This is a genomic window from Arthrobacter sp. MDT1-48-3 (genome assembly GCF_054511015.1).
The window spans coordinates 342,837-399,522 of record NZ_JBTNDL010000002.1 but is presented as its reverse complement, the minus strand read 5'-3'; the positions used below and the strand labels follow the sequence as shown (position 1 = coordinate 399,522).

Genomic DNA, 56,686 nt, shown 5'->3' with positions numbered 1-56,686 from the left:
TCGGGGCTGCTGCCGGGACCTTGAAAGGAACCACCGACGTTGCTGCTGCCGAACTGGCCAGAAGTTCCGGCGCCTGCGTGTCAGATCGCCCTGCAAGCCCCTCGTCGACCAGCGCTGCGAGTTCGAGATGGAGCGCGGCCAGTTCGCGGTAGATGGCCGCGATCCTCACTCGAGGGCTCGGTGGCACGGGAGCGGGCGGAGCGATCTTCCTCCGCACTGTTTGGCTGATCGAGCACCGGAAGAGCTCGGCCAGCGCCTCGGCGAGACCGACCTGCGCACTGCCACCGGCAGCGATCAGGGGAACAGTGACGGCCCTGCGCTCGACCATGAGGGCGACGTCGTCGAGCGACCCGTGCACCACGCCGTACCGCAACCGCTCCCGCCGCGTGGCCTCGTTCACCTGAGGGGAGTACACGGTCGGATACAGGTTGATGGAGTGCTGGTCGGCCGACGGGAAATGCTCCCGGCAGATATTCAGCCGAAGAGCGCGACGGACGGCGTCGAGTTGCTTGCCCACCTGCTCGAGGGGATTCGGCACGACGGACTGATTTCCCAGCGTCCACGCTTCGCCGGCATCCTTCACGCGGACCACCGCGGCAGGGAACCGCTTCCACTCGCTGAGGATGAAGGTCCCGTTGGTCGAGTTGTAGAAGAGCCAATCCACCTCGGCGACCGGCAGACCCGGTGCGTCGACGCGGCAGTTGCTGAAGGCCCAGACGTGATCGCCCAGGAGCTGATGCAGGCGGGTCACGTCCGCGGGATCCGCCGTGTGGGCTGCGCTGTTCTTCGAGGGGAAGTGGAGCATGGGTTTTTCCGGTACAGGGAGTGGGTGGCGCTGCGAGGCGGGGGAGCGGCAGCTCAGAAGGGTGGCAGGACGCCGGCGGCCGACGCGACGAACGCCGCAGGCACGGCAAGGAGCCAGCCGATCCGCCGTCGTCGTGCCTGGTCCACCAGCCGGTCCAGCGCTTCGAAGGGCCCGACGACGTCGGCCGGGTCGCGCAGCGCAGGTGCCGTGCGCCGCCAGGTCGAGGGCTGCGCTGCGGCAGCCGAGAGGAGGGCGACCTGCTGCCCGGTGTGGACCACCGGCCGTCGGGTGAGCCACCGCAGGAGCTGGTTCTCGGGAACCACCGACACGGACCGGTGCTTCTCCTTCACGGTGACCTGCCGAGCCCCGACGACCACGATCGCGGCCGATACCGACACGGAGTTCAGGACGGCGGCGGACAGCAGCTTCCCTGCCCGTGCCGCCTCATGCTCCGAGTTCCGGATGTAGGGGTAGCGCGTCCCGGCGACCAGGAAGGTGCCCTTCGCGGTCCAGACATCCTGGCCGGGATGGCGTTTCGTGTTGATCGTGAAGATGCCCGTCGGGCCGATGACCACGTGGTCGATGTCCGACGACTTCTCACCGACCGGGACGGCGTGCAGGACCGTCCACTCGGGTCCCAGGGATGCGAGGGTGCGACCCACGGAGCGTTCGCCGAGTGCTCCCCAGTACCAGGGCCGGCTGTCGGGAGCCAGCGGACGGACGCCGAACACCCGGGCCAGCAGTCCGCGCGTGTCCTTCGTGCCGTGGATGTCGAGCAGCTGCTCCATGACCGACTGACCGGGGACACGCCGCTTGAGCAGGCCGAGCGTCGCCGGTTCGACGTAGGCGACGTCGTCGTCGAGTGGGACAGCCGCGCTCATGGTCCGCTTCCCGACGCCATGCGATTCCCCCCGAGCCTGAGACCCGGGCGAGCTGAGCCTCGCCCGGGTAGGACGAATCTACCGGGCGAAGTGCAGTGATGAGGCCGGTCAGGGCGCCGATTGCCGGCAGGATTGCCACAGCATTTCCGCACCGGCACGGGAACCGCGACGGAGAGCTCGAGGCGCGCCGCCGATCGGTGGGCGGGCAGGCTCCCGTTAGGCTGGAGAGGGTCGCGGAACGAGCGGCGACAGCTTCAGGGGGAACAGTGCAGGGTCTCGACTTCACCGCGATCGACTTCGAGACCGCGAACAGCAAGCGGGGCTCGGTCTGCGCGGTCGGCCTGGCGAAGGTGAGCAACGGCGTCGTCGTCGACAGGGCGGCGTGGCTGATCAAGCCCCCGCGCTCCGTCGGCGAGTTCGCGCCACGCAATATCCAGGTGCACGGCATCCGCCCTGCTGACGTCCGCACTGCTCCGGGGTGGCCCGAGAGCCTGCAACGCATTCTGGACTTCGCCGGCGACGACCGATTCGTCGCGCACAACGCGTCCTTCGACCGGTCCGTCCTGCGCGGTGCGTGCGTGGAGTCAGGACTCACAGTTCCCGACACCACCTTCCACTGCTCCGTCGACCTCGCCCGTCGCCTTCTCGATCTCGAGCAGCACAAGCTCCCGCACGTCGCGAAGGCCCTCGGCCTGGGGGCTTTCCAGCACCATGATGCCGGGAGCGATGCCGAGATCTGCGCGGCCGCCGTCGTACAGATCGCGCGACGACACGCTCTCCACTCGCTCGACCTGCTCTGGCCACCGGCCCAGCAGGCATCGGTCCGCTCCTACCGCTCCGCGGCCAGCACTGCCCCTGCCGGACTGCCGCGGGCGAACCATCAGGCCGACCCGTCGAACCTCCTCTTCGGTCAGGAGGTGGCGTTCACCGGGGACCTCGCCACCCTGACGCGGCAGGACGCGATGAACCTGATCGCGGACTGCGGCGCGACGCCTGCCGCCAACGTCACCAAGAGGACCACGATGCTCGTCGTCGGACAGCAGGATGCCAACCGACGCAGGGCATTCCTGACACCGGGTACCGCCAAGGAGAGGAAGGCGCTCCAGAACATCGGCGCGGGTCAGGCCATCCGCGCCGTCAGCGAGTGCGAGCTGCGCGAGTGGGTCGGGTTAAACCGGCCCGACGCCTCACGGGACGAGACACCTGCAGACGTGCGGGGAGTGCTCGAGTCCGCGGTCACCGGCCTGCTCGCCTGGGTCGGACGACGGCGGGTGAACTAGGAACGGCGTCCCGCCGAGGAGGACGTGGTGAAGGCCCCCGGCACGCCGTCGGAGGCCTTCGTCGGTGCCGGCCCTCAGCTCAGGATGTCCTTCGTGCTGAACCGCCCGTAGGCCAGCGTCCCGAAGACCGCGATGTAGCCGAACTGCAGCAGGGCGTTGTCCGCGAAGGAGTTCCAGACAATCGGCTGCCGCAGCAGGTCCGCGAACCCCAGCCAGTAGTTGGTGAACAGCCAGGGGTGCAGCCACTCGAGCTGCGGCAGCGCGCCGAGGATCTGCGCGACGGCGGCCAGCGCGGCCGTCGCCGCCATCGCGCCGACCGGGATGGTGGTCAGCGTCGAGATGAACAGCCCGATCGCACTGAGCCCCATCAGGGACAGCGTCACGTAGAGCGCGAGCAGCAGCAACCGCACGAAGTAGCCGGGGATGCCCACGGTGTCGCCGGACAGCAGCGTCACCGGCCCGACCGGGAACAGCAGCGCCCCGATGATGGCGCCCGTGATGACGACGGTGAGGGTCGCCACGAGACAGAACAGCGCCGCCCCCGCATACTTCACGAGCAGAAGGCGGATGCGCCCGGCGGGCGCCACGAGCAGGTACCGCAGCGTCCCCAGGTTCGCTTCGCCAGCGATGGTGTCACCGGCGACGACGCCGATGGTCAGCGGCAGGAACAGGGGGATGGCCACGGTGAGTGCGGTCAGCGAGACGAACAGGCCGTTCTGTGTGATGCTGTCGAGGAACGCGGGTCCGCGTCCGCTCCCGGAGCCGTCGGACGAGACCCGGACGACGACGGCGATGAGGATCGGGATCAGCGCCAGTGCACCGATCATCGCCCAGGTGCGGAGCCTGCGGAACAGCACCGAGATCTCGGAGAGCACGAGCGTGAGCCCGAGGGAGCCTCCGGCACGGGGGCGGGCTACTGCGGATTCAGCCGGCAACGTCGAACCCCTCTCCGGTGAGTGCGACGAAGCGGTCTTCGAGCGAGGCGCCGCTGGCCTCGAAGCCGCGCACACGCACGTCAGCCCGCACCAGGGCGGCGTTGACGGTCTCGGGTTGGAGGCCGGGCACGGACAGTTCGGCCGTGATGACGTCGTCCCGCCCGTGGAGCTCGGGGGTGAGCCCCAGTCCTGTGAGGACGCGATGGGCGTCGGCGTAGTCGGGCGTGGTGACCCGCACGCGGGAGGTGCCCTCGGATCGGAGGTCGTCGAGCGAGCCCTGCGCCACGAGGCGGCCGGCACTCATCACGGCGATCCCGGTGCACATCTGCTCCACCTCGGCGAGGAGGTGGCTGGAGACGAAGATGGTGGTGCCGTCGTCGGACAGGGACCGGATGAGGCCGCGGACCTCGCGGGTTCCCTGCGGGTCGAGGCCGTTGGTGGGTTCGTCGAGGATCAGCAGGTCCCGCGGTGCGAGTAGCGCGTTGGCGATGCCGAGGCGCTGCTTCATGCCGAGCGAGTAGGCGTGCGCTCGCTTCTTCGCCGCGTGGCTGAGGCCCACGCGGTCGAGGGCGGCGTCCACGCGCCTGTCGCGTGTCGCGGGATCGGTGTGGCGGTCCGCGGCGTCGAACCGCTGGAGGTTCGCCCGTCCGGAGAGGAACGGATAGATGGCGGGACCCTCGACAAGGGCTCCGACACGGGGCAGGACGGCGCGCGCGTCCATCGGCATCTGGCCGTCGAGCAGGCGGATCCTCCCGCTGGACGCGGCGGCCAGCCCGAGGAGCACCCGGATGGTGGTGGTCTTCCCCGACCCGTTGGGGCCGAGGAAGCCGAAGACCGATCCCCGCGGGACGGCGAGGTCGACGCCATTGACGGCCTTCTGTTTGCCGAAGACCTTGGTCAGACCGTGCGTCTCGATCGCGAACTCGCCGGTGCTCACCGGCAGACCCGCACCATCGGTGCGGGTCTGCGGTGGTACGTCATGGATCACCGCTGGGAGGCGGCGACGAGCTGGTCGGCGCTGACGGCGCCTGCGAGGATCCGGCCGTCGTCCGTGATGAGCACCGAGACGAGCGACGTCTGCAGGGCATGCCCACCGCCGACGTCGGTGAGGGCTTGCTCCAGCATCGCCTGGGCTCCCGCGACCTCCTCCGGGTCCATGCCGGGTTTGATGTCCATGATGTCGCCCATGCCGGCCGCTTCGCCGGTGCCGAGGTCCAGCCCGAGCGTCGACGCGGTGCCGGCGGGCAGCTCCACGATGGTGCTCCAGCCCTCGCCGATCACGACGGGCTCCTCGGAGGGGGCAGGCTCGTCCTTCGCGTCGACGCGCGCCTTCGCCTCGTCGGCGGTCGGGGCATCGGTGACGGTGGCGTCGGCCGGGGGAACGAAGTCGAAGGTGCCGGCGTCAGGAGTGGTGAAGTCCACGTCGCTGAAGCCGGCCGAGAAGGCTGCTTCCTCCTGGCCCTTCGCCTGTACGGTGACGCTGAGGGGGACACCGGTCTCGGAATCGATCGCGACGGCGATCGAGCCGATCAGCGTGGCATCGTCCTCGGGTGTCAGCAGGAGCTCGTAGGCGCTGCGGCCCGCCACACGGCTGGTGCCGTCGACGGTCACCTCGGTGCTCGGGTCGATCGTCGCGAGGAACACCTGGGCGAGCTCGGCCGGCGTGCGGGGGACGTCCTGCAGCTCGGGGTACTCGGCGGCCTTCTCCTGGAGCGTCGCCTCCAGCTGAGCCTTCGCGGCGTCCCTGTCGGGCAGTACGGCATGCGTCGCTTCCTTGGCCGCGGAGTCGTAGAACCAGACCTCGTCCTGGTTCACGACGACGTCGCGCTGGGCCAGCTGGTCGAGCACCTGGACGCGTGCCCGGTCCGGTCCGTCGACGTAGACCTGCGCGGTGTGCTCGCCGGTGAGCAGCTCGAGCGCGGTGGAGGTGGGGTCCGAGCTGGACATGCCACCCGGGGGAGTGGCGAGTCCGATGTCGGGGAGGCCGAGGTTGGAGGACTGCTCGACGGTGCCGGAATAGGCGTCGTCCGAACTGGTGGCCACGAATTCGAGCAGTTCCTGCGCGGTTTTGGCGGGGAGCTGCGGTTGGGCCTCGGCGACGGCGGAACCGCTCACGGCAGCAGTGACGATGACGACCGGGACGATGCCGGCGGGGAGCCAGCGCCAGTTCTTGTTCATGATTGAGCCTTCCGAACGAATCTCTGCCCCATCTGGCGTCAACGCTACACCTGCACGCTGGGAGGAGGATGGGCGCGTGTACTGGGAGAACGAGCGGGACGGCGCAGGCGTGCCGCCGTCGGGCGCACGGTGCACGGAAGGTGCTGACGACAAGGCCCGGACATGCGGAAGGGGCGGCCGAAGCCGCCCCTTCCGATGCCGGGAAGTCCTAGCGCCTCACGTGACGGCGACCCGCGACGCTCTCCGCGACGCCGATCAGCAGCACTGCCGCGATGACCGAGACGATGAACCCGAGGATGTTCAGTTCCCACATGTTGCCGGTGCCGAGCAGGCTCGCGATGGCGCCGCCGATGACGGAACCGACGAGGCCGAGCAGCAGTGTGGCGAGCAGGCCGAGGTTCTGCCTGCCCGGCTTGATGAGGCGCGCAAGGGCGCCGATGATGAGGCCGGCAAGGATGAATCCGATCATGTCAATCTCCTTCTCTGTGCCCGCGATGTGCGGGAAGTCTCTGGTCCTGCTGGTGGTGACGCCGCGTCGGCCGCGCCTGGTTCCGCGATTCCGGCCCGAAGGCAAGGACCCGGTCCTGATGCGGCCGGGTGTTGCCACCAACGTCGATCGGTTCAACGATAGTGGAATGCGAAGCCTACTGAGGAATTTCTGATGGCGCGGACCCCTCGACAACGCCGTCCGCACGGTGCAGTGTTCGCGGGCCGCACGCGGCCCCACGGTGCAAGCCGCATCATCGGGCTGGTGGTCGGCTGGCTGCTGGTGCTGATCGGCCTCGCCGCCCTCGTGCTGCCCGGCCCGGGGCTGCTGGCCCTCGTTGCCGGCCTCGCCGTCCTCGCGCAGCAGTACGAGTGGGCGCGGCGCTGGCTGCAGCCCGTCAAGCGGAAGGCCTTCGCGGCAGCCGCCCAGGGCGTGAAGAGCACCCGCAACATCGTGCTCAGTTTCGCGGGCGCACTCATCCTCATCCTGCTCGGCGTCCTGTGGGGGGTGCACCCTCCCGTGCCGGGGTGGTGGCCGCTCGACGACCGTTGGTGGCTGCCCGGCGGATGGAGTGTGGGATCGGGGCTCGTGGTCTCCGGGCTGCTGGCCGCCGCCTTCATCGTCTACAGCATCCGCCGCTTCCGTCCCACCTCTGATCCGTCCCGGCACTGATCCGTCCCAGTACGTCCCTTTCGCGCAGTACCGACCCGAGGAGCACACCATGTCCGACGCCCGCGCCATGCTCGACACCTACCCGCAGGACCGGGACGGCTTCGACAGCGACCTGCTCGCAGAGTGCATCGATGCCTGCCTCGACTGCGCACAGACCTGTACGGCCTGCGCTGACGCCTGCCTCGCCGAGGACATGGTGGCCGACCTGCGGAAGTGCATCCGGACCGACCTCGACTGCGCCGACGTCTGCGGCACGACCGGGCGGATCCTCTCCCGGCACACGGGGTACGACGCGAACCTGACGCGGGCCGTGCTCGAGGCCTGCCGCACGGCGTGCAGAGCGTGCGGTGACGAGTGCTCGCAGCATGCCTCGATGCACGAGCACTGCCGCGTCTGCGCGGAGGCGTGCCGCCGGTGCGAGCGCGCCTGCGAGGCCCTGCTCGCCTCGATGGACTAGCAGCCCCGGCTGCCCGCCGTCGCGTACCGCACCACCTCGTCGACCATCTGGACGGCCAGGACGGCAGGCGGTCGACGGGCATGGCCGCGCCCGGCTGGACCGCAGGTACGACCGGCTCGGCACGTCCAGACACGACGACGCCGTGCCCTCAACCGGGGACACGGCGTCGTCGTGGTCGGGCTACTGCCGGCTGTAGTCCAGGCGCGTGCGCAGCAGGACGCCGGCCGGAGGAGCCGGCTCGGGACCGCTCGGCAGGGCATTGGTGGTGGCGTACAGGTACTTGCCGTCGATCTCGACGTCGGCCGGCAGCACCGCCTCCAGGAGGGGAACAGCCTCGGTGGTCCCCGCAGCGATGACCGAGATCCTGCCCGCGAAGAGTTCGGCGACGAAGATGTTGCCCCGTCGGTCCAGGGCCAGCCCGGTGGGCGACGTGAGGCCGGACGCGATGACCTCCACGACCCCCGTCGCCGGGTCGAGCCGGCGCACCGATCCGAGCGTGGGATCCTCCGGCACTCCCGGGAGCGACGTCAGGTACAGGAGGCCGTCCGTACCGAGTTCGAGGTCGGTGGGAACAGGCTCACTGTTGAACGTGGCGCCGAGCACGCACTCGGGCAGGACGATTCCCTGTTCCGCCAGGGAGGCGAACAGTTGCTCGGTGATGACCGTCACCACAGGCTCGAGGACCGTTGCGCTCACCGTATTGCGGCGCGTGTCCACGGTGAAGACCGCGTTCGCCCCGGCATCGGCCACATAGACGTAGCGTCCGGAGTTCGACACCGCCGTCGCATACGGATGCGAGTACGTCTCTCCTCCATGCGGCAGCGCGAGAGGGGCGAGCTCCGGCGCGATCAGGCCCGCGCATTCCGGGGTGAGGTCCTGGAAACCGTAGGAACTGGCGCCGTCGTAGTTGTTGGCGGTCTCCAGCGCGGCGAGGTCGGCGAGGATGCGGACCGTGCCTTTCTCGAGGACGCTGACGTTCGCGACGAACGGGTCCGGAGAACCCGGTCCGCCGGCGCTCTCGGTGAAGTACACCTCACCGTGGTTCGTGGAGACGCCGCCGACCTCGATGCCGGGCCTGTCGACGAGCGTGGCAAGGGCTCCATTGCGGTCCACGCTGGTGAGCTGTCCGCCGAAGTTCTGCGACACGTAGGCGGTGTTGCCGCGACCGATCGCGACCCGGAGGGGGCCGAGGAGGCCAGTGGCGAGTTCCGTCTGCTCACCTGCGGTGACTGCCCAGCTGCGCTGCGAGGGAACGGAGGTGGGCGATGCGAGTGCCGCGCCGGCGGTGGAGGTGAGTGCGACCGCGAGTGCGGCCGCGACAAGAGGCGTGCTTGTACCCTTCATGGTGGTTGTCCTTGGGGTGCGAGAGATCGTCGAGACGCTCTGACCGGCCCCAGCGCCGAGTAGCGGCCACGGCCGCCATGGTGCGCGCACGGCCCTGTTCCCCCAGGAGTCATCGTGCTGGACGAAATGCTAGGACCGCTCCGGCCCGGTGTCCACGATCTCCGGCAGAAAGTCGGTGATTGGTGCAGGTGGGGCAGGAGTGGGACTCACACCGCGAGCGAACGCACCTGGTCCATCAGTTCCCGGGCCTTCTCATCCGCCCCGGCGTCGGAGTACAGGCGGGCGGCCTCGGCGAGATGGAGCGCGGCCCGCTCCGTGGAGCCCGACGCCGCGTAGTACTGCCCGAGGCTGTCCTCGAGTTCCGTCGTGGACTCGAAGTCGAGCAGGTCACGCCGGCCGTCGACGACGTCGAGCAGCTGCTTGGCGGTGTCGAGCTCGTGGGTCAGGAGGGCGAATCCGGCCCGGGTGAGGGTGAGCTCGAGGCGCTGGCCAGGAGTACCGACGAGCGAGAGGCCCAGCTCGGCGTTCCTGATCGAGGTGCGGACGGAGTCGTCGACGAGGCCGGCCTGCACCTTGAAGTTCGCGCTCGCCTTATGGAAGTCGGCCCACCTCTCCAGATCCGCCTGCGGCAGGAGGAGCCGCGCCGCGAGGGCATGCTGCTCGCGGCCCACCTCGACGTCGCCGCGACGGAAGGCGACGTTGCCGATGGTCCATGCGCCGCGCGCGACCAACAGCGACGGGACGTACGGAGTGCCCTCACTGATGTCGAGCGACGTCGCCACGTCCCACGCGGCGTCGAGATCCCCCTTCACCGACAGCGCGGCGATGAGGATGAAGGCGGCCTGCAGCCGCGCAGGGGACTGGTCGGGAAGGTCCGCCGCCGAATCCATGGCCTGCTGTGCGAGCTCGAGGGCCTCGACCAGGCGACCCCTGTTGCGGGCGATGGTGGAAAGCCGTCCCTGCACGACGGAGCGGAGTTCCGGCGTCGCAACCATCAGCGAGGAGTTCTCCATCCGCACCAGCACGACCTCGGCCTCATCCAGGCGTCGCAGGGCGATCAGCGACTGCGCCTGGAGCATCGACATGTCCCACCAGGCCGGCGCGTTCCGCTGCTCCTGGGCGATGCTCGCCGCGTACTCGGCTTCCGATGCCGCCAGCGCGTCGTCCTGCATGTCACGGGCGTAGTTCGCGGCCAACATCGCCGTGGTGAGGGCGGCCGGGTCGTCGGACGACGGCGGCTCCACCCACCAGTTCAGGGTCTGCGCGTCCATGCCCAGCCGATCCGCGAAGTGCTGCACCATCTCGGCGGTGGGCTGGCGCAGACCGCGCTCGAGCAGGGAGACGAAATGCGTGGAATACACGTCGGCGCCCAGCTCGGCGTGGGTCAACCCCTTGGCGCTGCGGGCCTCGCGCAGCATCTCCCCGAATCGCATACAGCTCCCGTCCCCAGAGTGTGGTCACTGCGGCCCGCTCGGCACGCGGGATTCGATCCGTGACACCCTTGTCTAACAGATGCTCCGGACAATCAGGAAAACCTCGTCGACCGCGGTCAGACGAGCCCCCGGAGATAGGTCGAGAACCCGGCCGGGACGCGGCCGCTGGTGCGCGACGACGTCGTGACCTCGAGAGACCCGGAGGCCGTCCACCTCGCCCCGGCCGCCTTGACACGTTCGACGAGGTGCACGTCCTCGTCCTGGGCCAGCGGGGCGAAGCCGCCCACGTCCTGGTAGGTGCTTCCCCGGATGCCGAGGTTCGCCCCATGGACGTGGTCGTGGCCGTCACGGGGTACATAGGCGTTGGACCACAGCTGGATCCGGTCGGCGTTGTCGGCCGTGAGCGTGGGACGGACGGTCCCCAGCACGAGGTCGGAGTGTCCGCCGAATGCATGGTGCCGGACGAGCCAGTCGCGCGGGACCAGGGTGTCGGCGTCGGTGTTCGCGATCCAGGTGCGCGCGGGAACGCTGCGTGACCGTGCCAGCGCGAAACGGACCCCGGCGTCGCGGGCGGCCCCCACCGAGTCGAAGCTGCCGGCGATGACCGAGATCCCGTGGCCGGCGCGCGCCGCAGCGGCCGAGCCGTCCGTGCAGCGGTCCAGGACGACGGTCACCGACACGAGGACGCGCGGGATGGTGCGCATGAGATGGACGCGCGCGGCGTCGATCGCCCGGAGGGACGCGGGCAGCCAGTCCTGCTCGTTGAAGGCAGGGACGACGACGGCCACCTGGCCGGGGATCACAGCAGGCCTTCGCGGCGGGCGACGGAGGACGCGGGTGCCGGCACGAGGACCTCCAGGAGGAAGTCCTCCTCCGTGTGCAGCACGAGGGTCTCGAGGCCTGACAGCCGACGGACCCGCTCGTGCACGGCATCGCCGTCGAGCTCCCAGCCCTCGATCGGGTGCCGCCAGTGGCAGAGGACGAGCACGCCGTCGTCATCGAGTGAGGCGTCGACGAGATCGACGACGGCGTCGAGCTGGTCGGCGGTCAGGAAGTAGCCGGTCTCCGACAGCACGATGAGGTCGAACGGTCCGTCCTCGCGCGGCCAGTCGCGGGGGACGGTGGCCAGCCGGGCTGTCGCGGCCTCGTCCATGATGAGGGCCTCATTGGTGCGCCGGACGGCCGTCTCGCTCGTGTCGAGGGCCAGGAGATTGTCCGAGACGGCGGCGAGCTCCCTGGTCAGGGCCCCCACCGAGCAGCCGATCTCGAGGGTCCGGCAGAAGCGGCGGCGCGGCAGCGCAGCCATGGTCAGTGCACGCTTGCGCTGCTCGTAGAACCGCTCGGCGACCTCCCACGGATCCGCCCTGTCCCGGTGCAGCCGCTCGAACGTCGAGGAGCCCCGGGTGACGAAGAAGGACTCGAAGTTCCGCTCGAAGTGCTCGAGGATCCCGGGTGACAGCAGCGTCTCGTCGCCCGGGGCGTCGGACAGGGGCAGGGTCTGCGAGAGGTGCGCCGCGAGGGCGGTGCCCTTGCGGCCGTGGTCGGCGGCGTCGAGCCACTGGAACGAGAGGGTGGCGAGCTGATCCGCGGAGTCCTCCGCCGTGCCCCAGTGCCAGAGCCAGATGGGGTACTCGAGCAGCGGCACGTCGAGCTCCCCGCAGACCTCGGCCGCGGCGCTGCCGGCGGCGTCGTGGTCGGGATGGCCGTCGTGGCGCCACGGGGCGGCGACGAGGGTCAGGGAGTCGCCGTCGCCGAGTTCGCGTCGCAGGACGGCGGTGACGTCGTCGTGCCCGAGCCCGCCGTCCGGCAGGCCCTCGAACGTCAGCTGAGCGGCCGGCGCCAGGATCTGCAGCGCGTCCGCCACCTCGGTGCGCCGCAACTCGGCGAGCCGGTGGGGTGGATGGGTGGGGGAACCGGGGTGGGAGGCCTCACCGTCGCTGAGCACGACGACGTCGCATCTCACGCCCTCCCGGGACAGCCGGGCGAGCAGCCCGCCGGCGCCGAGTGTCTCGTCGTCGGGGTGAGCGGCCAGCAGGAGGAACCGGGCGGGGAGCCTGCCGTCGAAGAGCTCCTCGACCTGCAGGTTCCCGCCGGCCTCACGCTCCTGTTCCCATCTCCGCCAGTGGCTCTCCGGAGTCCCCTCGCCGTCGTGCGTGAAGCTCACCATGCCGCCACCCCCGCGTCTGCCCGCTCGAGGATCCGCCGTCCGAGGGCTGCGTCGTCGCGCTCGGCGTGGTGCTGGCGCAGGTAGAGGTGGAGGTCCGCGACGCGCGCGGCGTGGACGTCGTCGAAGGCGAGCGGTGCGGGACCGAGCGCGTGCGCGGCTGCGTCCAGTACCAGTTCCGCGCAGCGGAACGCGGTGGCGCGGACGCGAGCCGCGAGCAGTGCGCCGTCCTGCCCGGAGGCCCTGCCGGAGTCGACCGCGTCCGCGGCGTCCCCGAGCATCGTGCGGGTCCCGTGCAGGGCGGCGTCCACGCGGCCCAGGTGCATCAGGGCGATCTGGTCCGGCTGTCGGCGTCGTGCCGCGGCGAGCAGGGTCCCGGCGATGCCGAGGGCCCCGCCGTACCAGCAGGCCGCCACGCCGATCCCGCCCCAGGCGAACCCGTCGCGTGCCAGGTACCAGTCGGGCTCCCCGACGGGTACGGCGCGGGCCGCCTCGAAGCGGACGGAGCAACTGGGAATCGAGGGGAGGCCCCGGCTCACCCAGGTTCCTGCCGGTTCCGGCAGGACGCCGTCGGCGCGGAGGTCGACGGCGAAGGCCCGGCGCCGGCCGTCGGTCAGGTGTGCGGTGACGACGGCGGCGTCCAGCTGGTCGGCGAGGGAGCACCAGGGCTTGGTACCGGTCAGGCTCCAGCCGCCGTCGGGTGCGGGCGCCGCCTCGAGGACCACGCCGGGTCCTTCGGCCGCGAAGACCCCCCAGGTCCCGGTGGCACCCGCCCGGTTCGCCGGCCCTCCACCGTGCCCGGCCTGGTCGAGGATGGCGAGGGCATCGAGGTGGGGCTCGACGACGCGTGCCACGGTGAGATCGGTGGACGCGAGCGTCGTGAGGACCTGCCAGGCGACCGCCGTCCGGCCTGATCCCGGCAGGGGCACGGCGGCACCGAGGTCCGCGGCGAGGGACAGGGCCCGAGGCAAAGAGTTCCGTGCGGCGCCGGCCCGGTCGGGCAGGGACTGCAGGAACGGCTCGGGTTCGTACCCCGCGGGCTGGTGGGCGATGCCGCCCGTCAGCGTCACGGGCGGGAAGGTTTCAGGGAGCGGTCCTCGCAGTGCGGCATGTTCGCAGTCTACTGACCTTCCGGCGTGCCGCCGCTCCGGGCTCTCGCTACCGGGTGGCTACGCGCTTCGGCAGCACCGGTGACGCCAGCAGCGTCAGGACGCCTGCGAGGGGCACCACGATCAGACCCACGCGCAGCGAGGACGAGTCCGCGACCGCTCCCACGATCGGAGGCGAGAGGAGGAACCCGAGGCGCAGCAGCCAGCTGATCACCGTCAGACCGGTGCCGGCGCGCAGTCCGGGCAGTTCGTCCGCGGAGTGCATCGCCGCCGGAACGAGCGTGGCGACGCCCAGCCCGGCCAGGCCGAAGCCGAGGATGGTCAGCGGGATCGACGGGAAGAGCAGGGCGGTCCCCATGCCGACGGCCGCCAGTGTCCCGCCGGCCTGCGCCACGGCGCGCTGGCCGAATCGGTCCACGAGGCGGTCGCCGAAGAGCCGCCCCACGAACTGGAGCCCGACGAGGGCCACGAAGCCGAGGCCCGCCACCGTGGGGGTAGCGTCGAGTGCATCGGTGAGATAGACCGCGGCCCACGTGCTGCCGGCGTCCTCGACGAGCGCTCCCGCGATCCCGATGACGACGAGCGCGGCCAGGACGCCCGCCGTGGCGAGCGCGCCGCGCCGCACTGCGCCACGCGTCGCCGTCGCTGCCACCGGTTCGCCGCCGGACTCCACCGGCTCGCGGCCGGGCAGCAGGAAACGGTAGCAGGCGAGGGTGAGGGCGCTGAAGAGTACGAAGGACACCGTCAGATGCAGTCCGCGGGGGATGGCGAGACCGGCTGCCGCCGCGCCCATCAGTCCGCCGAGCACTGCACCGATGCTCCACACCGCGTGGAAGGAGTTGAGGATGGACCTCCTGTACAGCTTCTGGACGCGCAGCCCGTGCGAGTTCTGCGCCACGTCGGTGATGGCATCCATGGCACCGGCCAGGAACAGGGTCGCCGTGAGCACAGCCCAGGACGGCGCGATGCCGGCGAGGAGGATCGCCAGTCCGATGAACCAGGTGCCCATGGTCGCCACGCGGGAGGACCGGAAGCGGCGCACGAGCGCGCCGGCGGCGAGTCCCGCCGTGATGGCGCCGAGGGGGAAGGCGGCCACCGAGACGCCGAAGGCCGCGTTGCTGAGGTCCAGCCCGTCCTTGATGGCGGGGTAGTGCGGCAGGATGTTGGCGAACAAGGCGCCGTTGGTCAGGAACAGGGCGCTCACGGCGAGGCGGGCCCGGCCGAGCCGCTGGGCACTGTACTCCTGGGGCGGCGCGGATGAACGGGTGGTCATGACCGGATGATCCTCTCGACGGCGGTGCGGACGGTGGAGACGGACATGGGGTCCAGCGAGAGGGCGCGGTGGAGAGTGGTGCCCTCGATCAGGGCGTCGAGCATGAGCGCCGTCTGCGGATCGAAATGCGCGTGGAGTGCTTCACGGCTGCGCGCCATCCAGGCGTCGGTGATGGTCCTGAACTCCGGCCGCCGTGCCGCCAGCGCGTACAGCTCGAGGCTGGCGAGCATCGTCTCGGATGCGTTCAGGGTGGTCCCGGTGATGAGGCCGACGACGGCGTCGCCCGCCTCCTCGACGGTGTCGGCGCGGGACAGGACGGTGTCGAAGACGTCCGCCGTCCTCCCGGCGAGGCGCGTGAACGCCGCGTGGAGGAGGTCGTCCATCCCGGCGAAGTGATAGGTCATCGACCCCAGGGGCACGTCCGCGGCTGCCGCGACCCGACGGTGCGTGGTCCCGGCGACGCCGTACTCGGCGATCACCCCGAGGGCCACGTCGATCAGGCGTTCACGACGCCCGGGGTCATGGCGGCGCCTACTCGAGGGAGGGGTCCCGCCGGTCGCGAGGGCATCGCCTCGCCGGCTCGGCCCGTCCTGCTGGGCGGTGCGGGCTCGCCCGTCGTCCTCGAGATACTGCCCGTGCACCATCCACTCCTCGCGCCCGTCCACCAGTTATATGTACAAGCGTACGCATCATGCGTACGCTTGTACATACGAGCGGTGGCGGGCGGTGCAGTAGCGGTCCGGGTGCTCCCGGCTCAGGCCTCCGGCGGCAGGGCCTCGTGGTGCTCCCGCCCCTTGGTGCGCCGGTCCTCCTTCATCTCCGCCTCGAACAGGTGGCGCTTGCCCTCCGCGAGGGAGTCGCGTGCCTCCTTCTCGAAGGCCTTGAACTCGGAGTAGTAGTGGTCGTCGTAGTCCTCCATGATCTGGAACGTCCACCGACCCTCGATCACGTTGCGGCCGATGATCTCGCTCGCGAGTCTGTCGGCGATCTCCGGATGCCCCGCCTTACGGAAGAGCTCTTCGGCCTCGGAGAGGTTGAGGTCGGCCTTGCCGGTGAGCCGGTGGAAGCCGTAAAGGTAGCCGCGGGCATGTTCCACGACCTCGAGTGCCTCGGACAGCTTCCCGAGGGCTTCGACCGTGAGGTCGGAGACGCCCTCTGGGCGCTGGTGGTATGCGTCGGGACCTGGTGTGTCGGGGGTAGCCATACTCCGTCAGTACCCAGCCGTGCCGACACTTACACAGGCATCTTCTACACAGGCATCGTCCGCTGGGTCGTGCGCGTCCCACGCGGAGCGCGCTCTGTGCGTAAATGCAGAAGGGCTGTGCACTAATCGGCGTTGATCGGTCCGTCGGCGGCGGCAATACTCGTATCGCCCCGGTGTATCCCACTGCGCACCGGCCAGCGGAGGCCGGTCACGGCGAGCCGTGTCAATGAAGACACAGAAGGAGTAGCCCGCATGAGTTCCACGCAGCACACACCCCCGCAGCGGCAGGAGCCCGACGTCGAACAGTCGGGCCTGAAGAAGGTCGTCGTCGCATCGATGGCCGGGACCGTCGTCGAGTGGTACGAGTTCTTCCTCTACGCGGCGGCGGCCACGCTCGTCTTCGCCACCGTCTTCTTCCCCAGCGCCGACTCGGAACTGGACGCGATCATCGCCGGCTTCCTGACCTACGCCGTCGGTTTCGTGGCACGCCCCATCGGCGGGATCGTGTTCGGCCACTTCGGCGACAAGTACGGGCGCAAGCAGCTGCTGCAGGTGAGCATCGTCCTCGTGGGCGTCTCGACGTTCCTCATGGGCTGCCTGCCCACCTTCGACCAGGTGGGCTACTGGGCCCCGGGACTCCTCGTGGTGCTCCGCTTCATCCAGGGCTTCGCCGTCGGCGGCGAATGGGGCGGCGCCGTCCTCCTGGTCGCCGAGCACAGCCCGAGCCGCAGCCGCGGCTTCTGGGCCAGCTGGCCGCAGTCCGCCGTCCCCATGGGCAACCTCCTCGCGACCGGTGTGCTCTTCGGCCTCTCGGCGGTCCTCGACGAGGCGTCCTTCCTCGGCTGGGGCTGGCGCGTGGCGTTCTGGCTCTCCGCCGTGATCGTGATCGTCGGCTACTACATCCGCACCAAGGTCAACGACGCCCCGATCTTCCTCGAGGCCCGCAAGGAGGTCGTGGAGGAGGCCAAGGGCTACGGCGTGATCGAGGTCTTCCGGCGCTACCCCCGCGGCGTCTTCACCGCCATGGGTCTGCGCTTCGCCGAGAACATCCTGTACTACCTCGTGGTCACGTTCAGCATCACCTACCTCAGCACCGTGGTGGGGGAGGACCGCACGCGGATCCTGCTGCTGCTCCTCGTGGCGCACTTCCTGCACTTCTGCGCCGTGCCGATCGTCGGCCGCTACTCCGACAAGCTGGGACGCAAGCCGGTCTACCTCGCCGGAGCCGTGCTCGGCGCCACCTGGGGCTTCTTCGCCTTCCCCATGATGGACACCGGCAACGACCTCATCATCCTCGCGGCCGTCACCATCGGGCTGTTCTTCCACGCCCTCATGTACGCGGGGCAGCCCGCGATCATGGCCGAGATGTTCCCCACCCGCATGCGGTACTCCGGTGTCTCGCTCGGCTACCAGGTCACCTCGATCGTTGCCGGGTCCCTGGCGCCGATCATCGCGACCACCCTCCTGCGGGACTACGGCTCCTCGACGCCGGTGGCGGTCTACCTGCTGCTCGCCTGCTGCGTCACCGTCGTCGCCGTGCTGCTGCTCAAGGAAACCCGCGGCATCTCGCTGCTCGACGTCGACGAGGCCGACGCCCGCGGCACGGCGGACCTCCTGGCCGCGAAGAAGTAGCACCGCGGCGCGGATGACAACCCATGACCGGGGAACGACGGCGGCGCACCGGCGCCGTCGTCGTTCCCGTGTACGACCCCACGAGCGAAGGAGCTTGAGATGGCAACGATCGGCTGGATAGGACTCGGGAACATGGGCGGTCCGATGACCGCCAACCTGGTTAAGGCGGGCCACACGGTACGGGGCTTCGACCTCAGTGCCGACGCCGTGGCAGCGGCGGAGGCGGCGGGTGTCACCTCCGTACAGGGGATCGCAGACGCCGTGAAGGGTGCCGACGTGGTCTTCACGATGCTGCCGAAGGGCGACCACGCGCGGGCCGTCTACCTCGGGGACGACGGTGTCCTGGCGTCCGCGGACCCGTCGACGCTGCTGGTCGACTCGTCCACGATCGACATCGGCTCCGCTGCGGCACTCCACGAGGCGGCCGCCGGCAAGGGCTTCCGCTTCGTCGACGCCCCCGTCTCGGGCGGTATCAGCGGGGCGAAGGCCGGGACGCTCACCTTCATGATCGGCGGCGAGGAGGGGGCGGTGAAGGACGCCACCGCCTTCATCGAGCCGATGGCGCGGAACATCATCCCCACCGGCGGTGCGACCACCGGCCAGGCGGCGAAGATCTGCAATAACCTGATGCTCTTCATCAACCTCGCATCCACCGCGGAGGGCGCCGTGCTCGCCGATCGCCTCGGGCTCGACAAGCAGGTGTTCTGGGACATCGCCTCGGTGTCCTCCGGTGACAGCTGGGCGCTGCGGACCTGGTACCCGGTGCCGGGTGTCGTGGAGACCGCCGCCTCGAACAACGACTTCGCGCCGACGTTCACCACGGAGCTGGCGAACAAGGACATCGGGCTCGCGCTGGCCGCCGCCCGCGACACCGACACCCCGCTCGAGATCGGCGAGCACGTGCAGCAGCTCTTCCAGCGCCTCATCGACGACGGTCAGGGCGGCAAGGACTGCTCCATGATCATCAAGCTCGTCGACGGCTCCCTCTAGGCACCGTCCCACTCCCGAAGGATTCCCATGCAGCAGATCCCGCACTACATCGATGGCACCCGTGTGACCGACGCCGAGCGGTTCGGCCCCGTCTTCGACCCCGCTACGGGCCGGCAGGAGAAGGAGGTGCCCCTCGCGTCGCCGTCGCGCGTGGACGAAGCCGTCGCCGCGGCCGAAGCCGCCCTGCCCGGCTGGCGCTCAGCGAGCCTGGCGAAGCGGGCCGCCGTCTTCTACCGGGTCCGCCAGCTGCTCACCGAACGGACGTCCGAGCTCGCCGCGATCCTCACCGGCGAGCACGGCAAGGTCCTCTCGGACGCCGAGGGGGAGATCGCCCGCGGCCTGGAGAACATCGAGTTCGCCACCGGGCTGGGCCACATGCTCAAGGGCGAGCGGTCCGAACAGGTGTCCTCCGGCGTCGACGTCCACTCCATCCGCCAGCCCGTCGGTGTGGTCGCGTGCATCACCCCGTTCAACTTCCCGGCCATGGTGCCGCTCTGGATGATCGGCAGCGCGATCGCCTGCGGCAACACCGTGCTGCTCAAGCCGAGCGAGAAGGACCCGTCCTCCTCCGTGTTCATCGCCGAGATCTTCTCCGAGGCCGGACTCCCGGACGGTGTCCTCAACGTGGTCCACGGAGACCGCGAGGCGGTGGAGAGCATCCTCGACCACCCGGGCGTGAAGGCTGTGAGCTTCGTCGGGTCCACGCCGATCGCGAAGACCATCTACTCGCGTGCGGCGGCCAACGGCAAGCGCGTCCAGGCGCTCGGCGGCGCGAAGAACCACATGGTGGTGCTGCCCGACGCCGACCTCGACATGGCGGCCGACGCCGCGATCTCCGCCGCCTACGGTTCCGCCGGCGAACGCTGCATGGCGATCAGCGTGATCGTGGCCGTGGGCGGCATCGCCGACGACCTCGTCGAGGCGGTGCGCTCGCGCATGGGCTCGCTGAGGATCGGGCCGGGGACCGATCCCCGGTCGGAGATGGGGCCCCTCATCTCGGCGGAACACCGGGACCGCGTGGCCTCGTACGTCACGGGCGCGCCCGCCGAGGGGGCGACCGTCGTCGTCGACGGCACGCAGCAGCAGTTCGACTCGGACGGCTTCTTCCTCGGGGTCTCCCTCGTGGACCATGTGAAGCCGGGCATGAAGGTCTACGACGACGAGATCTTCGGACCCGTGCTGTCCGTGGTCCGCGTCGAGACCTACGCCGACGCCGTCCGCCTCGTGAACGAGAACCAGTACGGCAACGGGGTGGCGATCTTCACGCGCGACGGCGGTGCGGCGCGGCAGTTCGAGGTCGAGGCGGAGGCCGGCATGGTGGGCGTCAACGTGCCGATCCCCGTGCCGGTGGGCACCTACTCGTTCGGCGGCTGGAAGAACTCGCTGTTCGGCGACACCCACATGTACGGACCGGACAGCATCCGCTTCTACACGCGCGGCAAGGTGGTCACCACACGCTGGCCGGACCCCTCCACCTCGAGGATCGACCTCGGGTTCCCGCAGGTCAACTGACTGCCGGCGGATGCGGATGCCCGGGGCGGCTGGCGCCCCGGGCATCGCACCTAGCCGAGCTCGGGCTTCGCGATCACCGCGATGTCATCGTCGCCCGAGCCGGCGCGCTGCGCGTCCGTGAGCGACTGCAGCACCGCCGTGACCGCCGGCAGGGGATCGGGGGTGGAGCGCAGCATCAGCCGCGCGTCCTTCGCGAGGAGGTCGGCGGAGAACTGCGTGTCGCCGAACGTGCCCGCGGTGATGACCGGGCCCTTCATGCCCGCGATCACGCCCAGGCCCGTCCCCTTGAGCAGGTCCAGCACGGCCCCGGCATCGAGACCGTTGGCCCTGCCGAGGCGCAGCGCCTCGACGAGGCCCTGCAGCGTCACGCCGAGGGCGAGGTTGGCGAGCAGCTTGCCGGTCGCGGCGTCCGACGGCGTCGGCACCCGACGGAGCCGCTCGGCGTCGCCCCACAGGGCGGCGAGGGGTTCGACGACGTCGACGTCCCCCGGCTCTCCACCGAGCAGGACACCCAGCTGACCGGCACGGGCCGGCGCGAGACTGCCGACGACGGGTCCGTGCACGTACCGGATGCCAGCCGCGGCCGCGTAGTCGGCGAACTCACGCGCGTCCTCGGGGGAGACGGTGGTGACGTCGAACCAGACGGCCTCGGCGGGGATCTCCAGCCCGGAGAGGACCACCTCGCGGACGGTGTCCGGTCCGAAGAGGACCGTCAGGACCACGTCGGCGTCGCGGACAGCGTCCTCGGGCGAGTCCGCCCGCGTGGCTCCTGCCTCGCGCAGGCGGTCGACGGCGCCCGCCGTCCTGTTCCATGCGGTGAGGTCGTGGCCCGCGGCGAGCAGGTGCACGCCGAGTTCGTGCCCCATGCGTCCGACGCCGAGCAGTGCGATCTTCATGAGTCCTCCGGTTGGTGGTCGATGTCCTTCCCTCCATTGTCCCGGATCAGGACACGCGATAGATTCTGGATATCCCTTTGTGATACCGGTACCAATCCAGCGAGGGGCGAACCGACGGCAGAAGGAATCGACCATGAGCACGGCAGGAAACACGCGGCACGTCGCCGTCCTCGGCGGCGGCATCCTCGGGGTGTCAACGGCTGTGCACCTCCTGCGCGAGGGTGCCTCCGTCGTCCTCGTCACCGAGGCGGAGCTCGCGAGCGGAGCCTCGGGCAGGTCGCTGTCCTGGCTGAACAGCGCGGGGGAGCGGGCCACGCCCTACCACCAGCTGCGGATGTGCGGCATCGACCGGTACCGGACGCTGTTCGCCTCGGACCCGTCCCGCGACTGGCTGCGGTTCGACGGCGGCCTGCACTGGGCGGACACCGGCTCGGACCAGGACACCGTGGCGCGCCACGAGTACGAGAGGGCCCACGGCTACGACTCCGTCCTGGTGTCCCCGGGAACGGTGGACGACCACACCCCGGGCGTCAGCCGGGACGTCCTGGGACCCGTGGCGATCTTCAACCCCGGTGAGGGCTGGGTCAGCCTGCCGCACCTGATCGGGTTCCTGATGGAGGAGTTCACCGCCCGGGGCGGCGAACTCGTGACGGACGCGGGCACCGCGCGCGTCCGGGTCGGGAACGGGCGGGCCACCGGCATCGACACGGACGGGGCGGGATCCTTCCCCGCGGACGCCGTCGTCGTGGCCTGCGGACCGCAGACGCCCGCCGTCGTCGCCGAACTCGGCGTCAGGATCCCCGACGCCTCGCCGATGTCGATGCTCGTGACCACCGCCCCCGTGGACCACGCGGTGAGGGCGGTGCTGAACACCCCGCGGGCGGCCGTGCGGCCGAATCCGGGCAACACCCTCGCGCTGGACCACGACTGGTACGAGGAGAGCATCACGCAGGACGCCGACGGGACGTACTCGATCCCGGAGGCGGTGGTCCACGAGCTCGCCGACGAGGCCGCCGGACTCCTGGAGGGCCGGCCGCAGCTCTCCGCGGCATCCTGGACGATCGGCCGCAAGCCCATCCCGGGCGACGGGGAACCCGTGGTCGGGGAGCTCGGGTCCGTCCCCGGCTGCTTCGTCGCCTTCACGCACTCCGGGGCGACGCTCGGGCTCATCACGGGCGAACTCCTCGCGGGTGAGATCATGACCGGGCGGAAGCACCCGATGCTGGAAAGCTTCCGGCCCGGCCGTTTCGCCTGACCGGGTCAGCCCGACCGGCGGGGACCCGGGCCGGAGCGCATCGGCGAGGGCTCAGCCCTGTCCCGCCGGTGACGCCTGCGCCTGCACCGCCGGCATGGCCTCCGCCGGCACCGCCGGTATTGCCTGCGCCGGTCCGATGGAGGAGCGGAGCATGAGCTCGGCCGGGAGCATGTGCAGCCGCGGCTCGTACTCCGGCGCACCGATCCGCGACACGACCTGCTCCACCGCCAGCCGCCCCATCTCGTCGACGGGCTGGGCGATCATGGTGAGTGGCGGCTGCATGACCGTCGCCCAGCTCGTGTCGTCGAAACCCACCAGCGAGACGTCCCCGGGGTAGGAGAGACCGAGATCCTGCACCGCGTGGAGCGCGCCGATGAGGGCCTCCGCCTCCGTCGCGAAGATCGCGGTGGGAGGATCGGCGGACCGGAGCATCACGGAGGCGGCCTCCGCCGCGGACTCCTCGGTCTTCGCCCCGGTGCTGACGAGTGCCGGCGAGTAGGGGATCCCTGCATCCTGCAGGGCATCCAGGTATCCGCGGAGCCGCTCGGCATCACTCCACAGGCTGCGCGTGTTGACCGTCAGGAGACCGTCCAGGGTGTCGATCGCGGCATCGGTGGTGGGCCCCCACAGGAAGCCGATGCGCCGGTGGCCGGCCTCGATGAGCGTCCTCGTGACGCGTCGTGCCTCGGCCCGGTTGTCGACGACGACGGCGTCCAGGTGCAGTCCCGGGATCAGTCGGTCGATGAGGACCACCGGTGTCCCGCGGCGGGTCGCCTCGGTGAGGTGCTCCGCCTCGGGCGCGCCGACCGCGGCCGAGGACACCACGATGCCGTCCACCTGCTTGTCGAGGAGCACGCCGACGGCGTGGCGCTCGGCCGCCAGGTCCTCGTAGGTGCTGATGACGATGACGTCGAGGTTCCGTGCGCTCGCTGCATCCGAGGCCCCGCGGATCAGGCCGGAGAAGAACGTGTTCCCGATGTCCGCGACGACGATACCGAGCGAATTGGTGACCCCCGTGGTCATGCTCCGCGCGAGGATGTTGGACCGGTACCCGAGGCGCTCGGCCGCGGCGAGGACGCGTTCACGGGCGACCGCGCTCACCGAGCCGTAGCCGCCGAGGGTCCGCGCCGCCGTCGCCCGGCCGACACCCGCTTCCGCCGCGACGTCGGAGATGGTGGGGGCGCTGCTGGAAGGATGCTCGGACGCCATGGGCTAATGGTAACGAGACAGCGGGGCGGCCGGACCTGCGAGGGCGGCGCGCGCAGCCTCCGGGTCCGCGTCGGAGAACGGCCGGCCGTGGCCGAACGCCCCTTCCACCGTGCATTGCCGGGCGGAGTACAGGGCGGCTGCCCGCATCGCGGCGGCGACGTCGGCGGCGGCGGCACGGTGCGTCCGTGACCAGCCGGCCTGCACCAGCCGGAGGAGGAACGCGGTGAGGTAGGCGTCCCCGCATCCCATGGTGTCCACGATCGACGACGGCGGGACGTGCTCCGCCCCGTCCTCGTAGAACGTGCCCCCGTCGAGGAAGAGGGCGCCCTCGGTGCCGCGCGTCGCCAGGGCCGCGCCGGCGCCGAACCGGATCGCCGTCGAGAGGAGGTCCCGGGACTCCCGGTGGCTCAGGTCCGCGCAGGAGAACTGCGCGAGGTCCACGGAGGGGCACACGGCAGCGAGGTAGGTGTCGGACCGGCGGTCGTCGTCGGACGAGAAATCGAAGCTCACGCGGGCGGCGGCGGTCCGCAGGGCCGGCAGGTGCTCCTCGATGCCCGAGTAGACGCTGGAATGCACGACGTCGAAACCGGCCAGGTACGCCAGGTCCCCGGGGGAGGGCCGGAGCGGCTCCGCGAGGGTGATGCCTCCTCCGTTCCAGTCCAGGAACTGGCGCTCGCCGTCCTCCAGCCGGATGTTGGTCCAGCCACTCGGGCCGTGCCGGGTGATGGAGCGTGAGATGTCCACGGACTCCGCGAGGAGCGCCCCCCTGAGGAGGTCCCCGAACACGTCGTCCCCGAACACGCCGAGATATCCCGCATCGGCTCCGAGGCGCCGCGCGAACACGGAGAAATTGACGCTGTTGCCGCCGGGATAGGACGTGCGGCGGTCGATGAAGCGGTCGACGATATTGTCGCCATAGCCGAGAACGCGCATGGGTGCCTTGCTGTTCGGAGGAAGGGCCGCCGGCCGGGTGGCGGGCACCCGGCCGGCGAGGGGGTCTCGCCGTCGGCTCAGGACGACACGGCTCAGTACTCCACGACGCGGTAGTACCGGCGCAGGTCGAGCGAGTGGTCGCGCTGCTTCTCGAGGTGCTTGCTGATCCGACTGGTGATGGTGTCCATCACCAGCGGGCCCAGCAGTCCCCGGAACTCGTCGTCGATGCCCTCGAGCGGGTAGTCCGCGGTATCGAGGACCGTGGTGGCCTGCGAGTACTTCTCGGAGAACGCGACGACGCGCTCCATCAGCGGGCGGGTCTCGTCCTCGCCCACGAAGAGCAGGACGCTGGTGTCGGGCTCGATCAGCTCCAGGGAGCCGTGGAAGAACTCGGCACCGTGCACCCGGGTGGTGTGCAGCCACTGCATCTCCTCGAGGATGCACATGGAGTACAGGTAGGCATGGCCCCAGAGGTTGCCGCTGCCGACCACGAAGTGGAAGTCCGTCTCCCTGTGCCGTTCCGCGAAGGCCTCCGCCAGCGGCTCCGCCTGGCGGGCCACGCCCACGAGGGCCTGGGGGACGGCCTGGAGCTGGTCGACCAGCTTGTCGTAGCCGGCGAACTCCCCGCGCTCCGAGAGGAACCGCGTGGTGAGGAGCAGCAGGCCGAGATCGAACGGCCAGGCGTCGGGTTCGGTGATCAGCGCGTGGTCCACGGCCTGCGCGATGGGGCTCTCGGCGATGCCGGTGAACCCGATGGTGCGGACGCCACGGGCCCGGCAGAACTCGATGCACGCGATCACGTCCTCGGTGGTGCCCGAGGCGGAGGCGAACACGGCGACGGAACGCTCGTTGAGGAGGGCGTCACCGGAGAGGACGAGTTCCGCGGCGATGGCCGACCGGACGGGAACCGTGGTGTTCCGGCGCAGGAGGTGCTCGTAGGGCCACATGGCCGCATAGGTCCCGCCCGACCCGATGAGGAACACGGCTTCGACGTCGGACAGGCCTCCGACGATTTCTTCTATGCGCGGCTGCAGGGCCAGGAAACTCTGTGCGCGTGTGAGGAACTGGTCCTCATCGAACTTCAGCATGACGATCCCTTCGGAGGAGGCGATGATGACCCGAAACTGATACCGGTATCACCGGCACATCGTTGCACGCAGAAATTGAGCGAGTCAACCATCTGCATGCGCTTCTTCTGTCCGTCCCGTTGCTTTCGCATCTTTGTGGTCGAGGGTCTGGTACCGGTATCAAACTTGCGCTACTGTGATCCGCACCACGCGAAAAGGGCAGGCCCATCGGGCAGCTGCTCCCCACCGCAGCGGAGGCTTCCGGGCACGTCCCGGTCAATCAAGGAGGCTCGGCCATGAAGAACGTCCGACGGAGAGTATGTGCGGTGTCCGCCGCGGCACTGATGGGCCTCACGGCCTGTGGAGGCGGGACCGATGTCGAGGCGGCAGACCTCACGGCCGCGCCCGAGTACGAGGGGACGCTGTCGATCCTCACGAAGTTCGGCGGCGAGCCGTTGTCGCCCTACTTCGAGGACCTCGCAGCCGAGTACACGGCGCTGCACCCGGACGTGGACTTCGAGATCATCCAGGAGACCGACCAGAGCATCAAGGACAAGACCAAGACCCTGGTGGCCTCCTCGGCACTGCCGGACATCTACTTCTCCTGGACCGGCGACTACGCCGACAAGTTCATCGAGGGCGGGTTGGCCACCGACCTCAGCGACGTGCTCTCGCCCGATTCGGACTGGGGCTCCACGTTCGGGGCAGCGTCGCTCGATGCCTTCGCGCAGGACGGCAAGTACTACGCCGTCCCCCTCTACAACAACGGCAAGTTCATGGGCTACAACAAGAGCATCTTCGAGGCGGCCGGCGTCGCCGTCCCCACCACCTTCGAGGAGCTGATCGCAGCCTGCCCGAAGCTGGAGGCGCAGGGCGTGGAGCCACTCGCCTTCGGGAACAAGGACGGCTGGCCCGGCCTGCACTTCCTCCAGCAGCTCTTCGCCTACAACGTGCCCCGGGACGTGCTCGAGAAGGACTTCGTCCCCGCGACGGCCAGCTGGGACCACCCCGGCTACGCGAAGTCGCTCGAGGAGTTCCAGACGGTGGTGCGGGACTGCACTGCCACGGGCACCGACTCCAACGGGGTGCTGTACTCCACGGCGCAGCAGGCGCAGTCCGCCGGCCAGGCAGCCATGTACTTCCAGGAGATCCTGGAGTTCGACTCGGTGGTCACGGACGGCTCGGAGATCACCGCCGAGGACTTCGGCATCTTCGCCCTGCCCGCCCCCGAGGGGGCCGAAGGCGATCCGGCCGCGCTCGAGGGGTCACCCGAGGGCATGATGGTCAACGCGAGGTCCCCCCGCCAGGCGCTCGCCGTCGACTTCCTCAAGTTCGCGACCAGCAAGGCCAACGCGGAGACGCTCGCCGGAGCCCCCTTCAGCCAGCCCAGCACGATCGTCGGTGCCGTCTCCGCATCCACGGCGAGCCCCGCCGTCGTCGAGGGTGTCGCGAAGCTCAATGAGGCCAGCTACCTCCTCGGGTGGCTCGACGCCGTCACCGTCCCCGATGTCGCGGACGCCTGGCTTGCCGGCGGCGAGGCGCTGGTGTCCGGATCCGAGACTCCCGAAGAGGTTCTGAGCAATGTCCGCGCCGCTTCAGACAGCGCCGAGTAGCACCGCACCCGCCGCGCCCCTGCTTCCACGAACCGTCGACGCAGGGGCGCGGCGGCCCCGCAGGCCACGCGGTTGGGTGTGGGTCGCTCCGGCGCTCCTGGTGCTGGGCGTCTTCGTCTACCTGCCCCTGCTCCAGAACCTGCAGTACAGCGTGATGAAGTGGGACATCTACGCGGGCGGCTCCTCCTTCGTGGGGCTGGCCAACTACGAGAAGCTGGCCGGCGACCCCGTGTTCTGGCGGGCGCTGCTCAACAACACGGCCTACGCGGCGGTCTCCCTCGTCTGCCAGGTCTTCGGCGCGCTGCTCCTCGCCGCGCTGGTGGAGGGCCTCCGGTCCGAGCGGTGGCGCCGCGCACTGCGGGCCGTCTACTTCGTGCCGTCCGCCATCTCCCTGACGGTCGCCGGGCTGCTGTTCTACTTCGTGTACGAGCCGGAACTGGGCATCCTGAACGCGCTGCTGAGGGGCGTCGGACTGGATGCGCTGACGCAGGCCTGGCTGGGGCAGGAGGGCACCGCGATCTGGGCCGTGATCGCCATGAGCCAGTGGCAGGGCTTCGGCTACTCCACGCTGCTGTTCGCGATCGCCATCCAGCGCATCCCGCAGGACCTCTACGACGCCGCGTCGCTCGACGGCGTCGGCCCGATCCGGAGGTTCCTCCAGGTCACCGTCCCGCTCACGCGTGAGATGACCGGCCTGATGATCATCGTCACGCTCTCGGGCGCGTTCCAGGTGTTCAACGAGGTCATGGTGATGACCAGCGGCGGCCCCAACAACTCCAGCCAGGTCCTGGTGTCATGGCTCTACCGGATGGGCTTCGGCCGCAACGACTTCGGCTACGCAGCCGCCATCGCGACGGTGATCTTCGTCCTGACCCTGGGCGTCGCGCTCCTGCAGCTGGCCATCACACGGAAGAGGAGAGTCGAATGGTGACCCGAACGAGTGTCCTCGGCGTCGTCGCGCGGACCTTCGTCGCGTCGTTCCTGCTGGCCCTTGCCGTCGTCGTGATCTACCCGCTGCTGTGGATGGTCCTGAACGGGTTCAAGACCAATAGCGAGCTGTTCGGCAACCCCTTCGCGCTGCCGCTGCAGTTCACCTGGGAGAACTACGCGAAGGCGTGGAACCGCGGTGTCAGCAGCTATCTGATGACCAGCATCCTCGTCACCGTCACGGCGACCATCGCCACCGTCTTCATCAGCGCCTGGGCGGCGTACGGACTCACGCGGATGCACATCCCGTTCAGCCGGACGGTGCTCGCCCTGATCCTCGGCGGCCTGATGCTCGCCCCCGCCGTCGCGCTGATCCCGCTCGTCAGGATGTTCCAGGCGCTCGGGCTCTACAACACGTTCTGGGCGCTCCTCATCCTGTACGTGGCGTTCCGGATCCCGTTCACGACCTTCCTGATCCGCGCCTACATGGTGGACCTGCCGGTCGAGATCGACGAGGCGGCAGCGGTGGACGGGGCCGGCAAGGCCAGGGCCTTCTGGAGCATCGTGCTGCCCATGTGCAAGCCGATCCTCGTGTCCAGCGTGATCCTGAACATCCTCTTCACCTGGAACGAATACCTGTTCGCCATGGTGTTCACCAGCGGGGGAGACCTGCAGACCCTGCCGATCGGGCTGACCAACCTGATGAGCAAGCACGGGACCGAATACCCCGTGGTGTTCGCCGGCATGACGATCGCCGCCGTCCCGGTGATCCTGCTCTTCTTCCTCACCCAGAAGTACTTCGTCCGCGGACTCGCGGACGGCGTCGGGAAGTAGGCACCCCCGGTCCTGTCCGCGAGGACCGGGGGTGCCTACACCGATCCGGCCCGTCCGGTCAGTCGGCGCTGATCTGCCGGCGGAAGGTGTCCCGTCGGGCATGGAGGTCCCAGAGCACGCCGGCGAGGACGGCCGGGTCCTTCTCCGGGTCGCCCTCGATGATGCGGCCGCCGATGATGAGCTGCGAGACGTGGATCCCCTCCTCGCCGAGCACCTCGTGCAGCAGCTGGGCGTAGGCCGCCTGGCCCGCGAAGGCCACCGAGGTGCCGGTGACACCGCGGCCGGGCTTGACCGCGGACCCGCCGTTGACGAACAGGATGGTGCCACGGTTCCCGCCGAGGAACCTCATACCGGGCAGTACCTGATGCACCGCCGCGACGGGGCCGTAGATGGAGAACTCCACCGGGCCCCTGAGGTCGGCCGGTGTCGTCTCGAGGACGGGCCGCATGAAGTCCTTCTGCGGCAGGGGGCTGTACTGCAGCACCTCGATGGGGCCCAGTGTCTCGGTGGCGGCCTCGAGGGCTGCGGCGATGGATTCGGGGTTCCGGACGTCCGCCGCGAAACCGCGTGCCTGGATGCCCTCCCTGCCGAGGTCCTCGGCGAGGGCGTCCACCTTGCCCTGGCTCCGGGAGATGAGGGCCACGGAGAATCCCTCCGCTCCGAAACGCCGTGCCACAGCGGCCCCGAGGCCGCGTCCTGCTCCGATGATCGCGAGAGTTGTCATACTCCGTGCAAGCACCCGGGCCGCCCCATCATTCCGACGTGAGCTGATTTCCTCAGCGGAGCGTCCCGAGGATGGTGCGCTGGATGACGACGGCGGCAGCCCCGCGCGCCCACTGGGCGAAGTCCGACGGCTGGCGGCTCAGCCGGATGGGCGCCGCTTCCGGGTCGCGGTGGTAGTCGATCGAGGCCCGCAGTGCCTCGGCTGCGACGTCCGCCAGATCCATGCCCTCACCGGACAGCACGACGAACTCCACCATCGTCAGGTTCGCGACCGCCGACACCAGGAGGCCCAGCGCCTCTCCCGCCGCGCGGACGACGGCGGCGGCCACGGGGTGGCCCTCCCCGGCGAGCCCGAGGATCTCGTCGTAGGTCCGCTGCTCGCCGGTGGAGGCGGCGAACTGGGAGCAGATGGCGGGAATGGTCAGCACGGCGGAGGAGCACCCGCGGTGGCCCTCCATGCACCGTGGCCCGGAGGGGTCGAGCGGATAGTGCCCCACGAGGCCGAGCCCGGCATCGGGCGGCGAGATGACGGCGTCGTTGATCACCAGCCCGTAGCCCACGCCGGCGCCGACCGTCAGGACGGCGAAGTCCTTCTCCCCGCGCCCCGCGCCGAACCACTGCTCCGCGATCGTGAGGGCCACGACGTCGTTCTCGACGGCGACCGGCAGCCCGGTCCGCTCCTGCACGAGTGCGGCGAGGGGCACGTCGCGCCACCCGAGGAACGGGGCGCGCAGCACCTCCGCACCGGAGTCCACCTTGCCGCCGATGCTGATGCCGATACCACTGAATCCCGCCAGGGGCCCGAGGTCGGCCACGGCGTCGACGATGGCGTCGATCACCTCCCCGACGGCGTGACCCGGCAGCGCCGCCTCGCTCGACCCGACGACATCGGCCTTGAGATTCGTCGCGACCGCGGACGCGGTGTCGCCGGTCAGTTTGACGCCCACGAACCGGTGCGCGTCCGGACTGACCTCGAGCGGGCGGACGGGCCTCCCGATGGCCGCGGCCGCGACCTCGTCCGACTCCCGGAGGACGCCCGCATCGAGGAGGGGCTTGCTCAGCCGCGTGAGGCTGGCGACCGACAGGCCGAGGCGGGCCGCGAGGTCGGCACGGGAGATGGGTCCGCGGATGAGGACTTCGCGCGCGAGCGCCCGGGCCGGGCTGGAGGGTGCGAGCGAGGTGACCGCGTCCATGATGTTCCGTTCGCAGGGGGTACTTATTTTCAGAGTATCGCTAATGGGCTGGCTTTTCGGTGGGGATACTCCTGCGGACGCTCCGGATGTCGCGTGAGTGGAATGGTTGACACCGCTCTTATTTCTGTCGTAAAAATAACCAGTGCCCAGTTCGACACGGACGTGGACACGGCACGCCCTCACACAGCACGAAGGAGAGCCAGTTGTGAAGCAACCCCACGGCCGCGCGAGGCGCGCCGTCCGATGCGCGGCAGGAGCGGCGGCCCTCGCGCTGGTCCTCCCGGGATGCGCAGCCCAGGACGACGTCGTCACGCTCGATTTCTTCCAGTTCAAACCCGAAGCGGTCGCGAACTTCAGCGCCATCATCGACGAGTTCGAGGCCGCCAACCCGGGCATCCGGGTGGTGCAGAACCACGTGCCGGACGCCGATACCGCCATCCGGACCCTCCTGGTCAAGGACAAGACCCCCGATGTCCTCACCCTCAACGGCAACGGGCGCTACGGCGACCTCGCGAAGGCCTGTGTCTTCGCGGACCTCTCGGACCTGCCCGTCGTCGAGCAGGTCCGGCCGGCGGTCAGAGACATCATCCGCGACCTCGGATCCTGCGGCGACGAGGTGAACGCGGTCCCGTTCTCGAGCAATGCGAGCGGCATCCTGTACAACAGGGACCTCTTCGAGCAGTACGGCGTCGAGGTGCCGACCACCTGGGACGAACTGCTGGACGCGGCGCGGACCTTCGAGGCCGCAGGCGTCACACCCTTCTACACCACGATCAAGGACGCCTGGACGGTGGGCCCCGCCTTCGTGAACCTCGGGGGTGCGCTCCAGCCGGAGGGTTTCTTCGACCGGCTCCGCGCCCAGGGGCCGGACGTGCAGTCCGGTGAGGTGTCGTTCTCCAAGGACTACCCGGAAGCGATGGAGAAGCTGACGGCGCTCTACGCGTTCGGCCAGGACGACGCCGCAGGCCGGGACTACAACGCCGGGAACGCCGCCTTCGCGACGGGGGAGTCCGCGATGTACCTGCAGGGCAGCTACGCCATCCCCGCCATTCGGGCCGTCGACCCCGACGCGAACATCGGTTCCTTCCCCTATCCGGCGACCAACTCCCCGGAGGACACCGTCGTCGTGTCCGGCGTCGACGTCGGTGTGTCCATCGGACGGGACACGGACCACCCGGAGGAGGCGAGGAGGTTCGTCGAGTTCCTGATGTCCCCCGAGGTCGTCGAGCGGTACGCACAGGAGCAGAGCGCCTTCTCCCCGCTGGCGACCGGCGCCGAGACCACGGACCCGGCGCTTGCCGGCCTCGCCCCGTACTTCGACGACAACCGGATCATCGGCTTCATCGACCACCAGCTCCCCGCGAGCCTGCCGCTGCCCCAGTACCTGCAGGAACTCGTGCTCGGCGGACGGACCGAGGACTTCCTGGCCACCCTGGACCGCGAGTGGAGCAAGATCGCAGCTCGGACCATCCCGAACGAGAAGGACTGACATGAGCACACCAGTCAGCAGCCCGGCACGCCCGGGCCCACCGCCGACGGCACTCCGCGGGGAACGGCGCGTGCCGCGGGTCTTCTACCTGATGGTGCTCCCCGCCCTCGCCCTGTTCGCCGTGTTCCACACCGTGCCCCTCCTCACCGGGATGTTCTTCAGCCTCACGAACTACGCGGGCTACGGCGAATGGTCCTTCGTGGGCCTGCGGAACTACGCCAACCTCTTCGGCGACGACCGCATCTACGGCGCCTACGGCTTCACGTTCCTGTTCGCGATCGTGTCCACGGTGGCGGTGAACATCATCGCCCTCGCCGTCGCCATCGCGCTCAACGGACGCATCCGCTTCAAGACCGGATTCCGGGGCATCTTCTTCATCCCGAACATCCTGTCCATCCTGATCGTCGGGTACGTGTTCAACTACCTCTTCTCGAACTCCGTCCCGGCCATCGCCGACGCACTCGGCATCACATCGCTGACCACGAGCATCCTGGCGAGCCCCGACACCGCCTGGATCGGCGTCGTCATCCTGTCCGTCTGGCAGGCCGCTGCCTTCAACATCATCATCTACCTGGCCGGGCTGCAGACCATCCCGGGCGAGCTCTACGAAGCGGCGTCCCTGGACGGGGCCTCGCCCTGGAAGCAGTTCACGTCCATCACGTTCCCGATGATCGGCGCGTTCTTCACCATCAACATGGTGCTCAGCCTCAAGAACTTCCTGCAGGTCTTCGACCAGATCATCTCGCTGACCGCCGGCGGCCCCGGGACGTCCACCGAATCGATCTCGCTGCTCATCTACCGGGGCGGCTTCCAGGGCGGCGAGTACGGCTACCAGACCGCCAACGCCGTCCTCTACCTCTTCGTGATCATCGCCATCTCATTCATCCAGCTGCGGATCCTGCAGCGCAGGGAGGCCTCGTTCTGATGACCGCCACATCCTCCTCCGCGGTGCGCCGCGTGGCCGCCGACCGCCCTGACGGCGACGACGTCGTCGAACATGCCTACCGACCGGATCGTCGCCGCGTGAACTGGTGGCTGACGGCCCTCGTCGCCGTGTGCGCCCTGACGGTGCTCGTTCCGCTCTACCTCACCGTGGTCACGGCCCTGAAGACGCCCGACCAGCTCGGCGGCACCGGTTTCGGTCTGCCGACCACCGCCCGCTGGGAGAACTTCGCCGACGCCTGGACCCTGACCAGCTTCCCGCGGGCCCTGCTCAACACCGGGCTGGTCACCGTGGGCACGGTGCTGCTGACCCTCGTCACCAACTCGATGGTCGCCTACGCGATCGCGAGGAACATGCACCGCAGGTTCTTCAAGGGGCTGTACTTCTACTTCATCGCAGCCCTGTTCGTGCCGTTCCCCATCATCATGCTGCCGGTGGTCAAGCAGACGGCGATCTTCGGGCTCGACAACCAGCTGGGCCTGATCCTGCTCTACACGGTGTACGGGCTCTCGTTCAACATCTTCGTGTACGTCGCCTACATCCGGTCCATCCCGCTCGAACTCGAGGAGGCAGCGCTCACCGACGGTGCCACCACCTGGACCGTCTTCTGGCGGATCATCTTCCCGCTCCTCGGCCCCATGAACGCGACCGTCGGCATCCTCACCTGCCTCTGGGCGTGGAACGACTTTCTGCTGCCGCTGGTCATCCTCTCCGACCCGTCGGCGCAGACGCTGCCACTGGCACAGTTCATCTTCCAGGGGCAATTCAACACCAACTACTCGGTGGCATTCGCGTCCTACCTCATGGCGATGGCACCGTTGTTGATCGTGTACCTCTTCGCGCAGCGCTGGGTCATCTCCGGCGTGATGCGCGGATCCTCCAAGTAACATCCACATCCCCACTCCTCGAAAGGGACACCTTCGTGACTTCCACCGTCAACCCCGAGGTCGACTCGGCCGTCGACGCCACGTCCGGGCTCTCCGCCGATGCGCTCGCCGAGCGCATGCAGGACCCCTCCTGGTGGCGCCAGGCCGCCGTCTACCAGATCTACCCGCGCAGCTTCGCGGACTCCAACGGTGACGGCATCGGTGACCTGAAGGGCATCACGTCCCGGATCCCGTACCTCAGGTCCTTGGGCATCGACGCCGTCTGGCTGAGCCCGTTCTACCCCTCCGCACTGGCTGACGGCGGGTACGACGTCGACGACTACCGCGACGTCGACCCCAAGCTCGGCACCCTCGAGGACTTCGACGAGATGGTGGCCGCGCTGCACGAGGCCGGCATCAAGCTCATCGCCGACATCGTCCCCAACCACACCTCCGACCGGCACGCCTGGTTCCGGGAGGCACTGGCAGCGCCGAAGGGGTCGGCCGCGCGGGCCCGCTACATCTTCCGCGACGGCAAGGGTCCGAACGGCGACGAGCCGCCGTCGGACTGGGACTCCGTGTTCGGCGGACCCGCCTGGGAGCGGACCGCGAACGGCCAGTGGTACATGCACATCTTCGCCCGGGAGCAGCCCGACCTGAACTGGGACAACCGCGAGGTGCGCGACGACTTCTTGAAGACCCTGCGCTTCTGGTCCGACCGCGGTGTCGACGGCTTCCGCGTCGACGTGGCCCACGCCCTCACCAAGGACATGACCGAACCCCTGCCCTCGAAGGCCGAGCTCGGCGCCGAGGACGAGAACCACAACGGCCGGCACCCGTTCTGGGACCGCGACGAGGTCCACGAGGTCTTCGCCGAATGGCGTGCGGTGTTCAACGAGTACACGCCGCCGCGGACGGCCGTGGCCGAGGCCTGGGTCCACGCCGAGCGCCGTGCCCGCTACGCCAGCCCGGAAGGGCTCGGCCAGGCGTTCAACTTCGATCTCCTCAAGGCCGACTGGAACCCGGGCCAGTTCCGCGACATCATCACCAGGAACCTCGTCGAGGCGACGTCCTCCGGCGCGTCGTCGACCTGGGTGTTCTCCAACCACGACGTCGTCCGCCACGCCACGCGCTACGGGCTCCCGCCGGCCGACCCCGACAGCAGGAGCAAGCCCGGGCAGGGCGGGCAGGGCGGCCAGGACGGATCGGCCTGGCTCCTGAGCGGTGGCACCGAGCCGGCCCTGGACCGCGACCTCGGCGAACGCCGCGCCCGCGCGGTCACGCAGCTCATGCTGGCACTCCCGGGCTCCGCCTACGTGTACCAGGGCGAGGAGCTCGGACTGCACGAGGTCGCCGACATCGCCGCCGAGGACCGCCAGGACCCGACGTTCTTCCGCAACACGGGCGTCGACGTCGGCCGTGACGGCTGCCGCGTGCCGCTGCCGTGGACCAGGGACGGCGAGTCCTTCGGTTTCGGGTTCGGCGGCGCGCACCTGCCGCAGCCGGAGTGGTTCGGCGAATACGCCGTCGAGGTGCAGGAGGGCGATCCGGCCTCCAACCTCAGCTTCTACCGCCGTGCCCTGGAACTGCGGCGCGAACTGCAGGGCGAGGAGGACTTCGACTGGGTTGCTACGCCCTCCGCCGACGTCCTGCACTTCACGCGTCCCGGCGGATGGCACTGCGTCACGAACTTCGGGTCGTCGCCGGTGGACCTGCCCGCCGGCAGTGTGGTGCTGAGCAGCTCGCCCCTCGTCGACGGCCGGTTGCCGGGGGACACGACGGCCTGGCTCGTCTAGTACCTGCTGTCCGGCGGCGGGCCCCTCAGGGCGCCCGCCGTCGTCGTTCCCGGCGCTCCGGTGGCCATGCTGCGGCTTCGTGCACGTGTTTCGACGGCTGTGCTGCGGCTTCGTGCACGCGTTTCGTCCCACCAACCGCGTGTCGCGACGGGACACGCCGTGGGAACGGGGCGGAGCCGTCGGAACGCGTGCATGAACCCGCGCCGTCGCGCGTGCGACCCCGCGGCGCGAGGCCGTTCGTCCGCAGGAGAATCGGTTGCGGGCCCCTCGGCCCCGTCGGAATACTTGAAGGACCGGCACGAGCGAGGCGGAGGGCAGCGGCATCAGCGGGTCCCAGGAGCACGAGGAGAGGCTGCGCAAGGCGGCCCAGTACCGGGCTGCCCGGGGTGGCGGAGGCGATGCGAGCGATGCGCTGGCCGAGTTGGAACGCCAGAACGACGACGGCGATGCACCGAACGGGGAGATGGCCCCGCTGCGCACGGGGGAGGACGAGGTCCGGCGGGCACGCCTGATCGTCGACCGGGCCGTGGCCCGCGGGGAGTTCGACGACCTGGCTCTTGCCGGCAAGCCGATCCCCGGCCTGGGGGAGGCGCACGATCCGGACTGGTGGGTCAAGGGACTCATCCAGCGCGAGAACATCACCGGGCTCGGACCGCGGGCCATCCTGCTCCGCACGGAGGACGCTGAGCTCGACGACCGCCTCGACCGCCAGTACACCGAGCGGCAGGTGCGCGAGGTCCTCGAGGATTTCAACTACCGCGTCATCGACGCGAGGCGCCAGCTCCTCGGCGGGCCGCCCGTGATCACGAAACTGCGCGACGTCGACGCCGAGGTGGAGCGGTGGCGCGAACGCCGGGCCGCAGCGCGCCTCGCGGCGGAGGCGGCCGCGCCGCCGGAACCGCAGAGGGCGTCCTTCTGGCGGCGCATCTGGCGCGGCTCCAGCTGAGCCGCGCCGGGGACGGTCACCACGGGACGACGCCGATCGCGACCAGATCCGCTGTCGACGCGCACGCCTGACGGTCGCCGGCTCCGGTCCGACCGTCGCCGGCTTCGACCTGGCGATCGGTGGCTCCCATCGGAGGGGCACCGATCAGACATGACGGTCGCCGGCTTCGACCTGAGGGGCACCGATCAGACGTGACTGGCGCCGGCCTGAGCCGGACGACGGCGTGCCCGCATCCCCAGCCGTGCGTGGCCCGCGTCCCTGCCCGAGGGCGTGGCAGCAACCCCAGCCGTGCGTGGCCGCAGCCTCGCCCGCGGCTCACGCCACGGCGTGCCGCAGGAGTGCTGTCAGGGCCTGACGGTGACGGTGGGCATCGACGCGGTCACCAGCGTGCCGTCCGCCCGCCGGGTCCCCTCGATGTCACTCGTCGTCGGAGCGCCGGTCAGGCGCGGACCCTGGTGGCTGAGGTGGACGGTGACGGGACTGCCGGCCTCGACGTGCACGACCTGGCTCCGGACGGAGACCGTCGCGCTTCCACCGGATTCGACCGTCAGCGTCATGGCATGCTGGGTGACCTCCGCGCGCAGGCGTGTCCCGTGCAGGGTCACACGGAAACTCATGCGGGTCCAGCCCTCGGGGAGGCGCGGGTCGAAGGTGATGCGGCCGCCGTGGTCGCGCATGCCACCGAACCCGTAGGTGAGGGCACTCCACACGCCTCCGGTCGATGCGACGTGGATGCCGTCCGAGGTGTTGCGGTGCAGATCGGCGAGGTCCACGAACAGGGCCGACTGGAAGTACCTCATCGCCAGGTCCTGGTACCCGACCTCGGCGGCGATGATCGACTGGACCACCGCGGAGAGGGTCGAGTCCCCGGTCGTCAGGGCCTCGTAGTACTCGAAGTCGGCGCGCTTCTGCTCCGCGGTGAACTCGTGGCCCTGCAGGAGGAGCGCGAGGACGACGTCGGCCTGCTTGAGGACCTGGAAGCGGTAGATCACCAGCGGGTGGTAGTGCAGCAGCAGGGGCCGCTTGCTCGCGGGCGTGTTCTCGAGGTCCCACAGTTCCTTCTCCAGGAACGCGGCGTCCTGCGGATGGATGCCCGCGCGCTCGTCGAAGGGGATGTGCATCTTCTCGGCGGCGAGCGACCACTCGAAGATCTCGTCCTCGGACAAATTCAGGCGTGCGACCATCCGCTCGTAGGCGACGGGATCGTCGGCCCGTAGCGATTCGACGGAACGCGTCGCCGCCTTGAGGTTGGCGCGGGCCATGACATTCGTATAGAGGTTGTCGTTGACGACGGTCGTGTACTCGTCGGGTCCCGTGACGCCGTGGATGTGGAAATTGTCGTCGCCGTTGCTGCGCCAGAAGCCCAGGTCGGCCCACATCCGCGCGGTCTCCACGAGGATGTCGATCGCCCCGCGGACCAGGAAGTCCTCGTCGCCCGTCGCGGCGACGTACTGCATGAGCGCGTGGGAGATGTCGGCGTCGATGTGGTACTGGGCGGTGCTTGCGGCGTAGTAGGCCGAGGATTCCTGACCGTTGATGGTGCGCCACGGGAACAGCGCCCCACGCTGATTGAGTTCGGCCGCCCGCGAGCGTGCCGGCTCGAGCATGGCCTGGCGGAAGCGGAGTGCGTTCCGTGCGACGAGGGGAGCGGTGTAGCTGAGGAAGGGGAGGACGTAGACCTCGGTGTCCCAGAAGTAGTGGCCGCCGTACCCGGAGCCGGACACGCCCTTGGCTGCGATGCCGCCGCCGTCGGTGCGGGCCGTGGCCTGGGCGAGCTGGAAGATGTTCCAGCGTACGGCCTGCTGGATGGCCGGCTGGCCCTCCACCTCGACGTCGGAGCGCGACCAGAAGTCGGCCAGCCACTCCCGCTGCTTCCGGTACTGCTGCTCGAGGGGGATCTCGCGGGCGCGGTCGAGCGTGCGCTCGCAGCGGTCGGCGAGTTCGCGGACGGGCACGCCGCGGGAGGTGTGGTAGGTGATGGTCTTGACGAGCCGGATGGGCCGGCCGGGCATCGCCTTCACGCGGTAGACGTGCTTGGCGAGGTCGTCCTCGATGTGCGACCGCTCGTCCCACTCGTTGTCCGTGACGAGCTCGTGTTCCACACCGCAGGCCAGGGTCATCGAGGAGTTGGTGGTGCGGTAGCCGAGCAGGTAGCGGGAACCGTCGACGCGCTTGAGCCGTGGCTGGAGCACCCGGTCCTTGAACGCATCCGCCTTGCGGGGGTCGAAGGACGTGTTCTCCGCGACGGGGTTCACCTGGTCCTTGTCGATGCCGTCCTGGCGGTTGAGGATCTGGCTCGAGATGAGAATGGACGCCTCGGCGTCCAGCATCTCCACCTCGTAGTCGACGACGGCCAGGTGGCGGTCCGTGAAGGAGACGAGGCGGCGCGTCCGGACGAGGACGCGCTTGCCGGAGGGTGTGCGCCATTCGAGCTCGCGCACGAGGAGCCCGTCGGAGAAACCGAGACGCCGCGAGTAGCGCAGGATGTCGGCCTCCGTCAGGACGAACGGCTCGTCGTCGACGTACAGCCGGATGATCCTCGCGTCGGGGACGTTGACGATCGTCTGTCCGACGCGGGCGAAACCGAAGGCCTCCTCCGCGTGCTGGATGGGCCAGGTCTCGTGGAAGCCGTTGATGAAGGTGCCGTAGTGGTGCCCGTCCCTGCCCTCGTCCACGTTGCCGCGGAGGCCGAGATAGCCGTTGCCGACGGAGAAGAGTGTCTCGGTACGGCCCTGGAGGGCGACGTCGAACTCCGTCTCGACGAGCGCCCACTCGTCCACGGGGAAGTGGTTGCGGTCCAGTGGATCGGAGGTGATGAGATTCATGAGGGATGTCCTGGTCAGGAGGTACGCGCGCCCGGGGCGGCGGTGGCCGGCCGGGTCGGGAGGAAGGGGAGGAGTTCGGCGAGGTCGTCGACGACGGTGTCGGCGCCATGGGCGAGGAGGGTGTCGGCGCCGACGCCCCGGTCGACGCCGATGACGAGACCGAAGGCACCCGCCCGACCGGCGGCGACGCCGGAGTGTGCGTCCTCGACCACTGCGCACGCCGAGGCGGGGAGGCCCAGCAGGTCTGCGGCGTAGAGGTAGGTGTCGGGAGCGGGCTTGCCGGCGATCTCCCGGTCGGCCGCGAGGACGCCGTCGACCACGACGTCGAAGCGGTCGCGGAGACCGGCGGCCTCGAGGACGGGGACACCGTTGCGGGAGCTCGTGACGACCGCGACGGCGACGCCGGCGGCGATGGCTGCGTCGAGGAATGCGAGGGACCCCGGATAGGGTGCGACGCCGTCCTCCTCGAGGGTCTCGTTGAAGGCCCGGTTCTTGCGGTTGCCGAGCCCGCAGACGGTCTCCAGCTCGGGCGCGTCCCCGGGGAGGCCCTCGGGCAGTGTGATGCCGCGGGAGGCCAGGAGTGCCCGGACGCCGTCGTAGCGGGGGCGGCCGTCGATGGAGGCGAAGTAGTCCGCGTCGGTGTAGCCCTCCACCTGCTTCCCCTCCAGATAGGGAGTGAACAGCCGCGACCACGCCTGCATGTGGACCTCGGCGGTCGGGGTGAGCACGCCGTCGAGGTCGAACAGCAGCGCTCCGAGGGACGACAGGCGTGCCGGGGTGGGGAAGGAGGTCATGGAGCCTTCACTGGTGGTGCGGGGGCCGTGAATGGACATCACGGTGCGGATCGACATCGGTGGCGCTGGTGCGACGACGTCCTGGAGCCGGTGAAGATGTCCGAGCAAACGGGCCGGCCGGACGGGGTCGTCGACGGCGAGACCAGAACTGGGACGAGCGGCCCCGGGGGGCTCATGATCCTGCAGCGGTGCTGCGGAGCCCCTCCAGTCTACCGGTACGGACGGTCCCCCGGGAGCCACGAGGGACCGGACCGGCACACTTCCCGCGGTCAGCGCCACGGTCCTCCATCCGGCCGGAGAGTCGCCGGGCGGCCGGGCGGGGGCGGTCAGTTCGGGATGATCCCGAAGAGGACCCTCCGCTTGACCAGAACCCAGATGACGAGGGTCACGACGGCGTGGATCAGGAGTCCCTGCCAGGCGTCCGTGCGGTCGAGGCCCGGGATGTTCGCCACCGCGAGCACGAAGAACACGTGGAGGATGAAGACGTACAGGCTCGCACGCCCCAGCGGGACGTACAGCCAGCCCGTCAGCGTGTTGATGGGGCGCCAGAACGCGGTCAGGATCACGTGGGCGGCAAGGATGAAGAAGGCCAGGTTCAGGAGCCTGCCGGGCTGCAGGAACACCCGCACGTACGCGGACTCGTACAGGGTCTCGTAGAAGCCGGCCGGGATGAACGGCAGACCGAGTTCCAGCGTGGAATTCAGCCAGAGGGTACCGAGCACGAGGGCGTAGGCGCCGGTGGCGGCGCCCACCAGGATCTTCCCGCGACGTGTGCTGAGGGCGTCGATGATCGAGCGGCGGTGGTAGCCGAGGACGACGCCGTGGACGAAGATGACCTGCCAGGTCAGCAGGGGGAAGACGTCCTGGAACTGCGAGTCCAGGACCCGCAGCGAGAACACGGCGTCGACCGCGTAGAGTGCCCAGCTGATGGCCAGCACCAGCCACCACAGCTTCTTCCGCAGCAGCAGGACCAGCAGGGGAACCGTCAGCGTCAGCACGACGTAGAGGCCCATGATGTTGAAGGCCCACGGCCCCATGTTCAGGAGCAGCAGGTCCCGTACCGCGTAGGCGGGCGGCGGGTAGTCCACCAGGCGTGCGACGTTCGGGTACAGGTCGTACACGCGCCCCGCGGCTCCCGTTCCGGCCTGGCCTGTTCCGCGGTCCGTGAAGGTGGTCAGCACCGACGCGTCGATGAACGGCACCAGGGAGAGCAGGTAGACGGTGATGACCACGGCCAGGGCCGTGACGTAGAGCTTCACCGCCCGTCGGGTGGTGCTCCTGGCGGCCGCGCCGGCCCCGCGTCGCCGGACGGCGATGGGGTGCACCATCCCGAGGACGACGCCGGAGAGCAGGACGAAGAGTTCCGCTCCGGTGATCGTCCCGATCAGGGTGCGCGAGATGAAGGACCAGGGCCCGGCGACCTCGATGTGGGTGACGACCACCGAGGTGATGATCCAGCCACGCAGCAGGTCGATGCGGGCGTCCCGGGAAGCGTGCTCGTCAGGATACCGCCAGTGCGGAACGAAGCGCTTGGCTGCTCCGGCGAGGAGGACCAGGGCGAAGAGCCCGACGACGCAGGCGACGAGCCAGCCCATCACGGCACTGACCGGGGCGCCTGCCTGCCACACCTGCCGGGTCGATTCGTTCGCGTCCGCCTGGTCGACCACCTGGGTGATCGGCCCGAGCCGCACACCCGGTGCCGCATCGAGGGTGTCGCGCAGCGCCGCCACCGTCGCCTCGTCCGCACCGAGCCGCCAGTCCACGGTGTGGCCCTGCGCCTCCGGCTCCTCCCGCTCGGCCTCGAGCCAGGACACCATGCCGATCTCCGGATATCGCGCAGTGATCACCGGGTCGAACAGCTGGTCGAGCCACGCGCGCTTGATGTCCGCTTCAGGGGCGCTGTCGGAATCCTCGGGATCGTGGAGTGCGGCGGTCTGGACGAGGAACCGCTTGCCCTTCGCTGCGGCGTAGTCCTTCACGAAATCGATACGGGGAGCGCCCGGGGCCGCGCCGTAAATGCCGGCGAGCTGGTCTGCGAACTTGTCCGGTTCCGGGAGCACGGAGGTGGTGATCGCGCCGGAGTACTCGCGCGTCCCGTCCGCGTTCGTGGTGGCGCCCTGCTCGTAGCTGCCGAAGTGGTACATGGACAGGCCCACCCAGTCGACGGCGTCGTCCCCCGGGTAGTAGGGCGCGTACGGGTCGTCGCCGCCGTCGATCAGGCCGTTGCCGTTCGTGTCGAGGGCGGTGACGGAGCCGGACGCGAGACCCTCCACGGCGCCGTACGCCTCGGTGAACGGGTAGCCGGCCGCGTACGACGGCGCCCAGACCATGGCGGCGGTCGGGACCTCGGAGTGGATGACACCGGCGAGGGACCGGAAGGCGTCGACGTACCCGGCGGGCTGCTGGCCCCAGCCGTGCCAGGTGCCGTTCATCTCGGGTGCGAAGCGGAGGAAGAAGGCGGTGCGGAACTCGTCGCCGATGCGGCCGAGCGTGTCGGCGAGAGGCGCGGCGTCGTCGCCGGTCAGCTCGTCGAGCGGTTTCGTCGGCTCGAGGGTGACGACGGCGACGGCACCCAGGGGTGCTTCCTGCCGTGCGAGGTCGAAGAGGTCGCGCTCGGCCGCTGCGTCGAGCGGGTAGGGGATCGGACGGCTGAAGAACGACGGCGTCGTCCCGGTGCGGTCGGCGTAGGCGCGGGCGTTGTCCTCGGACCAGTCGAGCTCCGGGCCGAAGTAGCGACCCTCGGCGAGGGCTGTCGGGTCCTCGACCGGCGCCTGGCCGCTGCCGTGCGTGGTGGCGGGCAGGCCCGCGGCATCGGCCTGCACGGGCAGGCTTCCGGCCAGGAACCCCAGCACCAGTGCCACCGGCAGGACCAGGCGGATCAGCGCCCGGCTCCCGGCGGCGGCCGTCATCCCTTCGCTTCCTGGCGGGCCTTGGCGGTCGCGATGTCCGACTGGTAGTGCTCGTATCCCCGGTAGCGGACGGCTTCGATGATGACACTGAAGATGACGAGGTCGAAGAGGACCCAGACGATGTTGACGGAGGTCCCCAGGATGTCCGCCTGTCCCACGGCCATCCGGATGATGCCGATGACCACCGCCGCCACGAGCAGCCCCATGGCCCACAGCTGCGGCTTCACGAGGTCCCACCGCAGCTGGTTGTCCTGCTGCAGGGTCTTCGGCGTCACGGCGAAATCGAGGCTCTTGCCCATGTAGACGTTGCCGAACGCCGAGGTGATCGAACGGATCCAGACGGGGAACAGCGCGAGCGAGTACTGCTGCCCACGCCAGGTCTTCACGCCCTTGCCGACGACGGCGAACAGCAGCTGATTGACCAGGAGGAAGGGGATGAGCCGCAGGAAGAACTCGGTGCTGATGGAGCTGACGGGCAGGATGCCGAAGATCAGGTAGATGATGGGCGCGGCGATGTAGACGACCGCGGCGAAGCCGGAGAGGTAGCTCCACATGGTCGCCGCGTACATGAGCCGCTGGGCGATCGAGAGGCCCTTCTGGGCGAACGGGTTCTCGCGGAACATCACCTGGATGGTCCCCTGGGCCCAGCGGAGCCGCTGGGTCAGCATGGAGTTGAGGTCCTCGGGAGCGAGTCCGTCGGCGAGCTTCTCGTGGTGGTAGGCCGTCTCCCAGCCGAGGCCGTGGAGGCGCATGCACGTCGCCATGTCCTCGGTCACGGAGATGGTCGCCATCGGCATGACGGCCTGCGCCTCACCGCCGCGGTCGGCGTTGACCGACTCGATGAGGAGGCGGACGGCGTCGATCGCGGCCAGCGGCGACCAGGACCGCTGGGCGAGCTGGTCGAGCGCGCCCGCGTCCACGACGGCGAGGTCGGGAGTGCCCGGCGCCCCTCCCTCGAGGCCCTCGATGCCGAGTTCCTCGAGGGAGGCGAGATCCTCGTGGAGCGCAGCCATGTCCGCGGAGACGAGGTCGCGGCTGACCTGCTCCACGCGCTGCTGGAACTCATAGGTGACCTCGGAGATGCCGTCCCCCTTCTGGAGCCTGCGGCGTACCCGGCGCAGGTCCTTCGCCACCAGGTCCAGGGCATCCGACATCCTCGGGTTGTCGGCGTCGAGGCCCTTCTTGGCCTTCGCGATCACCCGGTCGGCGGTCTTGAGCGCGCGGTTCAGGGAGAGTTCGATCTCCGTGACGTAGCGCGTGACGCCGAGCTGCATGAGCGCCTCACGCCGGATAATGGCGTTCGAGCCGCAGAAGAACGCTGCGTTCCACCCGTCCTTGCCCTGCTGGATGGGGCCGTAGAAGAGCGGTGCCTGGCTGCCCAGGGGATCGGACTCCGGCACGTTGATGAAGACCTGCGGGGTCTGGACCAGTGCCATCCTGTCGTTGGTGAAGTACCCGAGGGTCCTGTCGAGGATGAGCGGGTCGGGAATCTGGTCGGCGTCGAGGATCAGGAGGAACTCGCCGTCCGTGGAGGCCAGCGCGTTGTTGAGGTTGCCGGCCTTCGCGTGCCGCGGCATGTCCTTCCAGTCCGCGGACCGGGTGATCCAGCCGATCCCCTCGGCCTCGGCCGCTGCCCGCACCTCGGCCCGGTTGCCGTCGTCGAGGATCCATGTCCGGTGCGGATAGCGGATGTCCTTGGCGGCCCGGGCGGTGGTGAGGACGAGGTCCAGCGGCTCGTTGTAGGTGGTGATGAAGACGTCCACGGTGAGGCCGGCGGGAGGCTCGGGGGCACTGCGCTTCTTGAGCTTCCACACCGTGAAGCCGAACAGGAGGGAGTCCACGAGGGAATAGGTCTCCGCCAGCACCAGGGGGATGGCGATCCACCATGCGTCCCAGTTGATGGAGTACAGCCACCGCCACACCACGTAGTTGAGGCCGAGGACGGCCGTCACGAGCACGATGGCCCGGATCAGCAGCGTCCGGCCACCGGACGAGGCTTCCCGCTGAGGGGCCCCACCACTGTCTGCGGACGGATCGTTCGGTGACAGTGTCGTCATCGGCCCAGTACGCTCCACTTCTGTTCTCGGTCTACCTGATCAGGGCTTCGGTGGTGCACCTACGCCGGATCGGTATGAGCGCAGGAGATCACCGGACCCTGAGGGACCATGAAGCCAGCATCCAACGTACCCGAGAGCGGACGTCGGACGGCGCCCACGGGCAGGCTGCGGCAATACTGAGCAATACCTGCGCGCGCGGGCCGGTTCCGGCACGAATCCTTGCAGGAGCGGGGCAGCAGGGGAGCGGGCGTCAGCCCATCTCGGCGTAGCGCCGCGCCTGGCCGAGGGCCCCGCGCATGCCGTCGGCGTCGTGCACCGTGCCGTACCCCGGGGTGTCGCGCTGGAAGCGCCAGCCCTCCGCGAGGGATCCAGCGTCCACGGCGTCGAAGCCGAACTCGTCGAGGAGCTCCACCACGGCCTGCTTCGCGTCGGAGTCGTCACCGGCGATCGGCAGTGCACGGCGGTCCGGGGTGCCGGCGGGCGTGCCGTCCGTGGTCAGCTGGGCGGCGGCGATGTTGTTGAAGACCTTCACCACGGAGGAACCCGGGAGATGGCGCTGCACGAGCTCGCTCGTGGTCGTGGTCTCGTCGTCCAGCTCGGCGATCCGGCCGTCCCGGTCCGGGTAGTAGTTGCAGGTGTCGATGACCAGCTTCCCGGCGAGCGGCTCCACGGGGACCGAGCCGATGTCCTTGAGCGGGATGGTGACGACGACGACGTCGCCCTCCCGCGCGGCGTCGTCGACGGTCCCGGCACGCGCCGCGTCGCCGAGTTCGCGAACGAGGTCCTGCAGCGTCTCCGGGCCCCGTGAGTTGCTCATCACCACGCGGTAGCCACGGGCGACGGCCAGGCGTGCGAGCTGCGAGCCGATGTGGCCGCTGCCGATGAAGCCGATGGTGCTGCGCGGGGCGCCGGTCCGGGGTGTCGTGTTCTCACTCATGCCCAGCACAACCTCCCCGACCCGGGGTTATTCCTCAACCGCGCGGCGCCCCGTCCGTCCAGACGTAGAACTTCTCCGGCCGCCCGGCCGAGCCGTACTGCGGAACGATCCTCGCCTGGCCCCGGGACACCAGGAACTCGAGGTACCGCCGCGCGCTGACGCGGGCCATGCCGAGCCTGTCCGCGACGTCGGAGGCCGACGTACCGCGGCCCTGGCTGCGCAGGTCCCGCATCACCGCGTCGAGTGTCGGCGCCGAGAGGCCCTTCGGGGTCGTGACTGTTGCGGTGGCCGCACTGCCGACGGCGGCGCCGCCCGGGGCGGTCGTCCGGAGGAGCTGATCGATCCTGCCCTGGTCCAGCGATGCCGACCCGTCCGCCGCGTGGTCCTCGAGGTCGGCGCGGTACGCGACGTACGAATCCAGGCGCTCGTTGAGCACGGCCGCGTTGAAGGGCTTCACGAGGTAGTGCAGCACGCCGCCGGCCACCGCGGCGCGCACGGTCTCGAGTTCGCGGGCGGCCGTGATCGCGATGACGTCGACGGGTTCGCCCGGCCGGTTGCGCAGCGCACGGAGCACCTCGATGCCCGTCATGTCCGGGAGGTGGATGTCGAGCAGGACGAGCCGCGGCCTCAGCTCGTCGGCGAGTTCGAGTGCACGGGCACCGGTGTGCGCGGCCCCGACGACCTCGAACGCGCCGTGGGCGAGGAGGAACCCGGTGTGGATCCCGGCGACCTGGTGGTCATCGTCCACGACCAGGGTGGGGATCGGGGGCTGCTTCCTGCGCGGTGCCGCGGGGGGAGTCGCGCCGGTCATGGCACCTGCAGCGTGGTGCGGGGGGTGCCGGCGAGCGACGGCGCGAGCCAGACGGTGAACTCCGCGCCGCCGAGGTCGGAGTCGTCGACGACGACGTGCCCGGAGCGGCGGCGCGCGATGCGGTCCACGAGCGCGAGGCCGAAGCCGCGCGTCCCGGTGGAGCCCCCGTCCTTCGTGGAGTAGCCGGAGGAGAAGATGCCGTCGATGTGCGCTGGCGCCACGCCGGGGCCGTTGTCGGAGACCGTGATGCGCACGGCGTCGTCGTCCGTGTCCACCTGGACGACCACCCGGCCGTCGGGGCGCCCGCTGCCTGCGACGGCTTCCATGGCGTTGTCGATCAGGATGCCGAGCACGGTCACGACGTCCGTGGTGCCGTCCGGCTGGAGCGTCGAGGTGTCGTCGATCGAGAGCGTGATGCCCTTCTCCGCGGCGATGGTGCTCTTCGTCATGAGCAGGCTCGCAGCGTCGGGGTCCTGGATGCCCGGGGCGATCGATCCCGACACGAGCGAACCGCCGTGGCCGGAGCGCGAGATGAAGTCCACGGCCTGTTCGGTGCGGCCCAGTTCGAGCAGGCCCGAGATGGTGTGCATGCGGTTGGCGAACTCGTGCGCCTGCGCCCGGAGCGCCTGCGTGACGTCGCGCTCGCCGTCGAGGTCGGTGAGCAGCTGGTACAGCTCGGTGCGGTCACGGAGGATCATGACGCGGCCCACGCGCGTGCCGTCCACCAGGGCGTCGGACGTGCGGGCGAGGAGGACGCGCTCGCCGGACAGCACGGTCTCGTCGGTGTCGGCGGGATCGACGAGGAGCCGCGCGAGGGCGGGTTCCATGACGTCGTCGGCCAACTGGCCCGTGGCGGCGTCGTCGAGGTTCAGGAGCCTCTTGGCCTCGTCGTTGAGGAGCGCGATCCGGTGGTGCTCGTCGACGGCGACCATGCCCTCGCTGATGCCGTGGATCATGGCGTCGCGGGTCTCGAGGAGGGAGGCGATCTGCTCGGGTTCCAGGCGGTAGATGCGACGCCATACGAGGCGGGAGATCCAGATCGCGCCGGCGGACCCCACGAGTGCGGCCACGATCAGCCAGGCCAGGAGGCGCGGGAGGTCCTCGTAGAGGTCGGCGTCTAGCTCCGACTCCAGTGTGCCGACGGACGCCGTGCCGATGATGCTGCCGGCGCCGTCGTAGATGGGTACCTTCACACGCCAGGACTTGCCGAGCGTCCCGGTCTGGGTGCCCACGAAGATGTCCCCGGAGAGGGGGATGGACGGATCGGTGGAGACGGGCTCCCCGATGAGGTCCGGGTTCGGGTGCGAGTAGCGGATGCCCTCCTCGTCCGTGACGACGACGTAGGTCACGCCCGTGGACTGCCGGATGAGATCGGCGATGGGCTGGATCGTGGCGCTGGGATCCGGCTGGTCGAAGGCCTCGACCACCGAGGGCAGCTGGGCGACCGACTGGGCGACGCCGACCATCCGGCCCTGGTACTGCTCCCGGATCTGCAGGCGCTGCATGGCGACGGCGGTGGAACCCGCCACGGCGACGATGACGAGCACGATGGCCAACTGCAGGAGGAACAGCTGCGATCGGAGCGACATCGTTCGGATCATCCTCATAGTGTGACACGCCGTGTCGCGTCACATCATGGCGCCCCCGGCCGCCGGAGGAGCCGCCGTGACCACAAAGACCAATACGAGCACTACGACCGCATTCTTTACCGCCGATCGGCCGCCTTCCTACCCTGAGGACAGCAGTGGTGACCCGCATCACATCTCGCACTCGAATCTCAAGGAAGAGAAGATCATGACGATCGATCGCACAACGGCGCGCCGTTCGACCCTCACAACCCTCGCCCTCGTCTCCGCCCTGGCCCTCTCGGCCTGCAGCTCGATGACGCAGAGCACCACCTCCGACGAGGCGGACGGTGCCATCGAGAAGCTCCAGATCGTGGTTCCCGCCGATCCCGGTGGAGGCTGGGACCAGACCGGCCGGGCCATGGAGACCGACCTCAAGGAGAACGAACTCGTGGGCAATGCGTCCGTGGTCAACGTGGGCGGCGCCGGCGGTACCAACGGCCTCGCGCAGCTCGCCACCGAGACGGACCCCAACACCCTCATGGTCATGGGATACGTGATGGTGGGTGCCGTGGAGACCAACAATGCGGCCAACCGCATCGAGGACACCACGCCGATCGCCCGCCTGACCGAGGAACCCCTCGTGATCGTGGTCCCCGCGGACTCCCCGTACCAGACCATCCAGGACCTGCTCGACGACATCGAGGCCAAGGGTCAGGGCGTCTCCATCACGGGCGGCTCGGCCGGCGGTGCTGACCACATCCTCGCCGGCTCCGTCCTCAAGGAAGCGGGCATCACGCCCGACAACCTGAACTACATCCCGTACTCCGGCGGCGGCGAGTCCCTCGCGGCACTGCTCGGCAACAAGGTGAACGCCGGTATCTCGGGTGTCGGCGAGTACGCGGAGCAGGTCAACTCCGGCAAGCTCCGCGCCCTCGCCGTCTCCGGTGAGGAGGCCGCGCCGCAGCTGCCCGACACCCCGACCCTCACCGAGGAGGGCGTGGACCTCGTGCTCACCAACTGGCGCGGCGTCGTCGCTCCCGGGAACATCGACGACGCCCAGGCGGACAAGCTGACCCAGCTGGTCACCGACCTGCACGAGACCGACACCTGGAAGGCCACCCTCGAGGAGAACAACTGGTCGGACGCCTTCCTGTCCGGCGACGAGTTCCAGTCCTTCCTCGACGAGGACATCGCCAGCGTCAAGACGACCCTCACCGACATCGGACTGCTGTAGCCCATGAGTACCTCCGTGGAGAACGCCCCCGGGAGCGGCACGGCCGCCGCTCCCGGCAGGCCGATCGGTGAGCTGATCTTCGCGCTCATCATCGTCAGCATCGGTGTGGTCGGCTTCGTGGCCGGCGCCGGCATCCAGACCCCGCCGTCGGCCAGCGACATCGGGCCGCGCGCCTTCCCGTTCGCCGTATCGGCACTGCTCGTCGCCGTCGGCGTCGGCCTGGTGATCCAGATCCTCCGCGGCCATCGTGGAGCAGCCGACGAGGGCGAGGACGTGGACCTCGAGGCGAAGACCGACTGGCTGACCGTCGGCAAGCTCGCAGCGTTCGTGCTGGTCCACGCCTTCCTCATCGTTCCGCTCGGCTGGCCCGTCGCCGCCGCCTTCCTGTTCTTCGGAGCAGCCTGGTCCCTCGGGGCCCGCCCCTGGTGGCGCAACCTCGTCACCGCCATCGTCCTGGCACTGGTGCTGCAGTTCGTCTTCGGCGGACTGCTCGGCGTCTCGCTGCCCCCCGGCTTCCTCGAAGGGTTCGGTGTCTTCGGTGGATAACTTCTTCATGCTGATGGAGGGCTTCGCCACGGCGATGCAACCCATCTACCTGCTCTTCGCGCTCGGCGGCGTGCTCGTCGGCACCGCCGTCGGCGTCCTCCCGGGCATCGGCCCGGCGATGACCGTCGCGCTGCTCATGCCCATCACGTACAGCCTGGAACCGACGGCGGCGATCATCGTCTTCGCCGGCATCTACTACGGCGGCATGTACGGCGGGTCGACCACGTCCATCCTGCTCAACACGCCCGGCGAGTCGTCCTCGATCGTCACGGCGCTCGAGGGCAACAAGATGGCCAAGGCCGGCAGGGGAGCGGCAGCGCTGGCGACGGCGGCGGTCGGCTCGTTCGTCGCCGGCACCATCGCCACCGTCCTGCTCAGCTTCGTCGCTCCGTACGTGGCGGCCTTCGCGGTGCAGATCGGCCCCGTGGAGTACGTGGCCCTGATGGTCGTGGCGTTCCTGACGGTCGGCGCACTCCTCGGTTCGTCCGTGCTGCGCGGCCTCGCGTCCCTCGGCCTCGGCCTCTTCATTGCGCTCGTGGGCTTCGACTCGCTCACCGCCCAGCAGCGCTACACCTTCGGCAGCCCCTTCCTGGCGGACGGGATCGACGTCGTCCTCGTGGCGGTGGCGCTCTTCGCCGTCGGCGAGGCGCTGTACGTGGCCTCCCGCCTCCGGCACGGCCCCATCAAGGTCATCCCGGTGACCGGCGGCTGGACGAGCTGGCTCCGCAAGGACGATCTCCGCCGCTCCTGGAAGCCATGGCTCCGGGGAACCCTGATCGGCTTCCCCGTCGGCACCATCCCCGCCGGTGGAGCAGACGTCGCGACCTTCCTGTCCTACGCCTCGGAGCGCAAGCTCGCCAAGGGCGAGAACAAGAAGCAGTTCGGCAAGGGTGCCATCGAGGGCGTCGCGGGTCCTGAAGCCGCGAACAACGCGGCTGCAGCCGGCGTCCTGGTGCCCCTGCTGACTCTCGGCATCCCGACGACAGCGACCGCCGCCATGATGCTCGTGGCCTTCCAGCGGTACCAGATCCCCGTGGGCCCGCAGCTCTTCGAATCGAACAGCGCGCTCGTGTGGGCGCTCATCGCGAGCCTCTACGTCGGCAACCTGATGCTGCTCGTGCTGAACCTCCCGCTCGTGGGCATCTGGGTCAAGATCCTCCAGATCCCGCGGCCCTACCTGTACGCGGGCATCCTGGTGTTCGCCGTGCTGGGTGCGTTCTCGGTGAACTTCACCCCGATCGACGTGATCATCCTGCTGATCGTCGGCATCCTCGGATTCTTCATGAGGCGCTTCGGCTACCCGATCGCGCCGATGGTGGTGGGCCTGATCCTCGGACCCATCTTCGAGAGCCAGCTGCGCAGGTCGCTCGCGATCTCGCAGGGCGATCCCGTGGCGCTCGTGCAGTCACCCGTCGCGGCCATCATCTACGTCGTCCTGATCATCATCTTCGCGCTGTCCTTCCTGCTGAAGCGCCGCCAGCGCCAGTTCGAGGCGATGGTCGCGGCGAACGCCGACGCATCCGACGTCGTCCGCAGTTCCACGGCAGCCCCAGAGGCCGCCGTTGCCCCGACGACGACCACCCGAGAGGATCCTGACCGATGAGCACGATCGTTGTGGGCTACGTGCCCAACGCCCTGGGCGATGCCGCCGTCGCCGAGGCGGTGGAGGAGGCCCGACGCCGGGACGCCGAGCTCGTGGTCATCAACACCACGCGCGCCGACCGCCTCGTCAACCCCGCCTACGCCGACTCGGAGGACGTCTCGAAGCTCGAGGGCATGCTCCGGTCCACAGGTGTCCCGTACTCGGTACGTCACAGCATCTCCGAGGCCACGGCGGCCGAGGAGGTCGTGGAGACGGCGGAGGAACTGGATGCTGACCTGATCGTGATCGGGCTGCGGCACCGGACACCGGTGGGCAAGCTGATCATGGGTTCGACGGCGCAGACCATCCTGCTCTCGGCCCGCTGCAACGTCCTGGCCGTCAAGCTGGCCTGACGCTGCGGCACCCGCGTCACGACGCGGAACGCCTGTTCCACAGGACGACGGCGGGTTCCTCCGGAAGGGGAGGCCCGCCGTCGTCGTGCCGGGCGTGGGAAGGCTGACGGGTGGCCCCGCGCCGGCTGCTTCCGTGCCTCATGATCCCATCCGCCACCCTCCCCCGAATCGGGGGCGAGCGGACAGGTACTGAGCCCGGCATGACCCCGATGTCCGGTCCTCCGGCCCACCGACCCGAGGTCCTGCCGAGCCATTCCCAAGCAGTCGGACAGCCACGCGGATGCTGCCCTGGGGAACGACCCGGTCGGGCTGCGTCGAGCCGGGTGCGCTAAGCCGTGGCGGCGAAGAGTTCGAGGGCGATGTTGTCCGGGTCCCGGAACTCCAGGATGTAGCCCGCACCGATGTCCTTGACCCCGCCGTGTGCGATGCCCATGGCATCGAGCTGCGCCGCCGCGTCGTCGAGCACGGGGCGGCCGTCGACGGCGAAGGCGACGTGATCGAGGCCCACGCGGTTCTCGCTGAAGCGGTCGTCGGCCACAGGTCGCAGTCCCAGCAGGCTGCCTCCCAGTCTGTAGATCACGCCGCCGTAGAGGAACCCGAGGCCCTCACGCGTCTCCTCGTCGGCGCCCTCGGGCACCTCGAACGCAATGGGCAGGCCGAAGAGGGCATCGTAGAAGGCACGTGAGGTGTCGATGTCCGTGACCGTGAGGCGGACGTGGGCAAAGGCCGTGATGGGGATCGTCATGGTGCGAGTGTTGCACGCTGCGCCGACGCGGGTCGGGATCAGCCCGCGGGACAAGGCAGCGCGGGCAGTCGCGTCCGGTGGATACGCTGAATCCGTGACCGCCGTCGGAGCCACCCTCCTCGCCCTCGCCCCGACCGCGGGCGCCGTTGTGCTCCTCATGGCCGTCACCCTCGGTGTCCTCACCTGGTCGCGGTCTCCCCATCGGTTCGCTCCCGCGCTCGCCGTCCTGCGCGGGGCGGTGCAGCTGGGGCTCATCAGCCTCGTCCTGGGCGGAGTCATCACGGATCCGCTGTGGGTGGCCTGCGCGCTGCTCGTCATGTTCGCCGTCGCCACCGGAACCGCCACACGCCGCATCGGGTTCACCCGCGCGCACCTCGCCGTCGTGGCCTCCGGCATGGCCCTGGGCGTCACCGTGACCCTCGCCATCGTGTTCGCCACGGGAGCGATCCTCGCGGAGCCGCGCTATCTCCTGGCCCTCGGCGGGATCGTCATCGGCAACACGATGTCCATCGCGACGCTCGCCGGCCGGCGGCTCCACCGATCGACCCTCGAGCGATGGGACGAGGTGGAAGGCTGGCTCGCGCTCGGGGCGACGCCGAGGAGGGCGACCCTGGAGCTGGCCCGCACCGCGGTGTACGAGGCCCTCATCCCGTCCACCGACCAGACCAGGACCACGGGCCTGGTCACGCTCCCGGGTGCCTTCGTCGGTGCGATCTTCGGGGGGATCTCGCCGCTCGAGGCAGGACGCTTCCAGATCGTGGTCCTCGCAGCGATCATGGCGGCGGGCGCACTGACCGCCGTCGTCCTGGTGCGCGGGCTCGCCCCCGCCACCTCCCGGCCTGGTCCGCTCGACTAGGCGGGCCCGCGCCTGGACGGGCCCGACGCCGACGGGCGGGAATGCCGAGCCCTCCCGAAACGCTGCACGGGATATGAAGAAGATCGGATTCCTGTCCTTCGGCCACTACCAGGACGTGCGCGGCTCCCTGGTGCCCACCGCGCAGGAATCACTGGTGCAGGCCGTCGAACTGGCGGTGGCGGCGGAGGAGCTCGGCGTCGACGGCGCGTACATGCGTGTCCACCACTTCGCGCCGCAGTACTCGGCGCCGTTCCCCGTGCTCGCAGCCATGGCCGCGAGGACGAAGACCATCGAGCTCGGCACGGGCGTGATCGACATGCGCTACGAGAACCCGCTGTACATGGCGGAGGAAGCCGCGGTCACCGACCTCATCAGCAACCGGCGACTGCAGCTCGGCATCAGCCGTGGGTCTCCCGAGACCGCGCTCGACGGCTCACGGACCTTCGGCTACGTGCCGGCGGAGGGAACCACGGACGCGGACCTCGCGCGCGACAAGGCCGCGTTGTTCCGGCGCGCGATCGCAGGGCACGGTGTCGCCGACGCCAATCCCCGCATGACCGGCAGCCCGGGCAGGCTGCCGATCGACCCCCTCTCGCCCGGGCTGCCGGAGCGCATCTGGTGGGGTTCCGGTACCCGGGCCACCGCGCAGTGGGCGGGGGAGCAGGGCATGAACCTCATGAGTTCCACGCTCCTCACCGAGGACACCGGTGTCCCGTTCGACGAACTCCAGGCCGAGCAGATCGACATCTTCCGCAAGGCATGGGCGGACGCCGGACATGCCTGGAGGCCGAGGGTCTCGGTGAGCCGCAGCATTTTGCCCATCGTGAGCGAGGCGGACGAGTACTACTTCGGCATCCGCGCCCAGCGGGAGTCGACGGATCAGGTGGGGATCCTCGACGGCGCGAGGTCGCGGTTCGGCCGCAGCTACATCGGAGCGCCGGACGTCATCGCGGAACAACTCGCCGCCGACGCCGCCGTCCAGGCCGCCGACACGCTGCTCGTGACCATCCCCAACCAGCTGGGCGTCGACTTCAACGCCGCACTGCTGGGCAACATCGTGACGCTCGTGGGACCGGCCGCGGGTCTGCGCTGACCCCGCGGGGGACTGAACCCTGCCGGAGGGTTTCCCTTCCGGCGAACCTCCGGTACCGTAAAACGGTAAGCATGCTGACTATTCCGTCGGCGGACGTGGACGAGCCGAAGGACATGGAGTGGACCGGGTCCAGCGACAGAGTATGCTCGACGCGCTGTCGCTGTGCAACCTCCCCCTCGACCAGGTGTGGCTCCACTACTGCGGCAACGGCGGCCACCTCGGGGAGGCACGGATCGACCTCTTCCTCAAGGGCGGGGCACGCCTGCCGGCCCTCGAGCGTGACATCCTCGCGCACGCGATCAACGAGATGCTCTGGGACCGGCAGCTTCCCAGCCTCGTACCCTACGTGCTCCCGCCCGTCGTGGACGGAGGCACCGACGGCCCCGGGATCAGCGCCGCCGCAGCATGGTTGCTCACCGACGACGAGGCGGAGGGCGAGCGGTTGAAGTCCCTCGCCGCGACAGGCCTGGTGCACAGCGGTCCTGTCCCCGTGCTCGACGCCCTGGTGGAGGAGGCGCGGGACGCCTTCGGCGTGAGCTCCGCGAGCGTGTCCGTGATCGGCGCGGACCACCAGCACCTGAAGTCCTCGATCGGGCCACTCCGTCGGCACCTGCCGCGGAGGGAGGCCTTCTGCGACGAGACGATCCGGACGGCGTATCCGCTGGTGGTTACCGACACCCATGCGGACGGCCGCTTCAGCGACCACCCGCTCGTCGTCGACGAACCGTACCTGAGGTTCTACGCGGGCCACCCGCTCCAGGGCCCCGGCGGCTGGAACATCGGCACCTTCTGCATCCTCGACCAGCGTCCCCAACCCTTCCCGGGGGAGAAGCAGCGGTTCCTCCGCTCCTTCGTCCGCCGTGCCCAGCAGGAGATCGGTCGCTCTCGCCACGCCGAGGAAGCGCGCCGCCGCGACGCGACGAGGAACTGAGCCGCAAGGATCAGGGGGTGTGCGCCGTGCCGCCGGTCAGCTCGAGCGCGACGTCCGCGACGGAGCGCCTGGCCTGCTCCGCCCGGGAGACCAGCTCACGGAACGCGCTGCGGTCGTCGATGCCGAGCTGGGCCATCAGGATGCCCTTCGCCATGCCGATGCGGTCGCGCATCTGCAGGGCGGTCGCCAGTTCCGACCGGATCTGGCGCGGAGTCTCCGTCGTCTGGACGTGACTGAGGAGGGCCGCGGCAGGAACGGCGAAACGCATCAGCGCGCGCTCGGTGGCCTCGTCGAAGGCGCCGGCCCGGGTGGAGTACACCTTCATGGCCCCGATTGTCG

The 56,686-nt window shown here is 69.7% G+C and carries 50 protein-coding genes and 1 pseudogene (2 of these 51 only partly in view); 22 read left to right on the top strand and 29 right to left on the bottom strand.

What is annotated here, in order from left to right:
- Together ACX80L_RS06755 and ACX80L_RS06750 are read right to left on the bottom strand one after the other, a co-directional pair.
- Positions 1-805, bottom strand: the 5' portion of a protein-coding gene (locus ACX80L_RS06755) for a hypothetical protein (RefSeq protein ID WP_459288512.1). It extends 401 nt beyond the left edge of the window; the window shows 805 of its 1,206 coding nt (coding positions 1-805); the start codon lies at positions 803-805; its stop codon lies off the left edge, out of view.
- A 53-nt stretch (positions 806-858) separates the two neighbouring features.
- A complete protein-coding gene (locus tag ACX80L_RS06750; RefSeq protein ID WP_459288510.1) occupies positions 859-1,686 on the bottom strand; it encodes a nuclease-related domain-containing protein in 828 nt (275 codons plus the stop codon).
- Positions 1,687-1,952: 266 nt separating this feature from the next.
- Between ACX80L_RS06750 and ACX80L_RS06745 the strand changes: the two genes are divergently transcribed.
- Positions 1,953-2,966: an exonuclease domain-containing protein gene (locus tag ACX80L_RS06745; protein WP_459288508.1), complete on the top strand. Its 1,014-nt coding sequence runs from the start codon at positions 1,953-1,955 to the stop codon at positions 2,964-2,966.
- A gap of 74 nt (positions 2,967-3,040) precedes the next feature.
- Here ACX80L_RS06745 and ACX80L_RS06740 read toward each other — a convergent pair whose 3' ends face one another.
- The 4 genes from ACX80L_RS06740 to ACX80L_RS06725 all read right to left on the bottom strand — a co-directional run bounded on the left by ACX80L_RS06740 (position 3,041) and on the right by ACX80L_RS06725 (position 6,548).
- Positions 3,041-3,901 carry an ABC transporter permease gene (locus ACX80L_RS06740; RefSeq protein ID WP_244185953.1) on the bottom strand — a complete coding sequence of 287 codons (861 nt, stop codon included), beginning with the start codon at positions 3,899-3,901 and terminating at the stop codon, positions 3,041-3,043.
- Complete coding sequence (locus ACX80L_RS06735; RefSeq protein ID WP_459288506.1) at positions 3,891-4,838, bottom strand: ABC transporter ATP-binding protein; 948 nt, start codon at positions 4,836-4,838, stop codon at positions 3,891-3,893. Before ACX80L_RS06735 ends, ACX80L_RS06740 begins: the two co-directional genes overlap by 11 nt.
- A 47-nt stretch (positions 4,839-4,885) precedes the next feature.
- Positions 4,886-6,079 (bottom strand): LolA family protein, encoded by a 1,194-nt coding sequence (locus ACX80L_RS06730; protein ID WP_459288504.1) that lies wholly within the window; start codon positions 6,077-6,079, stop codon positions 4,886-4,888.
- Between the two features lie 208 nt (positions 6,080-6,287).
- Positions 6,288-6,548 (bottom strand): GlsB/YeaQ/YmgE family stress response membrane protein, encoded by a 261-nt coding sequence (locus tag ACX80L_RS06725; RefSeq protein ID WP_208740061.1) that lies wholly within the window; start codon positions 6,546-6,548, stop codon positions 6,288-6,290.
- Positions 6,549-6,740: 192 nt separating this feature from the next.
- Here ACX80L_RS06725 and ACX80L_RS06720 point away from each other — a divergent pair, with 192 nt between their 5' ends.
- Together ACX80L_RS06720 and ACX80L_RS06715 are read left to right on the top strand one after the other, a co-directional pair.
- Entirely contained in the window at positions 6,741-7,238 is a 498-nt protein-coding gene (locus ACX80L_RS06720) for a PGPGW domain-containing protein (protein ID WP_459288502.1), read from the top strand.
- A 49-nt stretch (positions 7,239-7,287) separates the two neighbouring features.
- On the top strand, positions 7,288-7,695 hold the full coding sequence (locus tag ACX80L_RS06715) for a four-helix bundle copper-binding protein (protein ID WP_459288500.1): 408 nt from the start codon (positions 7,288-7,290) through the stop codon (positions 7,693-7,695).
- A 180-nt stretch (positions 7,696-7,875) separates the two neighbouring features.
- On the opposite strand, the gene ACX80L_RS06710 is transcribed toward ACX80L_RS06715, so the two are convergent.
- The 8 genes from ACX80L_RS06710 to ACX80L_RS06675 form a co-directional block, all read right to left on the bottom strand.
- The gene (locus ACX80L_RS06710) at positions 7,876-9,039 is read right to left on the bottom strand and encodes a ScyD/ScyE family protein (RefSeq protein WP_459288498.1); all 1,164 of its coding nucleotides are present in this window, start codon (positions 9,037-9,039) and stop codon (positions 7,876-7,878) included.
- A gap of 206 nt (positions 9,040-9,245) precedes the next feature.
- The gene (locus ACX80L_RS06705) at positions 9,246-10,472 is read right to left on the bottom strand and encodes a helix-turn-helix domain-containing protein (RefSeq protein WP_459288496.1); all 1,227 of its coding nucleotides are present in this window, start codon (positions 10,470-10,472) and stop codon (positions 9,246-9,248) included.
- A gap of 116 nt (positions 10,473-10,588) precedes the next feature.
- Positions 10,589-11,275, bottom strand: a complete 687-nt coding sequence (locus ACX80L_RS06700; RefSeq protein WP_459288494.1) for a glycosyltransferase family 2 protein — start codon at positions 11,273-11,275, stop codon at positions 10,589-10,591.
- Positions 11,272-12,639: a PIG-L family deacetylase gene (locus ACX80L_RS06695; protein WP_459288492.1), complete on the bottom strand. Its 1,368-nt coding sequence runs from the start codon at positions 12,637-12,639 to the stop codon at positions 11,272-11,274. Before ACX80L_RS06695 ends, ACX80L_RS06700 begins: the two co-directional genes overlap by 4 nt.
- The gene (locus ACX80L_RS06690) at positions 12,633-13,706 is read right to left on the bottom strand and encodes an acyl-CoA dehydrogenase (RefSeq protein ID WP_459288490.1); all 1,074 of its coding nucleotides are present in this window, start codon (positions 13,704-13,706) and stop codon (positions 12,633-12,635) included. The genes ACX80L_RS06695 and ACX80L_RS06690 overlap by 7 nt, the downstream gene beginning before the upstream one ends.
- Positions 13,707-13,794: 88 nt before the next feature.
- A complete protein-coding gene (locus ACX80L_RS06685; protein ID WP_459288488.1) occupies positions 13,795-15,018 on the bottom strand; it encodes an MFS transporter in 1,224 nt (407 codons plus the stop codon).
- Positions 15,015-15,683, bottom strand: a complete 669-nt coding sequence (locus ACX80L_RS06680; protein WP_459288486.1) for a TetR/AcrR family transcriptional regulator — start codon at positions 15,681-15,683, stop codon at positions 15,015-15,017. The genes ACX80L_RS06685 and ACX80L_RS06680 overlap by 4 nt, the downstream gene beginning before the upstream one ends.
- Before the next feature lie 89 nt (positions 15,684-15,772).
- Positions 15,773-16,222 carry a hypothetical protein gene (locus tag ACX80L_RS06675; protein WP_459288484.1) on the bottom strand — a complete coding sequence of 150 codons (450 nt, stop codon included), beginning with the start codon at positions 16,220-16,222 and terminating at the stop codon, positions 15,773-15,775.
- Between the two features lie 252 nt (positions 16,223-16,474).
- Here ACX80L_RS06675 and ACX80L_RS06670 point away from each other — a divergent pair, with 252 nt between their 5' ends.
- The 3 genes and pseudogenes from ACX80L_RS06670 to ACX80L_RS06660 all read left to right on the top strand — a co-directional run bounded on the left by ACX80L_RS06670 (position 16,475) and on the right by ACX80L_RS06660 (position 20,356).
- Positions 16,475-17,854, top strand: coding sequence for an MFS transporter (locus ACX80L_RS06670; protein WP_459267520.1), 1,380 nt, complete (start codon positions 16,475-16,477; stop codon positions 17,852-17,854).
- A gap of 93 nt (positions 17,855-17,947) precedes the next feature.
- Positions 17,948-18,844 (top strand): annotated as a pseudogene (gene mmsB / locus ACX80L_RS06665) (3-hydroxyisobutyrate dehydrogenase); the annotation flags it as partial.
- Positions 18,845-18,871: 27 nt separating this feature from the next.
- Entirely contained in the window at positions 18,872-20,356 is a 1,485-nt protein-coding gene (locus ACX80L_RS06660; protein WP_459288482.1) for a CoA-acylating methylmalonate-semialdehyde dehydrogenase, read from the top strand.
- A 50-nt stretch (positions 20,357-20,406) separates the two neighbouring features.
- On the opposite strand, the gene ACX80L_RS06655 is transcribed toward ACX80L_RS06660, so the two are convergent.
- Entirely contained in the window at positions 20,407-21,252 is an 846-nt protein-coding gene (locus tag ACX80L_RS06655) for an NAD(P)-dependent oxidoreductase (protein ID WP_459288480.1), read from the bottom strand.
- Positions 21,253-21,385: 133 nt separating this feature from the next.
- Here ACX80L_RS06655 and ACX80L_RS06650 point away from each other — a divergent pair, with 133 nt between their 5' ends.
- On the top strand, positions 21,386-22,507 hold the full coding sequence (locus tag ACX80L_RS06650) for an NAD(P)/FAD-dependent oxidoreductase (protein ID WP_459288478.1): 1,122 nt from the start codon (positions 21,386-21,388) through the stop codon (positions 22,505-22,507).
- 51 nt (positions 22,508-22,558) lie between these two features.
- On the opposite strand, the gene ACX80L_RS06645 is transcribed toward ACX80L_RS06650, so the two are convergent.
- The 3 genes from ACX80L_RS06645 to ACX80L_RS06635 all read right to left on the bottom strand — a co-directional run bounded on the left by ACX80L_RS06645 (position 22,559) and on the right by ACX80L_RS06635 (position 25,737).
- Complete coding sequence (locus ACX80L_RS06645) at positions 22,559-23,716, bottom strand: LacI family DNA-binding transcriptional regulator (RefSeq protein WP_459288476.1); 1,158 nt, start codon at positions 23,714-23,716, stop codon at positions 22,559-22,561.
- A gap of 3 nt (positions 23,717-23,719) precedes the next feature.
- Positions 23,720-24,649 carry a PfkB family carbohydrate kinase gene (locus ACX80L_RS06640; protein ID WP_459288474.1) on the bottom strand — a complete coding sequence of 310 codons (930 nt, stop codon included), beginning with the start codon at positions 24,647-24,649 and terminating at the stop codon, positions 23,720-23,722.
- 92 nt (positions 24,650-24,741) lie between these two features.
- Positions 24,742-25,737, bottom strand: coding sequence for an SIS domain-containing protein (locus tag ACX80L_RS06635; RefSeq protein WP_459288472.1), 996 nt, complete (start codon positions 25,735-25,737; stop codon positions 24,742-24,744).
- 275 nt (positions 25,738-26,012) lie between these two features.
- On the opposite strand from ACX80L_RS06635, the gene ACX80L_RS06630 reads away from it, so the two are divergent.
- The 3 genes from ACX80L_RS06630 to ACX80L_RS06620 are packed head-to-tail and all read left to right on the top strand — an operon-like array spanning position 26,013 to position 29,090.
- The gene (locus ACX80L_RS06630) at positions 26,013-27,329 is read left to right on the top strand and encodes an ABC transporter substrate-binding protein (RefSeq protein WP_133082650.1); all 1,317 of its coding nucleotides are present in this window, start codon (positions 26,013-26,015) and stop codon (positions 27,327-27,329) included.
- Positions 27,298-28,260: a carbohydrate ABC transporter permease gene (locus ACX80L_RS06625; RefSeq protein WP_459288470.1), complete on the top strand. Its 963-nt coding sequence runs from the start codon at positions 27,298-27,300 to the stop codon at positions 28,258-28,260. Before ACX80L_RS06630 ends, ACX80L_RS06625 begins: the two co-directional genes overlap by 32 nt.
- Complete coding sequence (locus ACX80L_RS06620; RefSeq protein ID WP_459288468.1) at positions 28,254-29,090, top strand: carbohydrate ABC transporter permease; 837 nt, start codon at positions 28,254-28,256, stop codon at positions 29,088-29,090. Before ACX80L_RS06625 ends, ACX80L_RS06620 begins: the two co-directional genes overlap by 7 nt.
- Positions 29,091-29,148: 58 nt before the next feature.
- Here the strand turns inward: ACX80L_RS06620 and ACX80L_RS06615 are convergent, their stop codons facing one another.
- The gene (locus ACX80L_RS06615) at positions 29,149-29,814 is read right to left on the bottom strand and encodes an SDR family NAD(P)-dependent oxidoreductase (protein WP_459288466.1); all 666 of its coding nucleotides are present in this window, start codon (positions 29,812-29,814) and stop codon (positions 29,149-29,151) included.
- A gap of 52 nt (positions 29,815-29,866) precedes the next feature.
- Positions 29,867-31,006 (bottom strand): ROK family protein, encoded by a 1,140-nt coding sequence (locus ACX80L_RS06610; protein WP_459288464.1) that lies wholly within the window; start codon positions 31,004-31,006, stop codon positions 29,867-29,869.
- Positions 31,007-31,211: 205 nt separating this feature from the next.
- Here ACX80L_RS06610 and ACX80L_RS06605 point away from each other — a divergent pair, with 205 nt between their 5' ends.
- The 5 genes from ACX80L_RS06605 to ACX80L_RS06585 all read left to right on the top strand — a co-directional run bounded on the left by ACX80L_RS06605 (position 31,212) and on the right by ACX80L_RS06585 (position 37,046).
- On the top strand, positions 31,212-32,495 hold the full coding sequence (locus tag ACX80L_RS06605) for an ABC transporter substrate-binding protein (protein WP_459288462.1): 1,284 nt from the start codon (positions 31,212-31,214) through the stop codon (positions 32,493-32,495).
- 1 nt (position 32,496) lies between these two features.
- Positions 32,497-33,420, top strand: a complete 924-nt coding sequence (locus ACX80L_RS06600) for an ABC transporter permease subunit (RefSeq protein WP_133082656.1) — start codon at positions 32,497-32,499, stop codon at positions 33,418-33,420.
- Positions 33,420-34,325, top strand: coding sequence for a carbohydrate ABC transporter permease (locus tag ACX80L_RS06595; protein ID WP_459288459.1), 906 nt, complete (start codon positions 33,420-33,422; stop codon positions 34,323-34,325). The genes ACX80L_RS06600 and ACX80L_RS06595 overlap by 1 nt, the downstream gene beginning before the upstream one ends.
- Before the next feature lie 116 nt (positions 34,326-34,441).
- A complete protein-coding gene (locus ACX80L_RS06590) occupies positions 34,442-36,100 on the top strand; it encodes a glycoside hydrolase family 13 protein (protein ID WP_459288810.1) in 1,659 nt (552 codons plus the stop codon).
- Positions 36,101-36,521: 421 nt separating this feature from the next.
- Positions 36,522-37,046 carry a DnaJ family domain-containing protein gene (locus ACX80L_RS06585; protein ID WP_459288457.1) on the top strand — a complete coding sequence of 175 codons (525 nt, stop codon included), beginning with the start codon at positions 36,522-36,524 and terminating at the stop codon, positions 37,044-37,046.
- 344 nt (positions 37,047-37,390) lie between these two features.
- Here the strand turns inward: ACX80L_RS06585 and ACX80L_RS06580 are convergent, their stop codons facing one another.
- The 7 genes from ACX80L_RS06580 to ACX80L_RS06550 all read right to left on the bottom strand — a co-directional run bounded on the left by ACX80L_RS06580 (position 37,391) and on the right by ACX80L_RS06550 (position 48,980).
- Positions 37,391-39,871: a glycoside hydrolase family 65 protein gene (locus ACX80L_RS06580; RefSeq protein WP_459288455.1), complete on the bottom strand. Its 2,481-nt coding sequence runs from the start codon at positions 39,869-39,871 to the stop codon at positions 37,391-37,393.
- Between the two features lie 14 nt (positions 39,872-39,885).
- Positions 39,886-40,665, bottom strand: a complete 780-nt coding sequence (locus tag ACX80L_RS06575) for an HAD family hydrolase (protein ID WP_133082660.1) — start codon at positions 40,663-40,665, stop codon at positions 39,886-39,888.
- A gap of 326 nt (positions 40,666-40,991) precedes the next feature.
- Complete coding sequence (opgC, locus tag ACX80L_RS06570; protein ID WP_459288453.1) at positions 40,992-43,574, bottom strand: OpgC domain-containing protein; 2,583 nt, start codon at positions 43,572-43,574, stop codon at positions 40,992-40,994.
- A complete protein-coding gene (locus ACX80L_RS06565; RefSeq protein WP_459288451.1) occupies positions 43,571-45,631 on the bottom strand; it encodes a glycosyltransferase in 2,061 nt (686 codons plus the stop codon). Before ACX80L_RS06565 ends, opgC begins: the two co-directional genes overlap by 4 nt.
- A gap of 250 nt (positions 45,632-45,881) precedes the next feature.
- On the bottom strand, positions 45,882-46,568 hold the full coding sequence (locus ACX80L_RS06560; RefSeq protein ID WP_459288449.1) for an NADPH-dependent F420 reductase: 687 nt from the start codon (positions 46,566-46,568) through the stop codon (positions 45,882-45,884).
- 34 nt (positions 46,569-46,602) lie between these two features.
- Positions 46,603-47,379, bottom strand: a complete 777-nt coding sequence (locus tag ACX80L_RS06555) for a response regulator (RefSeq protein ID WP_208740459.1) — start codon at positions 47,377-47,379, stop codon at positions 46,603-46,605.
- Positions 47,376-48,980, bottom strand: coding sequence for an ATP-binding protein (locus tag ACX80L_RS06550; RefSeq protein ID WP_208740458.1), 1,605 nt, complete (start codon positions 48,978-48,980; stop codon positions 47,376-47,378). Before ACX80L_RS06550 ends, ACX80L_RS06555 begins: the two co-directional genes overlap by 4 nt.
- Positions 48,981-49,173: 193 nt before the next feature.
- Here ACX80L_RS06550 and ACX80L_RS06545 point away from each other — a divergent pair, with 193 nt between their 5' ends.
- From ACX80L_RS06545 to ACX80L_RS06530, 4 genes are read left to right on the top strand one after another with little or no spacing between them, the layout of a single operon-like run.
- Positions 49,174-50,181 carry a tripartite tricarboxylate transporter substrate-binding protein gene (locus tag ACX80L_RS06545; protein ID WP_133082666.1) on the top strand — a complete coding sequence of 336 codons (1,008 nt, stop codon included), beginning with the start codon at positions 49,174-49,176 and terminating at the stop codon, positions 50,179-50,181.
- A 3-nt stretch (positions 50,182-50,184) separates the two neighbouring features.
- The gene (locus ACX80L_RS06540) at positions 50,185-50,727 is read left to right on the top strand and encodes a tripartite tricarboxylate transporter TctB family protein (RefSeq protein ID WP_208740456.1); all 543 of its coding nucleotides are present in this window, start codon (positions 50,185-50,187) and stop codon (positions 50,725-50,727) included.
- Entirely contained in the window at positions 50,720-52,330 is a 1,611-nt protein-coding gene (locus tag ACX80L_RS06535) for a tripartite tricarboxylate transporter permease (RefSeq protein WP_133082668.1), read from the top strand. Before ACX80L_RS06540 ends, ACX80L_RS06535 begins: the two co-directional genes overlap by 8 nt.
- Positions 52,327-52,722, top strand: a complete 396-nt coding sequence (locus tag ACX80L_RS06530) for a universal stress protein (RefSeq protein WP_133082669.1) — start codon at positions 52,327-52,329, stop codon at positions 52,720-52,722. The genes ACX80L_RS06535 and ACX80L_RS06530 overlap by 4 nt, the downstream gene beginning before the upstream one ends.
- A gap of 328 nt (positions 52,723-53,050) precedes the next feature.
- Here ACX80L_RS06530 and ACX80L_RS06525 read toward each other — a convergent pair whose 3' ends face one another.
- Positions 53,051-53,467, bottom strand: coding sequence for a VOC family protein (locus tag ACX80L_RS06525; protein ID WP_459288446.1), 417 nt, complete (start codon positions 53,465-53,467; stop codon positions 53,051-53,053).
- A gap of 94 nt (positions 53,468-53,561) precedes the next feature.
- Here ACX80L_RS06525 and ACX80L_RS06520 point away from each other — a divergent pair, with 94 nt between their 5' ends.
- The 3 genes from ACX80L_RS06520 to ACX80L_RS06510 all read left to right on the top strand — a co-directional run bounded on the left by ACX80L_RS06520 (position 53,562) and on the right by ACX80L_RS06510 (position 56,347).
- Positions 53,562-54,323, top strand: a complete 762-nt coding sequence (locus ACX80L_RS06520) for an ABC transporter permease (RefSeq protein ID WP_459288444.1) — start codon at positions 53,562-53,564, stop codon at positions 54,321-54,323.
- Positions 54,324-54,396: 73 nt separating this feature from the next.
- Positions 54,397-55,416: an LLM class flavin-dependent oxidoreductase gene (locus tag ACX80L_RS06515; protein WP_208739584.1), complete on the top strand. Its 1,020-nt coding sequence runs from the start codon at positions 54,397-54,399 to the stop codon at positions 55,414-55,416.
- 142 nt (positions 55,417-55,558) lie between these two features.
- A complete protein-coding gene (locus ACX80L_RS06510) occupies positions 55,559-56,347 on the top strand; it encodes a GAF domain-containing protein (RefSeq protein ID WP_459288442.1) in 789 nt (262 codons plus the stop codon).
- A gap of 10 nt (positions 56,348-56,357) precedes the next feature.
- Here the strand turns inward: ACX80L_RS06510 and ACX80L_RS06505 are convergent, their stop codons facing one another.
- Positions 56,358-56,686: the end of a GAF and ANTAR domain-containing protein gene (locus ACX80L_RS06505; RefSeq protein WP_459288440.1), read on the bottom strand. It continues 388 nt past the right edge of the window; 329 of the gene's 717 nt are visible here — the last part of the coding sequence; the start codon falls outside the window, past its right edge; its stop codon occupies positions 56,358-56,360.

Bases quoted from the DNA above. Each gene is read 5' to 3' on its own strand.
- ACX80L_RS06660 (WP_459288482.1), top strand. From the start codon at position 18,872: ATGCAGCAGATCCCGCACTACATCGATGGCACCCGTGTGACCGACGCC.
- ACX80L_RS06555 (WP_208740459.1), bottom strand. From the start codon at position 47,379: ATGACCGGCGCGACTCCCCCCGCGGCACCGCGCAGGAAGCAGCCCCCG.
- ACX80L_RS06510 (WP_459288442.1), top strand. From the start codon at position 55,559: ATGCTCGACGCGCTGTCGCTGTGCAACCTCCCCCTCGACCAGGTGTGG.
- ACX80L_RS06515 (WP_208739584.1), top strand. From the start codon at position 54,397: ATGAAGAAGATCGGATTCCTGTCCTTCGGCCACTACCAGGACGTGCGC.
- ACX80L_RS06675 (WP_459288484.1), bottom strand. From the start codon at position 16,222: ATGGCTACCCCCGACACACCAGGTCCCGACGCATACCACCAGCGCCCA.
- ACX80L_RS06635 (WP_459288472.1), bottom strand. From the start codon at position 25,737: ATGCTGAAGTTCGATGAGGACCAGTTCCTCACACGCGCACAGAGTTTC.
- opgC (WP_459288453.1), bottom strand. From the start codon at position 43,574: ATGACGGCCGCCGCCGGGAGCCGGGCGCTGATCCGCCTGGTCCTGCCG.
- ACX80L_RS06610 (WP_459288464.1), bottom strand. From the start codon at position 31,006: ATGGACGCGGTCACCTCGCTCGCACCCTCCAGCCCGGCCCGGGCGCTC.
- ACX80L_RS06670 (WP_459267520.1), top strand. From the start codon at position 16,475: ATGAGTTCCACGCAGCACACACCCCCGCAGCGGCAGGAGCCCGACGTC.
- ACX80L_RS06560 (WP_459288449.1), bottom strand. From the start codon at position 46,568: ATGAGTGAGAACACGACACCCCGGACCGGCGCCCCGCGCAGCACCATC.
- ACX80L_RS06655 (WP_459288480.1), bottom strand. From the start codon at position 21,252: ATGAAGATCGCACTGCTCGGCGTCGGACGCATGGGGCACGAACTCGGC.
- ACX80L_RS06695 (WP_459288492.1), bottom strand. From the start codon at position 12,639: ATGGTGAGCTTCACGCACGACGGCGAGGGGACTCCGGAGAGCCACTGG.
- ACX80L_RS06705 (WP_459288496.1), bottom strand. From the start codon at position 10,472: ATGCGATTCGGGGAGATGCTGCGCGAGGCCCGCAGCGCCAAGGGGTTG.
- ACX80L_RS06600 (WP_133082656.1), top strand. From the start codon at position 32,497: ATGAGCACACCAGTCAGCAGCCCGGCACGCCCGGGCCCACCGCCGACG.
- ACX80L_RS06565 (WP_459288451.1), bottom strand. From the start codon at position 45,631: ATGACGACACTGTCACCGAACGATCCGTCCGCAGACAGTGGTGGGGCC.
- ACX80L_RS06590 (WP_459288810.1), top strand. From the start codon at position 34,442: ATGCAGGACCCCTCCTGGTGGCGCCAGGCCGCCGTCTACCAGATCTAC.
- ACX80L_RS06750 (WP_459288510.1), bottom strand. From the start codon at position 1,686: ATGAGCGCGGCTGTCCCACTCGACGACGACGTCGCCTACGTCGAACCG.
- ACX80L_RS06620 (WP_459288468.1), top strand. From the start codon at position 28,254: ATGGTGACCCGAACGAGTGTCCTCGGCGTCGTCGCGCGGACCTTCGTC.
- ACX80L_RS06730 (WP_459288504.1), bottom strand. From the start codon at position 6,079: ATGAACAAGAACTGGCGCTGGCTCCCCGCCGGCATCGTCCCGGTCGTC.
- ACX80L_RS06575 (WP_133082660.1), bottom strand. From the start codon at position 40,665: ATGACCTCCTTCCCCACCCCGGCACGCCTGTCGTCCCTCGGAGCGCTG.
- ACX80L_RS06725 (WP_208740061.1), bottom strand. From the start codon at position 6,548: ATGATCGGATTCATCCTTGCCGGCCTCATCATCGGCGCCCTTGCGCGC.
- ACX80L_RS06545 (WP_133082666.1), top strand. From the start codon at position 49,174: ATGACGATCGATCGCACAACGGCGCGCCGTTCGACCCTCACAACCCTC.
- ACX80L_RS06525 (WP_459288446.1), bottom strand. From the start codon at position 53,467: ATGACGATCCCCATCACGGCCTTTGCCCACGTCCGCCTCACGGTCACG.
- ACX80L_RS06650 (WP_459288478.1), top strand. From the start codon at position 21,386: ATGAGCACGGCAGGAAACACGCGGCACGTCGCCGTCCTCGGCGGCGGC.
- ACX80L_RS06720 (WP_459288502.1), top strand. From the start codon at position 6,741: ATGGCGCGGACCCCTCGACAACGCCGTCCGCACGGTGCAGTGTTCGCG.
- ACX80L_RS06540 (WP_208740456.1), top strand. From the start codon at position 50,185: ATGAGTACCTCCGTGGAGAACGCCCCCGGGAGCGGCACGGCCGCCGCT.
- ACX80L_RS06640 (WP_459288474.1), bottom strand. From the start codon at position 24,649: ATGCGCGTTCTCGGCTATGGCGACAATATCGTCGACCGCTTCATCGAC.
- ACX80L_RS06530 (WP_133082669.1), top strand. From the start codon at position 52,327: ATGAGCACGATCGTTGTGGGCTACGTGCCCAACGCCCTGGGCGATGCC.
- ACX80L_RS06580 (WP_459288455.1), bottom strand. From the start codon at position 39,871: ATGAATCTCATCACCTCCGATCCACTGGACCGCAACCACTTCCCCGTG.
- ACX80L_RS06710 (WP_459288498.1), bottom strand. From the start codon at position 9,039: ATGAAGGGTACAAGCACGCCTCTTGTCGCGGCCGCACTCGCGGTCGCA.
- ACX80L_RS06715 (WP_459288500.1), top strand. From the start codon at position 7,288: ATGTCCGACGCCCGCGCCATGCTCGACACCTACCCGCAGGACCGGGAC.
- ACX80L_RS06685 (WP_459288488.1), bottom strand. From the start codon at position 15,018: ATGACCACCCGTTCATCCGCGCCGCCCCAGGAGTACAGTGCCCAGCGG.
- ACX80L_RS06645 (WP_459288476.1), bottom strand. From the start codon at position 23,716: ATGGCGTCCGAGCATCCTTCCAGCAGCGCCCCCACCATCTCCGACGTC.
- ACX80L_RS06550 (WP_208740458.1), bottom strand. From the start codon at position 48,980: ATGATCCGAACGATGTCGCTCCGATCGCAGCTGTTCCTCCTGCAGTTG.
- ACX80L_RS06625 (WP_459288470.1), top strand. From the start codon at position 27,298: ATGTCCGCGCCGCTTCAGACAGCGCCGAGTAGCACCGCACCCGCCGCG.
- ACX80L_RS06595 (WP_459288459.1), top strand. From the start codon at position 33,420: ATGACCGCCACATCCTCCTCCGCGGTGCGCCGCGTGGCCGCCGACCGC.
- ACX80L_RS06615 (WP_459288466.1), bottom strand. From the start codon at position 29,814: ATGACAACTCTCGCGATCATCGGAGCAGGACGCGGCCTCGGGGCCGCT.
- ACX80L_RS06630 (WP_133082650.1), top strand. From the start codon at position 26,013: ATGAAGAACGTCCGACGGAGAGTATGTGCGGTGTCCGCCGCGGCACTG.